Here is a 54941-nt window from a genome sequence, read left to right on the forward strand (position 1 = left end):
CCTATGAGAGCGGCGCCGCCGACCGGTTCATCGGTTTCGGCGCCGTGGCCCGGCGCGACGTGGTGATCGCGGCCTGCGAGTATTCCGGCGCCGACTATGTCCGTTCGGTTGACGATCTGGCCAAGCTGCTGGGGGTGTGACGCACCCGGCGGGCACGGATGTTCTTCTCTTTTTCGCCGATTTCGAAATCGGCGAGACGCCGACAGGCGGCGGAACCAGGCTGGCGACAAGTCGAACCAGCCAACGGAGTCCGCATGATTTCCGCGTCAACACCCCGCCACCCCGTCACCCTCGCCCGCCTTTCGGGGCTGGCCTATCTCGTGATTATCCTGTGCGGGGTCTTTGCCCAGCTGGCCGTACGGGGCGTCCTGATCGACTGGCAGGATGCCGGCGTGACCGCCGGCGCGATCCGCGACCAGAACACGCTCTTCCGCCTGGGCATCATGGCAGACCTGCTTGTATTCGGCCTCGACATCGTCCTGGCGGTGACCTTCTACCGCCTGCTGTCGCCGGTGGATCGCGGTCTGGCGCTTTTCGCCCTGTCGCTGCGGCTGGTCATGGCTGCGGTGATGTGCGCGAACCTGCTCGCAATGATCGCACCGCTCACATTGCTTGGCGATACGCCTCTCGCCGCACAACTCGACGGCCCGGCCGCCGAGGTGGCCGCGCTGGCGGCACTCGAACTGCACAGCGAAGGCTACGTTCTCGGTCTGATGGTGTTCGGCCTGCACGGGACCGCGCTCGGCGTTCTGCTGTTCCGTTCCGGCTATTTTCCGGCAGTCCTGGGCGTGCTCATCGGCATATCCGGGCTGAGCTATCTGCTGCTCGGAATCGTCCACTTCGCGCTACCGGCGCTGACCGGGGCGGGAAGCGTGCTGCTGCTGATGGCGGCCTTGCCCGAATTTGTCTTCACCGCATGGCTGCTGCTGGCCGGGCTGAGCCGCAAGAAGTGGGACGCCACCCTCACCGGGCAGACGCCGGTCTAGCGAATTGGAACCGGCGGGATGCCCGGACGCCCCTATGGCCGGATCACCCGGGCGCGGATCGAGCCCTCCAGCGCGTTGACCCGGTCGATGAAGTCCTCCGGCAGCGGGCCTTCCAGGTCCGAGGCGACATAGCCCAGCCCGTTGCCGGTCTGCAGCTGTTGCGAGGCGATATTGGCCGCGGTCGAGGAAATTGTCTCGTTGAGCCGTGTCAGAAAGCCCGGCGCGTTGGCGTGGAAGCTCAGCAGACGCGCCCGGCCGGGCTTGATCTCGCCCGGTTCGATCTCCGGCACATTGACCGCCCCCTTGGTGGACCCCAGGGCGAGATAGCGGGCCAGCTTGCCCGATACATCCTCGCCGATCGAGGCCTGGGCTTCCAGGGTGGAGCCGCCGACATGCGGAGTTAGGATCACGTTCTCGAACCGTTGCAGGGGCGAAACGAATTTTTCCTCCTTGGAGGCCGGCTCCTTGGGGAAGACATCGACGGCTGCGCCCAGGAGGTGGCCACTCTCCAGCGCATCGGCCAGGGCATCGATATCCACCAGGTCGCCGCGGGCCTGATTGATCAGGATGGCGCCCTCTTTCATCCTGGCGATCGCGGCCTTGTCCATCATGCCGCGTGTCTGCTCGGTCGAGGGCACGTGCAGCGTCACGACATCGGCAATCGCGAGCAGTTCCTCGAGCGAGGCACACGAGCGTGCATTGCCGTGCGCCAGCTTGGGTTCGACATCGTAGAAATAGACGTGCATGCCCAGCGCACTGGCCAGCACGGACAACTGGGAGCCGATATTGCCATAGCCGACAATGCCCAGCTTCTTCGCGCGCACCTCGTGCGAATTCGTCGCCGATTTCATCCACTCGCCGCGCCGGGCCGCCGCCGAACGCATGGGGATGCCGCGCATCAGCATGATCACCGAGGCCAGTGTCAGTTCGGCCACCGAGCGGGTATTTCCGAACGGGCCGTTGAAGACGGGAATGCCGCGCTCTTCGGCGGTCTTGAGATCGACCTGGTTGGTGCCGATGCAGAAACAGCCCAGAGCCGCCAGATTTGGCGCGGCGTCGAAGGCGGCCCGGTCCATCCTGGTCCGCGATCGGATACCGGCCAGTACAGCCGAGGACAGCCGCCGATGCAGATCGTCGACCGGCAGCGCGGCCGCATGACGCTCGATGGAAAGCCCGGCGGCCTCGAAGGCCTTGTCGGCGAGCGGATGGATGTTTTCGAACAGAACGACAGTGTCGGACATTGAACGGTTCCTGCAGAGGTTCGGCGTTAAGTTAGAAACTTCACGCCGCACCGCAACATGGACCGCACGAACTGTCCACAGCCTGGTACCGGTAACGCAAAGGCGCCCTGCGCAAGACTATTCGGCGTTCATAGCCCGGACCGCGGCAATCGTCCGGTCGACATGCTCATACGGGTTCATTTCCGACCAGGTCAGCGCAATCGTCGAATTCTGATCGATTACATATGAGGTGCGGCTGGTCCAACCCGGCCGCATCAGCATGCCCACATCGTAGGCCTGCATCATGCCATCCCCCAGCGAGAAGACCGGGAAGGCCGAGGCGCAATGCTGGGTCGAGAATTCGGCCAGACGCTCGGTATTGCCGTTGGTGATGCCGATCACCTGCGCGCCTTCCGCCTCGAACTGGTCGATCGCCTCGGCAAAGCTCGCCGCCTGCGCCTCGCAGCCCGAGGTGAAGGCCGCGGGGAAGAAGAAGACCACGACCGGCCCGCTCTCCAGCGCCTCGGCAAGGTGGAAGCTGACCGGTTCGCCGGCCTGGAAACCCTCGACGGTAAAGTCCGGCGCGGTATCGCCGGGTTCGAGTTCGGCAAGGGCGGCGCCGGTGAGGCAGGCCGCTGCGGCAAGGCTGGCGATGATGTGGCGCATGAGATCCCCTCCTGAAACGACCCTCGCAGGCCTGCCTCACAAGATGGGACATTCGGCGCCGGGGACAAGCCCCAGTGCGCTCAATTCCTAGTCATCATCCATCTTCAGCGCGGCGATGAAGGCTTCCTGGGGGATCTCCACCTTGCCGAACTGGCGCATCTTCTTCTTGCCGGCCTTCTGCTTTTCCAGAAGCTTGCGCTTGCGCGTGGCATCGCCGCCATAGCATTTCGCGGTCACGTCCTTGCGCAGGGCAGACAGGGTTTCCCGCGCAATGATACGCCCGCCCAGCGCCGCCTGGATCGGGATCTTGAACATGTGCCGCGGGATCAGCTCTTTCAGCTTCTCGCACATGGCCCGGCCACGCATTTCGGCTCGGGCACGGTGGACCACCATGGACAGCGCATCGACCGGTTCGTCATTGACCAGGATCGACATCTTCACCAGATCGCCCTCGCGCAGTTCCATGAACTGGTAGTCGAAACTGGCATAGCCCTTGGTGACCGATTTGAGCCGGTCGTAGAAGTCGAACACAACCTCGTTGAGCGGCAGCTCGTAGACGACCATGGCGCGATTGCCGGCATAGGTGAGTTCGGTCTGGATACCGCGCCGGTCCTGGCAGAGTTTCAGCACACCGCCCAGATATTCGTCGGGCACCAGGATGGTGGCCTTGATCCAGGGTTCGGAAATCGTGTCGATCCGGACCTGATCGGGCATGTCGGCCGGATTGTGCAGGTCGATTTTCTCGCCATCGGTCAGCGTGATCTTGTAGACCACGGACGGCGCCGTGGTGATCAGGTCGATGTCGTATTCGCGCTCCAGGCGCTCGCGGATCACTTCCAGGTGCAACAGGCCCAGGAAGCCGCAGCGGAAGCCGAAACCGAGCGCGGCGGAGGTTTCCATCTCGTAGGAGAAGGAGGCATCGTTCAGCGCCAGTTTCTCGATGGCGTCGCGCAGGTCCTCGAACTCGGCGCTGTCGACCGGAAAGAGCCCGCAGAACACCACCGGCTGGGCCGGCTTGTAGCCGGTCAGCGGTTTGTCGGCCGGACGCTTGTCGTCGGTGATCGTGTCGCCCACCCGGGCATCGCGCACCTGTTTGATCGAGGCGTTGAGATAGCCGATCTCGCCCGGCCCCAGCTGGGCGATGGCTTCCTTCTTGGGACGGAACACGCCGACCCCGTCGACCGGATAGGCCGCGCCGGTGCCCATCAGGCGCACCTTCATGCCCTTTTTCAGCGTGCCCTCGATAACCCGCACCAGGCAGATCACGCCCAGATACGGATCGTACCAGCTGTCCACCAGCATGGCCTTCAGCGGCGCGCCGGGATCGCCGGCGTCGGGCGGAGGCAGCCGGGTGACGATGGCTTCCAGCACATCCGGTACGCCCAGCCCGGTCTTGGCGGAAATCTCCACCGCCTCGGACGCGTCCAGCCCGATCACATCCTCGATCTGCGCCTTGACCCGTTCCGGATCGGCCGCCGGCAGGTCGATCTTGTTGAGGACGGGTACGATCTCGTGATCGACATCGATGGCCTGGTAGACATTGGCAAGGGTCTGCGCCTCGACGCCCTGGGAGGCGTCCACCACGAGCAGCGACCCCTCGCAGGCGGCCAGCGACCGGTTGACCTCGTAGGCGAAGTCGACGTGGCCGGGCGTGTCGATCAGGTTGAGGACATAGGTCTCGCCGTCCTTGGCCGTATAGTCCAGCCGCACGGTCTGCGCCTTGATGGTGATACCGCGCTCGCGCTCGAGCTCCATATTGTCGAGCACCTGTTCCTTCATCTCACGGTCGGTCAGCCCGCCGGTGACCTGGATCAGCCGGTCGGCCAGCGTGGACTTGCCGTGGTCGATATGCGCGACAATGGAGAAATTTCGGATGCGGGACGGATCGATGCTCATGGCGCGGGCCGATAGCATTGGCGAGGGGTAAGGCCAAGCGGGATTGGCTGTTGGACCGCCTCCCCCGGGCGCTCCATTCCCCGTTCGCTACCGTTCGCGGCCTTGGGCCGGGGCCGGGGGAAAGCGCTGTTTGATGGCGGCGCGGGCGGCAAAAAGCAGGCGCCGGTCGCGACCGGCGCCTGCCTGACTGCGTCGATGAAACGGGGTCTATTCCCCGTCCATGCCATCCGGCACGGGGAAGCCGCGGTCGCGCATCAGCGCGGCCGGGTCGGCGTCACGGCCGCGGAACAGGCGGTAGGCCTCGGCCGGGTCGATGGCGTTGCGCGGCGCGAACAGGTATTCGACCAGGCGGCCGGCCATCTCGGGATCGTAATAGCCGCCGGGCGCCTGCTCGAAGGCTTCCGCCGCGTCCGACGTCAGCACGTCGGCCCACATATAGCCGTAATAGCCGGCCGAATAGCCCTCGCCGGAGAAGATATGGCCGAAATGCGGTGATCGGTGGCGCATGACGATCTCGTCGGGCATGCCCAGCTCGTCCAGCGTCTCACGCTCGAACGTGTCGGGATCGCCGATCTCTTCCGGCGGCGTGGTGTGATAGATCATGTCCATCAGCGCCGAGGCCAGATATTCGCCGGTCGCGAAGCCCTGGTTGAAATTGGCCGCCGCGCGGATGCGCTCGATCAGCTCCGCCGGCATCGGTTCGCCGGTTTCCACGTGAACCAGATAATTCTCGACCACCGGATCGGTCAGCAGCCAGCGCTCGAGCAATTGCGACTGGAATTCGGTGTAGTCCCGCACCCCGCCATTGAGCGTGGGATAGGCGACGTTCGAGGAAAGGTAGTGCAGGGCGTGGCCGAATTCGTGGAAGAAGGTCTCCGCATCGTCCCAGGAGACCAGGACGGGCTGGCCCGGCGCCGGTTCGATGAAGTTGGAATTATTCGTCGCCAGCACGTTCTCCTCGCCGTCGAACGTGGTGTGCGAGCGGAAGGAATTGGCCCAGGCGCCCGAGCGCTTGCCCTGGCGGGCATAGGGATCGAGATACCACAGGCCGACATTCTCGCCGCTCTCGCGGTCGGTCACTTCCCAGACGCGCACGGCGGGATGCCAGACCGAAACCTCGCCCTCCGGCAGTTCGCGGAAGTCGAAACCGAAAAGCTCGCCCGCCACATAGAACATCGCCTGGCGCAGATTATCCAGCTGAAGATACTGCTTCACCTCGTCGCTATCGAGTTCGTAGCGGGCCTGGCGCACCTTTTCCGCGTAATAGCGGTAATCCCAGGGCTGGATGGTTATGCCGTCGCCGCGCGCGTCGGCCAGCGCCTGCATGTCGGCGACCTCTTCCTCGATGCGCGCCACGGCGGCATCCCAGACGGGGACCATCAGACCCATGGCGTTTTCCGGATTGGCGGCCATGCGGTCTTCCAGGCGCCACTGGGCGTAGTTGTCGTAGCCCAGGAGCTCCACACGCTCGTCGCGCAGGGTCAGGATTTCCATGATGATGGCATTGTTGTCGTACTCGCCGCCATTGTCGCCGCGATTGTAGTAGTTGCGCCAGACCTGTTCGCGCAGATCGCGCTCGTCGGAGAAGGTCAGGAAGGGATCCATCGAGGAGCGGGTATTGGTGATGGCATAGGCGCCCTCATGATCCCGCTGGGCCGCGGCGGACGCCGCTGCATCGACAAAGCCCTGGGGCAGGCCGGACAGCTGGTCTTCGGTGAGATAGGTGACGTAATTCTCCTCGTCGTGCAGCACATTGTTGGAGAATTGCGTGTGCAGTTCGGCCAGGCGCTGATTGATCGCGGCATAGCGCTCGGCCGCCTCGCCTTCCAGAGTGGCGCCATTGCGGGCAAACCCGTCATAGGTCAGCTGGACCAGGCGCTGCTGGTCGGCACGCAGGCTGTCCATCTCCTCGCCTTCATAGACCGCGCGCACGCGGGCGAAGAGGTCCTGGTTCTGCGTGATCCGGGAGAAGAAGGCCGACAGGCGCGGCGCCATCTCGGCCTGGATTTCACGGAATTCCGGGCTGGACTGGTTGGACGACCAGATACCCCAATAGGTGAAGACCCGGCCCAGCGCATCGCCGGCCCGTTCCATTTCCACGATCGTGTTCTCGAAACTCGCCGGCTCGGGATTGTTCACGATGGCCTCGATCTCGGCGAGATTGCGCTCCATGGCCGCTTCCAGCGCCGGACGCAGGTCTTCCAGACGGGCACTGTCGAAATCCGGCACGCCGCCATAGGGTCCGGTCCATTCTTCGAGCAGCGGATTGTCGGCGATGGCAGCCTCCGTTGCAGCGGTGTCGGCAGTCGTCTCCTCGACCGCAGCCGGCGCGCCCGCCTCTTCCACGGCCCCGTCGGGCGTGCAGGCGGCGGCAAAAATCGCGGCCAGGCTGACGGTTGTCATCATGAATGTGCGCATATTCAGGGCTCCCCAGAAGAAATCTGCCGCGAAGACTAGCGGCTGGCCCGCCGGCAGAGAAATGAAGATTTCACCATGTTTTCCTGCCAGGCCAGCCAGAGCCGCGACGGAAAGGCTTGCCCGTACCCGTTCAACCGCCGATCCTGATCGCCGGTCCTGCTGGAGATGTGTGTGCGCACCCTGGCCCTCATCCTGTTCGTCCTGATCCTGGCCGCCGGCACCTGGGGCGTCTACCGCACGCCTTCGGCGCTCCCGGCCCCCGGCGAACTGCAGCTGACGGCGCTGCCCCCTCATGACGGCACGGGACCGGCGCTGGTCGCGATCCAGCCCTGGATGGACGAACGCCATTATCAAAGCGAAACCCATCTGCGCGAGCGGCTGGACGCCTATCTGCTCGCCGCCGCCGGTGCGGGCTATCTGACCGGGGGCACTGTCGTCGTCTTTCCCGAACATGTCGGCACCTGGCTGGTCGCCGCGCGGGCGCCGCGCGCCAGTTTTTCGGCGGGCACGACCAGGGGGGCGATGATCCACCTGATCGCCGCCAATCCGCTTCCCTTCGCCCTGGCCCTGCCGGGTTCGCCGGAGACCGACCGGTTCGCCGCGGCGGTCTTCCGCATGCGGGCAAGGCGCATGGCACACGCCTACCACAACGTCTTTGCCAGCCTGGCACAGCGCCATGGCGTCACCATCGTGGCGGGCTCCATCGTGCTGCCCGACCCGGCAGTCGAGAACGGGCGGCTGATCGCGCGGGACGGGCCGCTCTACAATACCAGCGCCGTCTTCGCGCCCGACGGTTCGATCCATCCGCACCTGGTACGCAAGGTGCACCCCATCCCCGAGGAGGCGGGCTTTACCGCCGCGGCGCAGGCTTCGGCCCTGCCCGTCTTCGACACACCAGCCGGGCGGCTGGGCGTCCTGATCTGTGCCGACAGCTGGCATCCCGACGTCTATGCGGTACTGGCGGAAGCGGGCACCGACCTTGTCGCCGTGCCGGCCTTCCTCCAGCCCTCCGGCATCTGGTCCGCCCCCTGGGGCGGCTATACCACCGGCTGGCCGCAAGACGTCGATCGCGGGGAGGCCGGACGCCTCACCGAAGGCGAGGCCTGGATGCGTCACGCCCTGGCCGGACGTCTCGGCAGGGCCGGCGCCCGCCACGGCGCGACGGCCTTCCTGCGCGGCGATCTGTGGGATCTCGGCTCGGACGGGGTGAACATCCTTGTCGACGGCAGCGGTGCGCGCCTGGCCGGTCAGCCCGGCGGCGCCTCGGTATCCGTCTTGCCGCTGTCCGCCGCGGGCGCATCGAGCGAGTGAGCGTCCCAGGCGCGTACGAATTCCTCCGCCAGCACGGCTTCACCGCTTTCGATCAGCGGCAGGATGCGCTTTTCGGCGATCGCGATGCGCGCCCGAACCCGGTCCCGCTCCTCCCGGTCGCCGTCCAGGCGCCGGTGCAGGTCCGCGCCGCGCTCCCACAACACCGGGTCGGCCACCGACCACTCGCCCGCGAACCCCGCCGGACGGAACAGCGAGATACAGGGTGTCATGGTGCCGGTGACCGCGATGCCCGGCTCCTGTCCCGGCCGCAACACGGCCATCATCGTATTGGTCGTGTGGTGCGGGCGCAGCAACCCGCCGCCATGCATGCAGATATCGCCGGTCGAGCTGCGGGAGAATCCGTCGCCCCGGTCATGACTTCGCATCAGACGGGCCAGCTGTACCAGGTCCGGCCGGGTCATCGCCTCCAGCCCGGTCAGCGCGCAGGCCCGGCGCTGGCGGGCCCGGCCGAATGTGCGCATCAGCCAGCCCTCCCGCCGCGGTGCGAACCCGCCGGCGGGCGCGCCGCCCGACGCCATGTCCGCGCCGCCGGAGATCGAGTAGCAGTTGGAAATCGCGGCATGCCGCGGATAGCGCTTGAGCAGCCAGTCCCGGCCACAGGTCTCCAGCACAAGGATTTCCGCTGCATCGGCAATCAGGAAGGCATTGTCGTAGCGGAAACGCTTGTCGCGGTGCCCGGCCGGCCCGCCCTGGCCATGGGTTTCCAGCAGGTGGATGATCACGGCGGCCGCCTCGTGCGCCGACCCGCCGCGTTCCAGGCCCAGCCGCACCAGATCCATGCCCAGCAGGGCCTCGCCCTTGCGCATCACGGTGCGGGAAAACACGGCCTCGTTTCCGATCGCCACGCCGGCGGCATTCACCCCCATTTCCGCGCCCCACATCCAGTCGGGCCGGCACAGGATCGTGGCGTGACGGTCCGGAACCTGGGCGATTTCGATATAGGTACAGCGCACCGTTCCCGCGGTATCGCCGACGACAGCCTCGTGGCGTTCCACGCGCTGGGCCTCGCGCGGTTCGCGGTCGGAATTCTTGGCGAAGAGGATGGCATCCTCCCGCCGGATCGCCACGGTATCGCACATCAGCTCGCCTCCAGCGCCGCCTCGACCTCGGCCACGGCGCGCTCGGCGGCTTCCAGCGCACCGTCGAAATAGCCGAAATAGCGCGTCGCCGCTTCGGTTCCGGCGATATGCACCGGCCCCAGCGGTTCGCGCAGATGCCGGCCATAGGCGGTCCACACGCCCGGCCCCATCAGCGCGGCATAACAGCCACGGGAAAAGGGTTCGGCGGTCCAGTCCCTGTCGACATAATCAACGGGGTGGCGGGCCTGTTCGCCGAAGCAGGCGGCAAAGGCATCGAGCACGGCAGCGCGGCGTTCGGCCGGATCGCGGCCGGACCAGCGCCGCGCCTCGTCGCCCTCGATGAAACCCAGCAATTGTCCCGCCGTCTTGCCCTGTTCCGTATTGTCGAACGTCACGCGCACGGTGAGCTCCGGCGCCACGGCCTGGCCGGCCAGGCCCCTGTCGCGCCAGAAGGGCGTTTCATACTGCGCCACGCATTTGATGCAGGCACCCGGCGCCATGCGCATCCACAGCCCGGCCCGGCCGGCAGGCAGGTCGGGCGTGAACCGCATGCGGAAGGCCTGGCTGGGAGGCACGGCCAGAATGGCGCGGCGGGCGGCGTAGCGGCGCTTGCCGGTCTCAACGCTCACGCCGCCGGACCAGTCGATCGTCCTGGCCGCCTCGCCCAGCCTCACACGCGGGCCCAGCGTCTGCGCAACGCGATCGGCCAGCCCCGCCATATTGCCGTGTACCCGGTCCTGCTGGGCCCCGCCCGTGGTGGAAACCAGATTGTCCAGCGAAGTGCCCGCGCGGGCATAAAAGAGGGCGTGCAACAGGGAAACATCGTGCGGCTCGGCCGCGAAAACGGCACCGATACCGGCTGCGAAAACCGCGCAGGCCCGGCGCGAGACAGCATGCCGGCGCATCCATTCGGCCACTGTCATACTGTCCCACAGCGCCGCTCTGGGGTGATCCCAGGGCCGCAATGTATCGATCTGCGCCGCCATCGCATCGAAACGCGTCATCATCCAGTGGACATTGAGAAGCACATGCGGGGCGAGTTTGGGTATGGTGCCGCGGTAGCGGCCCAGCCGGCCGCGTGAATGCACCAGGCGGTCGCCATGATCCCACAGCGGATAGGTCTGCATGCCCATCGTCTCGATCAGCGCATAGAGCCGGTCCTGGCCCGGCCCGACCCATTGCCCGCCGATATCGACACTGTCGCCATTGGCGAATGTGTGCGCCAGCGCCCGCCCGCCGACCCGGTCGCGGGCCTCCAGCACGATCACATCGTGGCGCCGGGCCAGCAATTGGGCGGCACGCAGGCCCGACAGGCCGGCGCCGATGACGATCACATCGCAGCTCTCTGTTTCGGCCATGCTCACCCCCCGTCGCGCCATGCTGCGACGATTTCATGCAGAATGGCCAGTCTTGCGCCGGATCTTAACCGGGCGCTAATCGTTTCGCCGCTGTCTCGCCGCATTCGCCTCGCATTCATGCTGCGGGACGTGTCCGCTAACGGAGTTTTCCATGCGCGCCATCTTTGCCTTCGCCGCCAGCCTTGTTCTCGGCCTCACCGGGGCAGGCTTGGCCCAGGACCCCGAATACGGCCAGCCGAGCGAATATTCCGAGCCGGTCGACACCTATTCCCAGGACGAGCTTGTTGACGCGGTCTCCGACTTTTTCGGAGTCACCGCCGAAGCCGCGGCCAGCGTGCTGGAGCGTGTGTTTTCCGATCTGGGACGCCCGGTCGGCTATGTCGCGGGCGAAGAGGTTTCCGGCGCTGCCGGGATCGGCCTGCGCTATGGCGAGGGCTATCTGACCCTGAAAACGGGCGAGCGCGAGAAAGTGTACTGGCGCGGCCCCTCGATCGGTTTCGATGCCGGCGGCAATGCCAGCCGCGTCTTCGTGCTGGTCTACAATCTCCACGATGTCGACCGGCTGTACCAGCGCTTTCCCGGCGTTGAGGGCTCGGCCTATTTCGTCGCCGGCATGGGTGTAAACTACCAGCGTGCCGACGAGGTTACCCTGGCCCCGATCCGCTCCGGCGTCGGCCTTCGCGCCGGCGCGAATGTCGGCTATCTGGCCTATTCCCGCCGCCGCGCCTGGCTGCCCTTCTAGACCGGTTGACCACATGCAGATCCGTGCCTGCGATCCCGGCGACCATGACGGGATCGATGCCCTCCTCAAATCCGCCTTCCCCACACCGGCCGAAGCGCGCCTGGTGACGGCCCTGCGTGCCGCCGATGCCGACACGCTGGAACTGGTCGCCGACGATCATGGCCGAATCGCCGGCGCGGTGATGTTTTCACCGGTCACGGCCATCGCGGCCAACGGGTCCCAGGCCTATGGCGCCGGGCTGGGTCCTGTCGCAGTGATACCGGAGCATCAGCGCCGCGGCATCGGCACCGCGCTGGTCGAGGCCGGTCTGGACTATCTGCGCCAGCTCGGCGCGCCCTGGTGCGTAGTGCTGGGCGACCCGGCCTATTACGGCCGTTTCGGTTTCAAGCCCGCGTCCGGCCGGGACTGGTCCTGGGCCGGCGATCCGGACGGCGAACACGCCGGCGCCTTCCAGTGGCTCTCCCTGAGCGGCAAACAGCCCGGCACCGCGGGGCCTTGCCGGGTGCATTACCACCCGGCCTTCGACGCGGTGTGAGCGGGATCAGTCCGGCGCCCGGTGGGCATAGCTGAGCACACGCGACAATACCCATTCCCCGTCATCGCCGAGCAGCCAGAGATGCGCGAAATCGGCCTGGCCGGTCAGGGTTTCGCTACCGTCGGCATGCTCGATGGTGAAGGTATGCGCGCCGAACTGGATGACACCATACAGTTCGCCACCGGAGCGCAGCGGTTCGATCCGCATGCTGCCGGCAACCAGATCGCGGCGCAGCGGCTCTTCGCGGCTGCAGATATTCTGCTCGACATTGGTCAGGAAGGCGTCGCGGCTGCGGGTGACGCCGCCCTGGTCGTGGTAGAATTCCAGGTCCTGCGCCACCAGCGCCGCTGTCTCGTCGAGATCGCAATCATTGAACCCGACCTCGAAAAGGCGCCGGTCCAGATCGGCGAAGACAGCATCCAGATCGGGTCCGGCCGGTGTTTCGGCCGAGGCGGCGGATGTCAGGAAGGCGGCAGACAGGCCAAGGGCGGCAAGGCGTGGGAACATGGGTTTGTCCTTTTTTCGGCTGCCGCAAGGAGGCGCCGGGCCGGGCCCGCAAACAACCGGGAATACGGAGCCTGACATCCCGCTTTCGGGTTTTTAATGTTCCCCTTCGCACAGCGCGTGGTCGGACAGGGTCTGGATGACGCGGCACTTGTCGACAACGCCATGAGAACAGCGCTCGACCATGCGTTCCAGCTCGGCCCGCACCGCTTCCAGCCCGGCAATCCGCCTCTCCACATCGGCCAGCTGCTTTCGGGCGATGGCGTCGGCCTCCTCGCAGGATTGATGCGGCCGGTTGGTGAGATCCTGCAGCGCACGCAGATCGTCCAGGCCGAAGCCCAGCTCGCGGCCATGCCGGATGAAGCGCAATTGCTCGAGATGGCCGGCCGAATAGCGTCGCTGGCCGCCGGGCGAACGCGGCGGCGTGTCGAGCATGCCGATGGATTCGTAGTATCGAATGGTCGGCACCTTCACCCCGGACTGCCGGGACAGATTGCCGATAGACATATCTGACATTTTGCCCTTGAACCTCCAGTCGCTAGAGGAATTAGGCTGCAAATCGTGGACGAAGGCAAGGAGGCGCGGCGTGTCCGGCAGTTGTTGTGAAACAAGGGAATTCGACGGCGCCTCGCCAGCCTTCCGCCGGGCCCTGTGGGCCGTCATCGGTATCAATGCAGCGATGTTCGCCGTGGAGATGCTGGCGGGCGCCGCCGCGCAATCCCAGGCCCTGAAGGCCGATGCGCTCGACTTTGCAGCGGATACGGCAACCTATGCCCTCTCGCTTCTTGTGATCGGCCGCCCGGCAGCCTGGCGCGCCAATGCGGCATTGGTCAAAGCCGCCAGCCTGTTTGTCATGGGCGGGGCGATCCTGGGCCTGGCGCTCTATCGCGCCCTGTTCGCCGCCCAGCCAGACGCCACGGTCATGGGCTCCATTGCCCTTCTTGCGCTGGCGGCAAATCTGGCCAGCGTGGTCATCCTGGTGCGCTGGCGCAATGGCGATGCGAATGTCCGCTCGGTCTGGCTGTGCTCGCGCAATGATGCCATCGGCAATATCGCCGTCTTCGTCTCGGCCGGGCTGGTGGCCTGGACCGGAACGCACTGGCCCGACGTCGTCGTGGCCGCACTGATGGCCGGCCTCTTCCTGACCTCGGCGACGCAAATCCTTGTCAAGGCCCTGAACGAGCGCCGGCAGGCGGCGGGACCGGCCGTCTGATTGTGCCCTGGTGCAATTTCGCTGATGTCGGGGTCAGCAAAATCGCTCCAGCTCCTTGTTCTATTGCATTTTCAAACCGCGAAAGCGGTGCCCGCCTTCGCAAATGATGCACTAGCGCCGGTCCCCGGTGGAAAACACCGACCCCATCAGATCGTCTTCATCGCCATGGCGGTGCCGCCGGCGATCGTGATCCGGGTCGCCACGGCTGTGAGCACCCGGCATTTCACAATCGTGACACCCGTGCGCGATACGCTCGCGGACCAGCGCGAGGCGTTCGGACAGGTCGTGGAACCGGTCCTGGCCATCATGCCATAGCGCGGCCGTGTCCTGGCAGCTGGCCTCGTCGAACCGGTTTTCCTGCAGGCAGCGATTATAGGTGCGGCACGACGCCGTGGCGAAACGGTAGGACGCATCGAGATCGGTTTCGAAGGCCGCGATGAGTTCCTGGGTCTCGGTGTCGGCCGCCCCGGAGCGATGGCCGGGCCGGGCGAGGATCGCCTCGCGGTAGCCGTGCACCTCCTCCAGCATCGCCAGGCGCTGTTCGGCCAGGGTGGCGACCTCGCACATGTCGATCGCAGGCGTCACCGTATCGCGCGAAACCGGCGGGCGCGGCGGCCCCGACGGGCCGGGCGTGGGGCCGGGCGGCGGGGGTGCAGAATGGCCGCAGGCCGACAGGACCGTCGCCGCCGCAAGCAGGAGTGCCACCTTTTTCATAACGCTCATCCTTCCTGTTTCACCACCGCCGCTCAGGGCGTTGTCCCGCTGTCGCCATCGGCGGGCGCGGCCGAGCCGTCCATCGCCGCCCGGTAGCAGCCGGGTTGATCGAGTTCCTGGCCATGGGCCCGCCGGATTTCGTCCACCCGTCTTTGCCAGGCCAGATAGAAGCGGTCGCCCGTGCGCTCGGCCTCGGCCAGGAGCCGTTCGGAGATCCGGCGCCAGCGCTCGGCCGGCGGGCCGGACGTGCCGGCAAAGCGCCGCAGGGCCAGCGCCCGCGCATGGCCGAGATCGGCAGCGCGGCGCAGATAGCTGTCGGCACGTTCCGGGCTTTCGACAATGCCGCACAGACGGTAACTGCCCTGCACGGTCCCGGTGCCGTACATCAGGGCGAGATTGAAATTGGCCCCGCCATGGCCGCGCTCTGCGGCCGCTTCCAGCCATTCCAGCGCCGTGTCGATATTCTGTTCCAGCCCCAGCCCGGTCGCGAACATGATGCCCAGAAGGTTCTGGGCGTAGGTGTCGCGCGCGGTCAGCGCCGCATGGCAGACCAGGGTGACGGTTTCCGACGGGGTCAGCGCCCCGGTCTGGTCGAACCCCATATCGCCCTGGAAATCGCGCACCGAGCGCCGCGTCATCGGACCGTAGGCTCCGTCGACCTCGCCGGTGTAATAGCCCAGAGCCGAGAGCGCGCGCTGGCGCAGATCGAGATCGATGATGTCGCCGTCGTCCTCGCTCTGGCTGAAACCGTAGGCAATCCTCGCAAGCGAGGCCTGCGTCGTCGGGCAGGAGCGTTCCAGGATGGCCGCCTGCAGCCGCCGGTGCGCCACCAGCGAGGCCTGCGCGCCGCCGATGGAGGAGCCGACCAGCAGCGCCTCGTCCCAGGCCTCGCGCGCATCGTCTATGCGGGCGACGGCCTGGTAGGCATCGCCGATATTCAGCCAGCACCGCGCGACATCCGCGTCTTCGACATCATAGCTCTGCGGCGAACAGATGCGGTTTCCCGGGTCGAAACTGTAGACCGGAGGACGATAGCCCCGCCCCGAGGTCGAGCCCGGGCCGGCCACCCCGCGTGACAACGGAAGACGGCCCGAACTGCCCGAATAGCCGCTGGAATAGCCGTCTGAAGCGCGATTGGAATACGAGCCGGAGCCTTGGTAGCCGGCCGTTCGGCCACTGCCGGGGCCATTCGTGCCTGGAGGCGGATCGGGATAGCGGATCTGCCCGTCCGTTGTGGAATAGCCATCGTCCGGGGACCGCGAACCGAGTGGAACGTGATCGGATGTCATGCCGCTGGAACCGCCCGGCGAAACGGACCTGGCCGGGCTCTGGCTGTCCTGGCGTTCCCCGCCGAAAGGCCACCATCGCGAGCCACTGTCCTGCTCGCGGGCATCCGGGCAGTACTGGACCGCACAGTAGCCGGCGCGATAGGCGCGCGAATGCGTGTAGCCCAGGATCGCCACCAGGCCGATGACGACAAGAATCGTCGCCGCTGCCTGGGCGAGGAGCGCTGTGACGCGTTCGAGCATTCCGGATCCCGCCTCTCCGGGACGCCCCAAAGCCCCGGCTACTGATTACCTAGTGGTTAACCATACTAGCGGCCGCAGGACCTCACCGCCATACGCGCAACGCGGGATTCGAAAAAATTTTTCTCCCGCAAGGAATGAATATGCGTTTCTCGCCAATGCGTTGAGAGACGCGGCCGAAATTCCCCCGGCACGCGAATTCCGGCCTAGCCGCGCAGCGTTCCGCCGGTGGCCTTTTCCACCTTGGACACGATGCCGGAAGCCACGGCGTCGATCTCCTCGTCGGTCAGCGTCCTGCCGCGCGGTTGCAGGGTCACCTCGATCGCCAGGGAGACCTGTCCCTCAGGCACGCCCTTGCCGTCATAGACGTCGAATACCGACACGTCCGCGATCAGCGCCTTGTCGGCTCCCCGGGCCGCCCGGATCAGCGTTTCCGCCGGAACGGACTTGTCGAGCAGGAAGGCAAAGTCGCGCCGGACGGGCGTGAGATCGGCCCGCTCCAGCTGCGGCCTGGCCTTCAGGCCCGTCGCCTTCCTGGGCAGCGGAATATTGTCCAGCACGGCCTCGAAGGCCAGCACTCGGCCGTCAATATCCAGCGCCTTGAGGATGCCGGGATGGATCTCGCCGAATTCGGCCATGACATTCTTCGGCCCCAGCCGCAGCACGCCGGAACGGCCCGGATGCCACCACTCGCGCGCCTCTGCGGCAACCTGAAGACTGTCCACCGGCGCCCCGGCGGCGGCCAGGGCGGCCAGCGCATCGGCCTTGGCGTCGAACACGTCGGGCACGCGCGTGCCGGTCCAGTGGCGCCCGGCCTCGATCCGGCGCACGCCGGTGGCGGCCAGGCGCTGCCCGTCCGGCGCATCGGTGAGATAGACCGGCCCGACCTCGAACAGGCGCGGATCCTGCTGCCCCCTGTCAGCATTGGCCTGCAGGGCGGTCAGAAGATGGATCAGCGCCGTCGGCCGCATCACGTCGAGCTCGGACGAGATCGGATTGTCCAGTTCCAGCCCCTCGCCATGACCGCCGAACAGGGCGGCCTGGCTCTTCTCGCAGAAGGACCAGGTCACGGTTTCGGCATAGCCCCGGCCGGCCAGGGCTCGGCGGGCATAGCGGGCCCGCAACTGCATCGGCGTGGCCGGCGCTTCGCGGCGTACCGGCGGACGCGGCATGGAAACGGCGGCGAGCTTGTCATAACCGTGAATGCGCGCCACTTCCTCCACCAGATCGGCCTTCTGGGTGCAGTCCATGCGCCATGTCGGCACGCCGACCGTGACTACATCGCCCTCGCCCTTGGGCGCAAATCCGAGCGTTTCCAGGATGCGCACGATCTCTTCGCGCGGCAGGTCCAGACCCGTCAGGCGCTTCACTTCAGTCAGCGGGAATTCGATATCCGCGGGCGCGGCCGGGGTCTGGCCGGCGACCACGGTCTCGGAGGCCTCGCCACCGCAGAATTTCAGCACCAGCTCGGTCGCCTGCTCGATCCCGGCCCTTACCGAGGCCGGATCGACGCCGCGCTCGAACCGGTATTTCGCGTCGCTGTCGATACCGGTTGCCTTGGCCGTGGCCCGCGTGATGGCCGGATCGAACCAGGCACTTTCGATGAAGACGTCGGTCGTCTCCTCCGAGACACCGGACAAGGTGCCGCCGATAATGCCGCCAAAGCCCAGGCAATGCGTGTCGTCGGCGATGACGCACTGGTCCTCGCCGGGCACGTACTCCCGGTTGTCCAGCGCCTCGAACCGGTCGGCCTCGCCCTGGCCGCGGCGCACGCGGACCGGGCCGGACAGTCTGGCCAGATCGTAGACATGCATCGGCCGGCAGCGGTCGTAGGAGATCATGTTGGTGATATCGGCAAGGAAATTGATCGGACGCAGGCCGATCGCCTTCAGCGCCCTTTTCAGCCAGTCCGGGCTCTCGCCGTTCTTCACGCCCCGGATCACCCGGCCGGCATAGACCGGACAGGCCTCCGGCCAGTCCAGTTCGATGTCCACCGGACAGGGAAACCGGCCGGGAATGTCGTCGATATCGTGCGTCTTCAGCGTGCCGATGCCGGTGGCGGCGAGATCGCGGGCGATACCGCGCACGCCCAGCCAGTCGGGCCGGTTGGGCGTGACTTCGAAATCGATCACCGGATCGTCCATGCCCAGCGCCACCACGGCCGGCGTTCCGACCTCGAACGGCTCGGGCAGATCGATGATGCCGTCATGGTCCTCGCCCAGTTCCAGCTCCTTGGCCGAACACATCATGCCATGGCTTTCCACGCCGCGGATCTTGCGCGGCTTCCTGTCGAGCGCGAAGTCGAGGCCGGGGATGTATGTCCCCAAGGGAGCGTAGACGGCATACATGCCGGTGCGGGCATTGGGTGCGCCGCAGACGATCTGCTTCTCGCCATCCTTCGTCGCCACGCGGCAGACCTTGAGCTTGTCCGCATCGGGATGCGGAACCGCTTCGATGACATGGCAGACGGAGAAATCGGCGAATTTTTCCAGCGGGTTATCGATATGCTCGATCTCCAGCCCGGCCATGGTCATGGCCTCGGCGATCGCGTCGAGCGAGGCGTCGGTCTCCAGATGGTATTTCAGCCAGGAAAGCGGGAATTTCATCGTCGGCTCCTGCCGTCACATGCGTTTCAGTTCGTGTCGTCTTGCGGATCCGGGCGGTCGGCGGCGCCGAAACGCTCGAACACATCAAACCGGTCGCCGGGAGTACACTGGCGCACCGGCAGGCGGTCTTCATTCTCGGACGCGGCGCGCCAGCAGCGGTCGAAGACCGAGCAATAACAGGCAACCACGCCCCAATGGCTCCACTCGGCAAGAAGGTCGCCCAGCGCCGCGTCATCGAGATCGCCGCGCGACCAGGAGAAGATCACCGGCTCCACCTCGCCGTCCGGCGCCAGGGCGCGGCCATTGACACTGGACCAGGAACGGTCGAACCCTTCCGGCAAAAGCTCGATCAGACTGGTAAAATCCGTCTGCTCCACCCCGTCGCGCACCAGGACGACGCGCTCGATCATCGCCGGGCCGACCCCGTGATTGACGATGCGAAGACCCAGATTGCGCACCTCGGGGGTGGACTGGATGAAGCCGTCGATCTGCAGCACCGGCACGACCGCCCCATGCTGCTGCGCCCGCATGACCCGGCCCTGATCCCAGGCGACAAAGAGCGCCGCAATGCCGACGAGCATCGCGCCGACACCGGTCAGCGTCTGATGGTTATGGGAGAGCCAGCGCCACATGGTCGGGTCAGCTCAACCCCGTCGCCAGGTTCGCCTGCAGGAGCGGGCTGAACCCGTAATGGCCCAGCCAGCGGGCGTCGGAATTGAAGAAGTCGCGCAGGTCCGGGGCGCCGTATTTGAGCATGGCGAGACGGTCGACGCCCATGCCGAAGGCGAAGCCCTGGTATTCGTCCGGGTCGAGGCCGCAATTGCGGATCACATTCGGATGGACCATGCCGCAGCCGAGGATCTCCATCCATTTGTCGCCCGAGCCCACCTTCACCGCCTCGCCGACCCGCTCGTAGCGCACATCCATCTCCGCCGAGGGCTCGGTGAAGGGGAAGTGGTGCGGGCGGAAACGGGCCTCCACCTCGTCGGTCTCGAAGAAGGCGGCGATGAAGTCCAGCAGGCAGCCCTTGAGGTGACCCATATGGGTTTCCCGGTCGATCACCAGGCCCTCGACCTGGTGGAACATCGGCGTGTGGGTCTGGTCCCAGTCGCAGCGATAGACGCGGCCCGGCGCGATGATGCGGATCGGGGTCTTGCCCTCCAGCATGGTGCGGATCTGCACCGGCGAGGTGTGCGTGCGCAGGACTTTCCGCTCGCCGTCTGCGTCGGGCTGCATGAAGAAGGTATCCTGGGTGTCGCGCGCCGGGTGGCCGGGCGGGAAGTTGAGCGCGGTGAAGTTGTGGAAGTCGTCCTCCACGTCCGGTCCTTCGGCGACGGCAAATCCCATGTCCGCGAAGATCACGGCGAGCTCTTCCATGACCTGGGTGATCGGATGCAGCGACCCTTGCGGTTCCGGGCGTACCGGCAGGGTGACGTCAACCGTCTCGGACGCCAGCGCCGCATCCAGCGCCCTGGCTTCCAGCTCGGCCTTGCGGGCCTCGATGGCGTCATTGAGCCGGGACTTCAGCCCGTTGAGGGCCGGGCCCATCACCTGGCGTTCTTCCGGGCTCATCTTGCCCAGTTCGCGCATCATCAACGACACGGAGCCCTTCTTGCCGAGTGCCGAGACGCGCACAGCGTCCAGGGCCGCCTCGTCGGTCGCGTCCTCGATCTGGCCCTTCACCTCGGTTTCAAGCGTGTCGAGATTGGATGTGTCGGTCATGTCTTTTCACTTCCTCGCGGTCGAGGTGGATGTAGCGGCTCGGGATTCGTGTGTCGACCGGGTTGGGCGGCTGGCACGGCGGGAACAAGAAAAAGGCCCGCCAGCTTTGCGCTCACGGGCCTTTTCCATAACGTATGCCGTTGCCGGATCAGCCCAGCGCTTCGCGCGCCTGGTCGACCAGGGCCTTGAAGGCTTCCGGTTCACGGATGGCGATGTCGGAGAGGACCTTGCGGTCGACCTCGATGCCGGCCTTGTTGAGGCCGTTCATGAAGACCGAATAGGTCATGCCGTGCTCGCGCGCACCGGCATTGATGCGCTGGATCCACAGCGAACGGAAATTGCGCTTCTTGGCGCGGCGGTCGCGATAGGCGTACTGGCCGGCCTTCTCCACGGCCTGGACGGCAGCGCGGAAGGTGTTCTTGCGGCGGCCGTAATAGCCCTTCGCGTTCTTGATGACTTTCTTGTGGCGTTTGGCGGTCGCCGGACCGGACGTGACTCGGGACATGTCTAAGTGCTCCTAACTCGGTGCCAGCGGCCTTAAAGGCCGTTCGGGATGTATTTTTTCACGATCCGCGCGTCCTGGGCCGACAGCGTCGTCTGGCCGCGCTTGTTGCGGATCTGCTTGGGAGTCCGCTTGATCATGCCGTGGCGCTTGCCGGTCTGACCGGCCTTCACCTTGCCCGTGGCGGTGAGCTTGAAGCGCTTTTTCGCGCCGCTCTTCGTCTTCATCTTCGACATTTTCATCTCCTTTTCAGAGGCGTGCGGGACGCCCCGGTGGATGGTTCAGCCGGCGGGCATGTCGAACAGGGCCCGGGCGGCTGGTGTTGGAAGCGGGGGTTTATACGCGTGATGCCGTTAAATGCAAGGGCGAAAGCGAGTCGCCGTTCAGCGCCAGCCTAGGCGTGATCGTGCTCGCAGATGCCGCAGTCGCGGGCGTGGACATGGCCGGCCCGGGCCCGCATCCGCCAGTTGGCGAAGTGGGCACCGGCCAGAACGGTCACGCCGGCCAGGGTCAGCGCGGTTTCCACAGCCGGCGAGACAATATGGCTCGCCCCGACCGCCATCAGTGCAAGGCCGAACAGGCCGATGGCGAACAGGCGCCAGCCGGCCTTGGTGGCCCGCACGCTCCAGCCCAGGCCAATCAGGGAGACCGGCGCGGCCAGCGCCAGCAGGACCAGATGCCAGTCATGGCTGAGCCCGATCGCGCCGCCCAGCTCAGGCGCCAGCATGGGCGCGGCAGCGGCCGTCGCCGGCAGGAAGAGGCAATGCAGGACACAGATCGCCGACAGGCCGACGCCGGTTGCGTCCATCGTGCCGTGCCGGTTTTTGAACTTGTTCAGGAACTGCATGATCATCCATCCGCGCCGTCGCTAGCGATATAGTATAACATTCTCGGAATGGAAAGTGGCGCCATGCAGATTTCAAGGGGCCCGGACGGAAAAACGGGGCGGCCCCTCCGGACCGCCCCGCCCATGCGCCCGACCGCCTCCGGCTATTGATGGAAGCCGAGTTCGGAGATGGCAAGCTGCGCGTCGGCGCCTTCGCCGGACCAGTAGGTGCCGACCCAGATATCGTAGACGCCAGCCTGCGGCTGTTCGAAATGGACGCCCGGATTGACACCCGAGGACCCGTCATCATTGCAGACCCAGTTGCCCGACGGATCGTTGATCACCAGCGTGGTGTCGCTGTCGGAGAGGACCGAGATGTAGAGGTCCAGCGCGCCCGGTTCGAAGGTCAGTTCGAAGTCCGGAGCCTGGGTGACATGACCGCGGCAGGACTGATCGGCCGCCGATTCCGCTTCCAGCGGGCCGCCGGCAACCAGATCGACGAGATACGGATCCGGCGAAAACCCGCCCTCCAGGCTGACGCCGCCATAATTGCTCGCCAGCGTCCAGTCGAGTTCGGCACCGGCCGTGAATTCGCCGCCGAAACCCAGTTCGGAAATGTGCAGCGTGGCTTCTTCCGGCGCACCGCTGGAATAGGTACCGACCCAGATGTCGTAACGGCCGGACATGGGATTGTCGAAACGGATGCCCGGATTGAGATCGCCGGCACTGTCATCGTCGCACCACCAGCTGCCGTCCGGCGCATTGACCACCAGGGTCGCGTCGCCCTGGGACGTGGCGGAAACATAGAGGTCGAAATCGCCGGCCGCGTAGGTGATGTCGTAGTCGGGCGCCGTTGTCGCAAAGCCGCGGCAATTCTGGCCGATCGCCATGTTCACATCGACATCGCCGCCCGCCGTCAGATCCACATTGAACGGGTCGGGCGAGAAGCCGGCATCGAGTGCGCTGGAGCCGTAGTTGGAAGGCAGCGAGAAATCGAGCTCATTGACCTCGCCGAGAAAGCCCAGTTCGGAGATGTAGACGGTCGCCGGCACGGCTACGCCTTCGGAATAGCGCCCCGCCCACACGGCGTAGCGGCCGGACACCGGATCGTCGATCCGCACACCCGGATTGAGATCGCCGGCGCTGTCATCGTCGCAATGCCAGTCGCCCTCCGGCCCGCGGACCACGAGCGTCGTGTCCGCATCGGCCTGCATGGACACGTAGAGGTCAAATGCGTTGCCGGCATCATACTCGACCCACAGGTCGGGCGCCTGGTCGACATGCCCCCAGCACATCGAGGCCGTACCCCGGGAAGCATCGACATCGCCGCCGGCGCTCACCGCGACCGTCCGCGGATCGTCGGCAAAGCCCGAGGACAGCCGCAGCGTGCCCGAGGTCGGCGGCAGGCCGGCATCCGGCGCGCGCGAGTAGACATTGTCGGTGAAGAAGCCGAGTTCGGAGATGTGGAGCATGGCCGGTTCATAGCCGCTGCCCGACCCGTATGTGCCGACCCAGATGCTGTAGGTGCCCGATTGCGGGTTTTCGAACCGGATGCCCGGATTGAGGCCGGTCCCCTCGCCGTCGTCATTGCACGTCCACGCCCCGTCCGGACCGTTGACCACCAGCACCGCATCGGCATCCGAGGCGGCGGAAATGTAGAGATCGAACGTATCCCCCGCCGCATAGTCGAGATTGTAGGAGGGCTGGTGGGTGATATAGCCGGAGCAGGTGTCGGCCGCATTGCCGGCATAGATCGCACCGCCGGCACGCACGCCGACCGAGGTCGGATCTTCCGTGAACCCTGCCGAGAGCCGGGTGCTGCCATAGGCCGGCGGCGCATCGGCGTCCTGCGCCTGGGCAGCTGCAGCGGCAAGTCCCGCCGCCAGCACCGCCCCGCTCAAAATGTATTTCGCATTCATGGTCGTCTCCCCCGGTTTGCCAGATTACTGGCCGTGAAGTTCGGACACGGACAGGCGCACGGGCACATCGCCCGGCCCTGTCAGTTTTCCGACCCAGATATCGTAGCGGCCCGATTGCGGGGCCTCGAAGCGCAGGGACGGGTTGAGCCCCGGCCCGCTGTCATCGTCGCAATACCAGTTCCCGTCCGGCGCGAATATGGCCAGCGTCGTGTCGGCGCGCGCCTGGACGGTGAAGATCAGCGGCATCGTGCCGGCATTGTAGGACAGGACAAAATCCGGTTGCGCCGCGATGAAGCCGGAACATCCCGTGGCCATCGCCGCCGCCTCGACGGCGCCGCCGCCGGTCAGCTCGACCTGGTAGGGGTCCGGCGTGAACCCGGCCATGAGATAGGCTTCGCCCGCGCCGGGCGTCTCGTCCGGCGATTGCGTCATGCCGGCGCCCGCCGCCACAAGGGCGAGGCAGAGGGCGGTGCCGACGGGGCGGATCATGACATCTCCCGAAATCGCTGCGGCAAGGCATCGCCATTGCCGGTTACGCGCAGTTCAGCACGCTTTTCAGATGATTTCATCTCAATTCCCGGGCCCTGAATAACGCCTGAACGCGACGGCCCGCAATCCGGCACACATGCGGCAATTTGGCGGCGGCGGCCTGGTCCGGAATCGGAAACGGCGCCCGAGAGGGCGCCGTTCTGAAAGAAATATCAAGATGTTACCGCTCAGCGCGGCGCCATCACCATGACCATGAGGCGGCCTTCCAGCTTGGGTTCGAATTCGACCTTGGCCACCTCGGCGAAGTCTTCCTTCACGCGGTTCATAATGTCCATGCCGCGGTCCTGGTGCGCCATCTCGCGGCCGCGGAAACGCAGCGTGACCTTCACCTTGTCGCCGGCTTCGAAGAAACGGTGCATCGCCTTGGCCTTCACCTGATAGTCGTGCACATCGATGTTCGGACGCATCTTGATCTCCTTGATCTCGACGGTCTTCTGCTTCTTCTTGGCCTCGGCCTTCTTTTTCTGTTCCTGGTATTTCAGCTTGCCGTAATCGACGATCTTGCACACGGGCGGGTCGGCATTGGGCGAGACCTCGACAAGGTCCAGCCCGGCTTCCTCGGCGGCTTCCAGGGCGGCTTCCAGGGGCATAATGCCCTGTTTTTCACCGTGTTCGTCGATCAGGAGGACCCGCGGAACGCGGATATCCCGGTTGGTGCGCGGCCCTTCCTTCTTGGGCGGTTGCGCGTGGTGCGGTCTACGGGCTATGGCCTTGTCTCCCTTGTGGCCCCGAGCTGAAGCTTACTAATCCCTCCCCCGCGACGCCGGATCAAGCCCAAATTGGGCATTTCAGGCGCCGGTCCGGACGGGAGGCGCGCACTATGGTCAAATGATCACATTTGGCAAGCGCCACGCACTGTCCCGATGCAAATGCGCCCCCAAAGTGGGATATGCACGCACCGATTCAAGACGCCGGTGCAACGGAAATGCAACCGGACGATCGCCCGAATGCACCGCCGGGGACATCACGCCGCCGCGGGTTCGCGATCGAAACCGCCGGCGAACCGCATCGCCGCCATCGCCTCCTGGGGCGAGACCTGGGCGAGCGTGGCCGCATGCATCAACACCACCGGCTCCTCGCCGCGCGGCGCGATCAGGGCCGGATCCACGACATTGCCGTAGAGCGCCAGGGCCGGCACGCCGGAGGCGACCAGGAGATGCAGGAGCGGGGTGTCCTCGCCGAAGACGAAGCGGGCATGCCGCGCCAGACCGGCAAGCTGGGCCAGCTTGGCCTTGCCGGTCAGGTCGCGCGCGCCCGGCGTGTTGTGCGAGACATAGCGTCCGACCTCGCGCGTGTCGGGTCCGCCGATCAGGGCCGGCGTGACGCCGGCCTGCAGAAGCTCGTGCGCCAGGGCCGCCCATTTTTCCTGCGGCCAGCGCAGCGGCGCCTTCACCGTATCGCCGGCCGGTGCCAGCAGGGCGAAGGGACCGTTGAGACCGAAATATTCCGGATCGAGCATGCGCGATTTCTTGGCCAGGAAATCGACCCAGCTGGCATCCGGCGCCGGCGCCCCGCCCAGCGGGTAGTGCTGCGGCCCGGTGCCGAGAATCGCGTTGAGCCGGCCGGCCACATCGTCGACCGGGTGCTGACCGGATCGGGGATCGGCCGCGGCCTCATGCCATTTGCATTTGGAAAAGCGGAACAATCCCTTGAGCTTGCGCGAATCCGCATCGCCCACCAGATCGTAGACGCGGCTCGGCTTGTTGAGCTTGATCCGCTTGTCGCGCAGCCCCGCCAGCGGACGCGTGTCGGGCAGGGCATCGATCTCGATCGCATTGAAATAGGGACAATGCTTCAGGAAGCTCTCGAAATCCGGCGTGGTGAGCAGGATGATCCGGTCGCGCTTGTGCACGGCACGCAGCACTTTCGCCGCCGCCAGCATGCGCACGGTCGAAGCCAGATCCCCCCAATGCAGGATGTAAGTGATGTCACGCTGCGGTTCGGTCATGACGGCGAGTGTAAGACCTCGTGATAGACGCGCAAAGTCGAAGCTTGCAGGGTCGCGGTAGAAAATTCGCTTGCAATATGCGTGCGCGCCCGCTTGCCCATCTCCGCGCGACTCGCCTCCGGCAGGCTCAGCGCGCCCTCGATCGCGGCGGCCAGCGCAGCCGGGTCCCCCGGCGGCACACGCCAGCCGGTCTCGCTGTGCAGGACCACTTCGCGGGCCCCGCCATGATCGGCGGCGATCACCGGTCTTTCCATCGCCCCGGCCTCGGCGGCAGTGCGGCCGAAGGCTTCGGGCTGGTTGGACGGGGTCAGGACCAGATCGCACAGGGCCAGGGCCGCGGGCATGTCGCTGCAATGGCCGACGATCCGGACATCGCCGTCAAGCGCCCCGGCGGCAATCAGGCCTTTCAGCTCGTCGACATAGGCCGCCCGTCCCTGGGCATCGCCGGCGAGCACGAGAAGCGGCGTTTCGATCTCGCCATGACGCTTGATCTGCCCCAATGCCCGGATCGCCTCGCGCTGGCCCTTCCAGCCCGTCAGCCGCGCCGGCAGCAGCAGGAGGCGCCGGGTGCGGTCGAGCGACCAGGCCGCGGCCAGTCCGGCGACACGTCCCGCATCGACCGCCGCCGGATCGTAGCGCTGCAGGTCCACACCGCGCGGAATAACGCGCAGACGGGCTTCCGCAAACGGGTGCTCGGCCGCGACGTGATCGCGGATGAACTGCGAGTTCGCGATCACGCACTCCCCCCTGGCCATCACGGCATTGTAGCGGCGCTTCAACCCCGACCGGGCACTGTAGGTTCCGTGATAGGTCGTCACGAAATGCGCCCCGGTGCGCTCGCAGGCCCATTTCGCGCTCCAGGCGGGCGCGCGCGAGCGGGCATGCACGATATCCACGCCCTCGCGCCGGATCAGCGCGGCCAGCCGGCCGGTATTGCGCCACAGGGTGAGCGGATTCTTGCCGGCCAGCGGCAGGCGCACCAATTCCCCGCCCAGCGCGGCCAGCTCGCCCTCCAGGCGTCCGCCCTGGCTGGCGACCAGCGCCCGTCCGCCCGCCGCCACGACCGCCTCGGCGACTTCCAGCGTCGTGCGCTCGGCGCCGCCGGCATCGAGTTGGGGGATCACTTGCAGAACAATCATGAAATCAGCGGGAACCGCATGAAGGCCGGATACCGCCTCCTTGTTTCACACCTCGCCGGCGAAAACAAACCGGCAGGTCCGGCACCCCGTCCGCTGTTGCCCGCCCCCCGGAAGGATGTTACCTCCTTTGGCGCAAGGCAGGCCTCCGACGGCCACCGGCTGCGGTGTGGCTAGCCTGAGCGGTGGGTGCGGCGTGGCCCCGGTCCTGAACGGTCACCGGCGGGCACGCGTATAAACAAGAACGAACGTGCCTGCGGGTGCGGTCGGAATGCGATCGGGACCGATCGCCAGGACCCGGCCCCCGTAACCGCCGAAACCGATCAAGATGAAGATTTCGCCCGGCATGTGCCTGCATGCGGCAGGCGTGTGCGCGGGCGGAAGGGCTCAAACAGGGACGCTGAATGCGAACGGGCGAGCTGTGTCCGCTTCGCAGCGCTGACATGAATGACCGACACCTTGGTACAGGATTTTGGCAAGGACCCGATCGCCAAGCGGGAAACCGACCATTATCAGAAGGAATATATCGAAGGCTTCGTCGACAAGTGGGACGATCTGATCGACTGGGACGCCCGCGCGGAAAGCGAGGGCCGCTTTTTCATCGACATCCTCAAGGCCCGCGACAAGCACAAGGTGCTCGATGTGGCCGCCGGCACCGGCTTCCACTCGATCCAGCTCCTCAAGGCCGGTTTTGACGTCACCAGTGCCGACGGCAGCGCGGAAATGCTGGCCAAGGCGTTCGAGAACGGCCGCCGCCGCGATCTTGTCCTCAACACGGTGCACACCGACTGGCGCTGGCTGAACAAGGACGTTCACGGCAAGTTCGACGCGATCATCTGCCTGGGCAATTCCTTTACCCATCTCTTCGACGAACAGGACCGCCGCCGCACGCTGGCGGAATTCTACGCCGCGCTGAAATGGGACGGCATCCTGATCATGGATCAGCGCAACTACGACGCCATCCTGGACGGCGACTTCTCGACCAAGCACAAATATTATTATTGCGGCGACCAGGTCGTGGCCGAGCCGGAGCATGTCGATGACGGTCTGGCGCGCTTCCGCTACGCCTTCCCGGACGGGGCGGAATACCATCTGAACATGTTCCCCATCCGCAAGGCCTACATGCGCCAGCTGATGAGCGATGTCGGCTTCCAGAAGATCAAGACGTACGGGGACTTCCAGGAGACCTATCAGGAGAACGATCCCGACTTCTTCATCCATGTCGCGGAGAAACTCGAAGATGAGCGGTAAGTCGCAGGCCGTCCTTACGGCGGAATCCTATTATGACAGCGCGCCGGCCGACGCCTTCGACCGGGCGGTCTGGGGCGGCGACGACATTCATGTCGGCATGTATGCCTCGCCCGGCGAGGACATCGCCAGGGCCAGCCGGCGCACCGTTGTGACCATGGCCGACAAGCTCCAGACGATCGGGCCGGGCTCGAGGGTGATCGATCTGGGCGCCGGTTTCGGCGGCTCGGCCCGCTATCTGGCCGGGCGTTTCGGCTGTCACGTCACCTGCCTGAACCTGTCGGAGACGCAGAACGCCTTCAATCGCGAACTGACGGCGAAGGCAGGGATGAACGGCAAGATCGACGTCGTTCACGGCTCCTTCGAGGATCTGGACGATCCTGACGACAGCTATGACATCGTCTGGTCCCAGGATTCCTTCCTGCATTCGGGCGAACGGCTGAAAGTGATCGGGGAGATCGACCGCGTCCTCAAACCGGGCGGCGAGCTGATCTTCACCGACCCGATGCAGGCCGACGACTGTCCGGACGGCGTGCTGGACCACATTCTCAGGCGCATCCACCTGCAGACCTTCGGCTCGGTGGCCTTCTACAGGCACGAATTCACCAGGCGCGGTTTCGACGTCGTCGCGCTGGACGAGACGCCGATGAACCTGCGCACCCACTACAACCGCGTGCGCGAGGTGCTGATAGAGCGCCGCGAGGAAATCACCCGGCTGTCCGGCGCCGATTATGTCAACGGCATGATCGACGGGCTGAAACACTGGGTCGACGGCGCCGACAAGGGCTATCTCAACTGGGGCATCCTGCATTTCCGCAAGGGCTGACGCCCTTGTAACGCGGCACACGATGGACGCCGCCGCGCGAGGGCCCTAGCGTGGCGGCGTTTTCGTGTTTGCGAGTCTGCGAGTGATGCCCATGCGTATTCTGTCCGTCCTTCTGACGCTGGCCTGTCTCACCCCGTCCGGTTTCGCCCAGGGCGAGGCGCGCCAGGCCGAGCGCATGCGCTATCAGGCCTGTATCGCCCGGACCGGCGAGGATCCCGGCGCGGCCCTGCAGGAGGCGCAGACCTGGCGGATCGAGGGCGGCGGCTGGCCGGCGGAAGTCTGCGAGGCCCAGGCCTTCATCGCCCTGGGCGATCACGCGGTGGGCGCGGCGATCCTGGAAGAGCTGGCCGGCGAGCGGCGGCCGGGCATGGTGGCCGAGGAACGCGTCGACTTCCTCACCCTCGCCGCGGAGAGCCGCGCCGCCATCGGCGAAACCGGCCGGGCCCTGGCCAATTACGACGCCGCCCTCGCGATCGACCCCTCCGCCATCCTCACCCGCGCCGGCCGCGCCGGCCTGAACCGCGACCTGGAAGACTGGCCCGCCCTGGGCCGGGATGCCGAAGACCTCGTCCGGCGCGTCCCCGGCCTCGCCACCGGCTGGTATCTGCGCGGCGTGTTCCGGCTGGAGACCGGCGATCTGGACGGCGCCTGGGCGGACATGCAGGCCGCCCGCGAACGCGCCCCCGACCGCATAGACATCCTCGTCCTGCGCGGCCGCATCAACGAGGCCCGCCGGCTGGAAGGGGGATAGGTCCTTCGATACGCATCCATGCCCGGCTGCAGGACACCGGGCCCGCCGCTAACCGCTCACGAAATAGCGGCCGTCGGCGTCGGTTTCGGCCTGGCCGAGCGCTTCCATGACCTCCAGCATTTCTTGCACCCTGGCGATCTTGGCGCGGGTGTTCTTGCCCGCAAATCGCCGCGCAAGCATATCCGGCGCGACCGGCCCCTGGGCCGCTTCCAGCAGCTCGCGCACGATGCGCGCCTGGGCCTTGCGGTCCCTGGCCGGGAAGGCGGGCAGTTTCTCGCCGGTCTCCACGGCAGCTTCGGCCAGGGCGAGATCGCCCTGCCCGGCCCTGGCCGATTTCGGCGCAAAGCGCGGGATCTGGAAATCGGGCCGCAGCCAGCGCACATGGCCGCGTTTTTCTTCCTCATGCCGTTCCAGATTGAGCGCGACCAGGCGTTCCAGGATCGCCTCGTCGTCCAGATCCGAAGGCCAGCCATAAGCCTCGAACACGGCAGCATCGATGTCGTCGTGAATGGATTTCAGCGTGCCGACCAGGCCGGCCTCGTAGATATCCTTCTCGGCCTCGCTGAGCGGCGGCTCGTCCGCCTTGCCGGCTTCGAGCACCCGCACGCGTTCGAGCACATTGTAGAGCTTCGTCATGGTGAGGAAGCCGTGCTTGTCCAGCACCGCCTTGCGATGCGCATCGAGCCGTTCGCCCAGATCGTCGAGGCGGGCTTTGAGGGCGGGCTTGTCTGTGAGGTCGGGGAAGGGGAAGGGGTCGAAGCAGCGAGACTTCGCGTATACAGAGTCGTTTCCTACGCCCAACCACGAACCTGCTCGCTTTGACCAGAGTACATGAACATAGCTCGACGCGATCGCGAGAATCCCATCCGAAGACGTTGCGATACAAACAAGCTTGTTGTCTGGTAGGGCATCAGTTGGAAGCTTTTGAAACATCCTGTGCTTTGATGTTTCAGCGGTTGCAATCACACCATCGATCCCGTCGAGCGCCTCTCTGAAAGAAGGAATGTTTTCTCCAAAGAGCCACCAATTTTCCCGCCGATACTCTCGACGGTTGGTGCGCCTTTCGGGCCAGACCTCATCCTTAAGGTGTTGATATGCCGATGGGTAGCGAGTCCTTAGCGTATCTTCATCAAGACCAAAGGTGTCCAGAACGAAAACCCCACGGCGGCGCGCATTCAGGTCGCGACCATTCAAATAGGGACGCACAATTTTCAAACTTGGATCTTCTGATTCACGCCAGCCCTCAACAAATTCCGCCCCGAGGATGAAACCGCTACCGTGAAGCACAACTCCTCGGCCAGCCAGCCCTTCGTTGGACTTGAGCGCCGCTGATGAGCTTATCGCTGCGCCGATTTTGAGGTTGGGCCCGACCAGCCCCGTCCTCGCCGCCAGCCTGACCTCCGGCTGATCCGTATTCAGCCCGCTTTCCTCGACCACTTCCGCCAGCACGCCATCACGTTCCTCGCCCGGGGCGGCGACGGTCATGGCAATGCGCACGGCGGCCTTGTCGGCGCTTTTCATCCAGGGGTGATCGGGAATGGCATAGACCAGCGAGAGCGGCGGCTTGCCGGAGAGCGCCTTTTCGATCACGCGGCGATTTAAGGTCTGGCGGATGGAATTGGTGGTGATGAAGCCGAACCGGCGCGGCCGTCCGCCGCCGCCCTTTTTCGCACCCGCTGCCACGCGCCTGGCTGCCTGGTTCCACCAGTACATGACAAAATCAGCGGATTTCGGCATGTCTTTGTGGGCACGCCACAGGGCTTCGGCATACCCGTCGCCCAGCTCGGCCCGCAAATCCTTGCCGCCAATAAACGGTGGATTCCCCACGATGAAATCCGCGTCGGGCCAGTCCGCAGGTTTCGGGTCCGAATAGTCATAGATTTCCCGCCGCGCGCCTTCGTCCGGCACGTCCTCGCCGGTGACGGGGTGGGGCTTCATCGTCTCGCCATCCCAGCGGGTGACGGGCTTGCCCTCTTCGTCCCGCCGCAGGGTATTCGCGGCATAGTCCAGCACCGCATCGCGGCATTCGATATTGTGGAAATCGCGCAGCACCGGGTCGACCACCACGTCCTGGCCGCCGGTCTTCAATTGCCATTTGATATAGCCGATCCACAGGACCAGCTCGGCAATCGCCGCGGCGCGGGGATTGAGCTCGATGCCCAGAAACTGGTGTGGATCGACCGTGTGGCCCTGGAATTCCAGTGTCGCCTCGCCGCCCAGCTCGGTGATGAAATCCACCACATCGCCTTCCAGCCGTTTCATCATCTCCATGGCGACATAGAGGAAATTGCCCGTGCCGCAGGCGGGGTCGAGCACGCGGATCCCGCACAATTGCTCGTGGAAGCGGCGGGCGGCGCGGCGCGCCTCCTCGTTCTTGCCGTCCTCGATGAGACCCTGGCATTCCACCTGAACATCGCGCCAGTCCTCGCGCAGGGGCTCGATAATGGTGGGCGTGACGAGGCGTTCCACATAGGCGCGCGGCGTATAGTGGGCGCCCAGCTTGTGGCGCTCCTTTTTATCCAGCGCCTGTTCCAGCAGCGTGCCGAAGATCGCCGGTTCCACATCGCGCCAGTCGCGCCGGGCGGCAATGGTCAGCTCGGCGATCATCTCCGCCGTCAGCGGCAGGGCCTTGGCGTGCCGGAACAGGCCGCCATTGAACTTGCGCACCGGTTCGCGGATCCAGGCATTCAGCGCGGAACCGGTATTCATGTCGCTCCAGAGCTGTTCCAGCGCCAGATGCGCCTTGTCGGGCATGCCCTGCAGCTCTTCCAGCATGCGGGTGAAACTGTCCTTCTTCAGGAGTTCCACATCCTCGGCGAACATGGTGAAGAGGCAGCGCATGAGGAACATCGCCACCGTCTCGGCGTCGTGTTTCTGCTTTTCCAGATCGCGGGCGATGACGGCGAGACGGGCGGCGATATCGCGCGTGACCTCGGCCGAGCGTTTCGCCGGGTCCAGATCGTGCGGTGCCTGCCAGATCGCACGCAGCCGGTCGCGCACGGTCTGGCGGTGCAGATCCTCCAGCAGGATGCGGAAACCGCGCCGGTCCGGGAAGTGGGCGTAATTCTTTCCCTGGCCGGAAAAGTCGGCATAGATCTCGAAGCAGTAGCCGACATCGCAGACGATCAGGAAGGGCGGCCAGCCATGTTCGGGCGGCAGGTCCCTGGCATAGCCCTCGGCCTGTTCGCGCGCCTTGCGCATGGCGGTGACCCAGGCATTGGTGCCGCGCCTGGCGGTGCCCAGCTTCCGGTCGCCCGCTTCCAGCCCGTGCAGCTCCTTCTGGGCGGCGTCAGCCCTGGCCTTGCCCGCCTTGGCACTCTGCTTGGCCTCCAGCACGAAGCAGCCGCGCTTGTAGAGGTCGATGAAACGGGTGGATGTGTGCCCGTCTGCATGATTGCGCGTGACCGAGCGCTCATAGACATAATCGTTGAGATAATTCGCTTCGGCGACCGGGTCGGGATGCTTCAGCTCCAACAGGTCGCACAGCTCGTTCAGGAAGGACTGGGTGTTCGAACGCTCGGCGCCGCCGGACTTTTGCCAACGCGCAATGAAGGCGTCGATCATCGCCTTCGATACGCCATCATCCGCCTCACCGTCGCCCATGTGATGCCCGGCTCCCCTCGGTAACGGGCTGAACCCTATCCAGTTTCGGCGGCAGCGGGCAATGTGGGATTGTACGGATGCGCTCCAATCGGCAGATCCCGCACAGCGCCGGCGCACTTGCCGGGAGCAACCGGGCCCGTTTTACGGTTATCCCGCCGCGAATTTCGGGCCGTTGCCCGTGCCCGCGCAGACGACCCGGTTGCGGCCGCCGGCCTTGGCAGCGTAGAGGGCCTCGTCGGCGGACTGGAGCAGGCTGTCGGCCGTGTCCAGCCGGTCGGGCGTGGTGGCGGCGATGCCCAGGCTGGCGGTGACCGGGATGCGTCCGCCCTGCCCGTCGGCAATGACCAGCGCCTCGATCGCCTTGCGGATGCGTTCGGCGGCGTCGCGGGCCGGCTCGCGGCGGGCGCCGGGCAGGACGACGGCGAATTCCTCGCCGCCCAGGCGGCCCAGCATGTCGCGTTCGCGCAGGCAGGCCTGGACGGTGCGCACCGTCCGGACCAGCACCTCATCGCCCTTGGCATGGCCGTAATTGTCGTTGGTGCGCTTGAAATGGTCGAGGTCGACCATCACCACGCAGACCGGTTCGTCGGACCGCCGGGCCTTGTCCAGCTGGGCCTCGAGATAGTGCATGAAGGCGCGCCGGTTGGCGGCGCCGGTCAGGGCGTCGGTCTCGGCCATGCGGCGGAACTGTTTCTGCATGCGCACCAGGCGCGAGGCGGCGCGCAGGCGGGCGCGCAGCTCGGTCATGTTCACCGGTTTGCGGATGAAGTCGTCGGCCCCGGCATCGAGGGATTCCTCCAGCCGTTTTTCCTGGCCCGAGGCGGTGACCACGATGGTGTAGACGGTCTCGGTCTCCGAATGCGATTTCAGCGACCAGCAGGCCTCCAGGCCGCTGGTCGTGCCCACCTCGATGCCGGTGAGAAAAATGTCGATGGGGATGAGATTCATCAGCTGCAGCGCATCGTCTGCGCAACTCGCCGTGTGGACCTCGTAGCCGGCCTCGCGCACCGCCTCGCTGAGAATGCGCAGCTGGACCTGGCTGTGCTCGCAGACCAGCACGGAAATCCGCGCATCCCGCTCGCGATGCGCCCCGTGGGTTGCAGACGTGCCGTCACCTGTCATCGAACGCACTCCCGTCGCGCTGGCCTCGTTCCAAGCCTGAAGGGCTAGAGGAATTTCGCTAACAACATCTCAACTCTACGTATGAGTTTTATGCAGCCCTCACCCACTCCGCGATCACGCCGGGATCGGCCTCGCCGGCCAGGCGCCGGACCGCTTCGCGCCGGGCCGCCTGCGGGTCGAGCCGCATCAGCGCCCACACCGCCATGCCGCGCACCAGCGGCGAGGCATCGTCCAGGCGGGCCAGGGCCACCGGCACGAGGTCCCGGTCCTGTGAATTGCCGATCGCGATCATGACATTGCGCACAAGGCGGTCGCGCCCGATCCGCTTGACGGGAGAGGCCGTGAAGACCTGCCGGAAACCGGCATCGTCCAGCGCCGCCAGTTCGGCCAGGAGCGGCCCCTTCAGTTCGGGCCGCGGATGGAAGGCGGCCTCCTTTGCCACCGCGGCGAACTTGTTCCACGGGCACACCGCCAGGCAGTCGTCGCAGCCATAGATGCGATTGCCCATGGGGGCACGGAACTCCTCCGGGATCGGCCCCTTGTGCTCGATGGTGAGATAGGAAATGCAGCGCCGGGCATCAAGCCTGTAGGGCGCGGGGAAGGCATCGGTCGGACAGATGTCCAGACAGGCCCGGCAGGAGCCGCAATGATCCGTCTCGGGCGGATCGGGCACGAGGTCCGCCGTGGTCAGCATGACGCCGAGGAACAGCCAGGAGCCGTAGTCCCGGCTGACCAGATTGGTGTGCTTGCCCTGCCAGCCCATCCCTGCCTTGCCGGCCAGCGGCTTCTCCATCAGCGGCGCGGTGTCGACGAAGACTTTCACGTCCTCGCCCGTCGCTTCCGCGAAGGCGCGGGCGAGCCGCTTCAGCCGCTTCTTCATCAGGTCGTGATAGTCGGCATTTTGCGCATAGACCGAGATCACGCCCTCGGATTTGCGCTCCAGGAGGGATAAGGGATCGATACCGGGGCCGTAATTCATCGCAACGACCACTGCAGAGCGCGCATCTGGCCACATGTTCACCGGGTGCCGGCGCCGCGCGAGCGTCTCCTCCATCCACGCCATCGTGCCATGCATGCCCGCACCCACGAACGCCGCCAGCCGCTCCCCGGCCGCCCAGGCCTCGTCGGCGCGGCAGATGCGGGCGCCGGTGAAACCGGCAGCCCGCGCGTGCTCTTTCAGCGCTTCGCTATCCATGGTGCGGCTCTTAAAAATCCAAGTCCGCATAATGCCTTGAAGGCGGGGTGCCGGGCAATTTGTCGCTCAGCAGGCCGCGGAAGGCGGGACGGCACTTGACGCGCTGATACCAGTGCTTGACCGGTTCGAACTCGTCCCAGGGCACATCGCCCAGATAGTCGGCACAGGACAGGTGCGCGGCCGCGGCGATGTCGGCAAGCGTGTAGCGCGGCCCGGCCAGGCCGTCGCGGGTTTCCAGAAGCCAGGCCATGTGATCGAGATGCCAGCGCAGGTGCTCGCGTCCGGCGCGGATCGCGGCGGGATCGGGCGAGCCGAGCCCCTGGGCGCGCTTTTCCAGTTTCTCGTGAAGGAGATAGGCGTTGACCTCGCCATCATACTTGCGATCGAACCAGTCCATCAGCCGGCGCGCCTCGGCGCGCTCAGCCGGACCGCCGGGCAGGAGGCAGGGATTGGGCGTGGTCTCTTCGAGATACTCCATGATCGCCCGGCATTCGACCACGACCCGGCGGCCGCCGCCGGATTCGTCGACCAGTACCGGCGTCGTGCCCGCCGGGTTGAGCGACAGGAGATCGTCCGGCCGTTCCCAGGGAACTTCCAGCTGAAGATCGTGCCGCAGCGATTTCTCCTCGAGGGCCAGCCGGACCTGCCGTGAAAACGGGTCGAGCGGCCAGAAGTGCAAGATGCGCATGGGCCGACGCTAACCTGTTTTTGCGCCGGGACTAAGGGGCATCGCTCTCGCCCTCCGGACGGAAGAACTCCGCCCCGTGCGGCTCGGCCGCACCATGGGGATCGGCGTGGATGATGATGTCGGCGGCCGGATAGGCCGTCATGATCCGGTTCTCGCAATCGACCAGGATGGCATGCGCCTCGCGCAGGCTGATCTCCGGCGGCAGCGCCATGTGGAACTGGATGTGCAGGAGCGGGCCGGCCGCGCGGGTGCGCAACTGGTGCACATTGATGATGCGCGGATCGTCCTCGGCGATCGCCTGGATGCGGGCACGCTCCTCGTCGGGCAGTTCGCGGTCCATCAACTGGTCGCCGGCACCCCGCGCCACCTCCCAGGCAGTCCAGCCCAGCCAGGCCGCCACGGCCAGCGCCGCCGCCGCGTCCAGCCAGGGCAAGCCGAGAAACGTGGCGCCGGCGATGCCGGCAATAACGGCCAGGTTCGAGGCCAGGTCGGACAGGTAGTGAGCCCTGTCGCCTTCCACCGCGACAGAACCTGTCTTGTCCAGCGCCCGCGTCTGGATCCAGATCAGCCCCAGCGTCAGCGCGATCGACAGCCCCATCACGCCCAATGCCCAGCCGGATGCCCGGATGGCGACGGGAGTGATGATGTGGGAAATGCCTTCGCGCAACAGCAAGGCGGCCGAGGCTGCCACCAGGATGGCCTGGAAGATGCCTGCAAAGGCTTCGGCCTTGCCATGTCCGAACCGGTGTTCGGCATCGGCCGGCACGGCGGCATAGCGGACCGAGAAATAGACGGTCAGCGAAGCGGTCAGGTCCAGCAGGCTGTCAGCCGCCGAGGCCAGCAGCGCCACCGATCCGGACATCCACCAGACCACGGCCTTGGTGAGGGTGAGGATCACCGCCACCGCCACGGATGCCGCGGTCGCCTGGCCGGTATGGCTCAGCGCCTCCTTCGGGGCGAGGCGGCCGGGACCGCCGGATGAAGCTGCGTGATCGTGGGGCATGGCTGTCGTGTCCTCCGGACGAGGCTTTAGGGCGCCGCGGCCTGCGACGTCAATTGCGCGCCCGCAACCGGGCTGGCACCGTCCCGGGATCGATACGCCGCTCCTTCCTTACACGCTGGCCAAGCTGGAGGAACTGGCCGAGTATGCCGTCCACAGTGCCGGGGAAAAGAGCGCCATGTCACTCATTCATCTCGTTGTTCTCGCCCTCGTCCAGGGCATAACCGAGTTTTTGCCGATCTCCTCCTCGGCCCACCTCATCCTGGCCCCCGGCGTGCTGGGCGTGACCGACCAGGGTCCGCTGATCGATGTGATGGCTCATGCCGGCTCGCTGGTGGCGGTGCTGGTCTATTTCCATCGCGATATTGCCGAGGTGACGACGGGCAAGCTGGCGCTGCTGACCGGAAAAGTCACGCCCGGCGGCCGCCTTGCCCTGCTGGTTGCGATCTCCATGCCACCGGTCTTCATCGTGGCGGGCGGGCTCTACGTCTTCGACCTCGCCGGCGTCCTGCGCTCGCCGGCGGTGATAGCCGCCTCGACCCTCGTCTTTGCCCTGCCGCTCTGGCTGGCCGACAAGTACGGACCGCAGGTAAAGACGACCGAGACGCTCAGCTACCGCGATGCGGCGCTGATCGGTGTCGCCCAGCTGTTCGCCCTTGTTCCAGGCGCCTCGCGCTCGGGCGTGACGATGACGGCCGGCCGCGCCCTGGGCCTGAAGCGCTCGGAAAGCGCGCGCTTTTCCATGCTGATGGCGATCCCGGTCATCGCTGCCTTCGGTCTGGTGTCAGGTATCCAGCTGGCGCGCAGTGGTTCTGCCGGCGGGGCCGGGCTGACCGACGGGCTGGTCGTGGCGGGCCTGTCCTTCCTCGCCGCCTGGCTGGCGATTGCAGCCCTGATGAAACTGGTCGACCGGGTCGGCTTCCTGCCCTTCGTGCTCTACCGTCTCGCCCTGGGCGGGGGCCTTGTCGTGCTGCTTGTGCTCGAGGTCTGAATACAAGTCGGCCACCAAGGAGGGATGCCATGCGCGCCATCGGACTGTTTCTGCTCGTCGCTTTCGGCTTCAGCTGGGCCATTGCCGCCTGGCTGCACAATCAGGGCGGGCTCGCAGACGCCGGTCCCCTGGCCGGCCTCTACCTGACGGCCTTCATGTTCGGCCCGGCCCTCGGTGCACTGGCCGCTGCCCTGATCTTCGACCGCGGACGCGTGTTTTCCGCCCTGGGCTTCAGACCGGGACGGACCGGGCCCGTGATTGTCTGGCTGATCTGGGGTTGGCTTCTGCCGGTCGTGCTTGCCGCACTGGCGAGCCTTCTTACCCTGGCCCTCACCGGGGCCGAGCCGGCCAATGCCGCAGCCGCACTGGCCCGGAGCGTCGAGGCGGCGGGCCAGGAATTGCCCATGCCGGCGCAAACCCTGTTGACGATACAGCTGGCGATCGGCCTGCCTGTGGGCATCCTGGTCAACACCATTCTTCTGACGATCAGCGAGGAATTGGGATGGCGCGGCTGGCTGCAACCGCGCCTCGCACCGCTCGGCTTCTGGCCGGCGGCTATTGTCAGCGGGGTTATCTGGGGCGTGTGGCACGCCCCGATCATCCTGATGGGCTATAATTATCCGGGTCTGGGCTGGACCGGCGTCGCCGCCATGACAGCCCTCACCATACTCCTGACACCCTATCTTGCCCTGCTGCGCGAACGCGGCGGCGGCGTCTATGCGGCGGGCGCCTTCCACGGCTCGCTGAACGCCGTGGCCGGCGTGGCGATCCTGTTCCTGCCAGAGCCGGGCTGGCCCTGGAACGGATTGCTGGGTCTGGGCGGCCTTGCCGTGCTCGCTGCAGGCTGGATTCCGGTCGCGCTTTACCGGGCGGTCCGCAAACCCGCCGCTGCCTGAACCCTAGTCGGCGTGGCGTTCGTGGAACTGGCCGTAGCGGCGATAGCGTACCAGGTATGACGGCACGATGGATTCGACCGTCTCGGCTTCCACGCCCAGATCGGCCAGCGTCCGGGCATCTTCGGCCACGACATTGTCGCGCCTGAGCTGGATCAGCTGGTCGCGGGTGATGACCGGTTGCACGAAGGGCAGCGCGGCCGCCATTTCCGACAGCATGGCGATCACCGACCCGATCGCCCACGGCACCGGCAGAAGCAGGCGCGGCCTGTCGATCTCGCGCAGGATGAAGCGCATCAGATCGGCGAAGGTGTAGATGCCCGGCCCGCCCAGCTCGTAGGTCTGCCCCGCCGTGTCCTCGCGCTCGAAGGCCGCCAGCACCGCTTCGGCAACATCGCCTGCGAAAACCGGCTGGAAGCGTGTCTTGCCGCCGCCGAACAGGGGCAGGGCCGGCACCCAGCGGGCCATGCCGGCAAACATGTTGAAAAAGCCGTCATCCGTACCGAACACGATGGAAGGCCGCAGCACGGTGGCACTGGGCAGGGCGTCGCGCACGAACGCCTCGCCTTCCGCCTTGGTGCGAGCATAACGCGAGGGGCTGCCGGCATCCGCACCGATAGCGGAGATGTGAACGAATTTCGAAACCCCCGCCGCGGCGGCGGCCTCGGCCACCGTCCTGGCGCCCTGGGCATGCAGGCGAGTGAAGGTCTGGCGGCCGCTCTCATTGAGCACACCGACCAGGTTGACCACACCGCTGGCACCGTCAAGTGCCCGTTCCACCGAAGCCGGCACGCGCAGATTGGCCTGCACAAGCTGAACCTGGCCGACCACGCCCATCACCCGCAGATCCTGTGCGATATGCGGCCGGCGCGAGGCGACACGAACGCGATAGCCGGCTTTCGCCAGGGCCCGGACGACATGGCGGCCGACAAAGCCGGATCCGCCGAACACGGTGATGATTTCGTCTCGCAGCATGGTCTTCCCTCGGGAATTCTCGATCCGCGCCCGGATAGACCAAAAAACCGCACGCCTGTCCATGAGGCATTGCGCCTCGCGCCCGCCGGGCACACGGGAATGAATAATACAGCCCCGCGTGCAACGCGCCCGTTGACACAAACCCGGACCGGCTTTACCTAGCGCGCCTCCACACCTGCCCAGGTGGCGGAATTGGTAGACGCGCTGGCTTCAGGTGCCAGTGGCCGCAAGGCCGTGGAAGTTCGAGTCTTCTCCTGGGCACCATTCCCCCTCGATTCCGAGCCCGCCCCTCGCCTCTGAAGGCGAGCGTCCCTGCATTGCGCAAAAAGCGACGCGCGGCAGGTGTCGGGCCTGCCGGGCGTCGGGTTACCTGTATGTGCTTCGTACAGGTTGGGGGTCCTGCCGGTTCCTACGAACCGGTCACGGCCGGGCTCGTGCGGGTGATCTGGAAGCTGCCGCTCTGGCCAGGCCGGAGATAGGCGCGGCAGAATCCGGCCTCGGTGATGGCGAAGGGGCAATTGAAGCCCGTGTGCTCGACCGTCATGGTCAGGCGAAGCTCGCCCTGGTCCGGGACATTGTAGGAGCACAGGCCGCCGGTCACGTCGCCGATGGCGAAACGGCCATTGTCGTGCAGGCCGCGGCCGCGTTCACGGCTTTCGATGACATCGCCATCGTCCTGGGTGAGGCGGCACGAGACCTCCCAGCCGCGCTGGCCGAGCATTTCGAGCACAAACGCATCGCTGCCGCGAGGCGTCTGGGCGGTGGACTGTCCGACGAGGGCGAGAGCGCCAGCGAGGGAAGCAGCGATCATCATGGTATGTTTTTTCATGACTTCTCCTCCTGCGAGAAACTGAAGCGGAACGTTGTATGACACCAATGTTACAAACCTGAAGCCGGTTGTAAAGTCAGTACACGGACGTTTCGGGATTTCGCGCAACAGGCTTCATGCATTAGTTTTTCAACGGCCTTTTCCCAATGTTTCGAGATTTTACGTTGTTAATACCGCATTAATTACCGCTTTGTGACACCAGTTTGTCACAAAACGCGTCCGGATATCCCCACCGCGGCGACAGGCCGAAGACCGCGTGCAGGCCCGCCTTGCCGCTGAGAGGCGGGGCGGCTAGCGTCCTGCAGTCTTGCGGGGCCGGGCATGATCTTCAATTCCTTCGAATTCCTGTTTCTTTTTCTGCCCGGCGTGCTGCTCGCCTACTATCTGGCACGGCGTCATCTCGGTCACTGGACCGCGCTGAGCCTGCTCGCCGGGGCCAGCTTCTTCTTCTACGCCTGGTGGGACGTGTCGCGCGCGCCCTGGCACGAACTGACCGGCTGGAATGTCGAGAGCCTCGTCCGGACACTCTGGTTCGTTCGCCATGTCCTCCTGCTGCTGGGGTCGGTGATCACGAACCACGTGGTGGCGCGGCTGATGCGGCGCTGGGGCAATCAGCCGCTGCTGGCAGTCGGCATCATCTTCAACCTGTCCCTGTTGGGCTTCTTCAAATATGCCGATTTCCTGGCGAGCAATATTAATGCGCTGACAGGGCTGGACCTGCCGGAACTCGGGCTGGGCCTGCCGCTGGCGATCTCCTTCTTCTCCTTCCAGCAAATCTCCTATCTGGTCGATGTCGCCCGCCGGAAAACGAATCCGGGCCACTTCTTCGCGCATGCCCTGTTCGTCAGCTTCTTCCCGCACATCGTCGCCGGCCCGCTGATCCAGCACCACCAGATCGCCTCGCAGTTCAATGACACAAAGCGCAAGGACGATTTGTGGGACAATCTGGGCGTCGGCCTGTCGATCTTCGCAGTCGGCCTGGGCAAGAAGGTCTTGATCGCGGAAAGCATCGAGCCCTACGCCTCGTCCCTCTTCGCCATGGCCGAGCGCGGCGACACGCCGGGCCTTGTCGCAGCCTGGGTCGGCGCGACGGCCTATGCATTGCAGATCTTCTTCGATTTTTCCGGCTATTCGGACATGGCGCTGGGTCTGGCCCGGTGTCTGGGCTTCCGTCTGCCGGTGAATTTCAACGGGCCCTACAAGTCGGCCTCGGTCGTGGAATTCTGGCGGCGCTGGCACATCACGCTGAGCCATTTCCTGCGTGACCATCTCTACATCGCCCTGGGCGGGAACCGGAAAGGCGAGATCCGGCGCTATGTGAACCTGTTCGCCACCATGCTGCTGGGCGGGCTCTGGCACGGCGCGGCCTGGACCTTCGTGATCTGGGGCGGGCTGCACGGGCTGGGTCTGACGGTAAACCACTTCTGGGAAAAGTGGGGACCGAAAGGCTGGTTCGACGGGCGGCGCAAGGTGATTGCGGTGGGCCTGACCTTTGCCTTCACCACCGTCGCCTGGGTCTTTTTCCGGGCCGAGAGTTTTGCCGGCGCCGGCCGCGTCCTGACCGGCATGTCCGGATTTGCCGGGCTGGGCCTGGAGGGTGTGTCCAGCGAAGCCTTGGCCTGGGTGGTCTTCGGCCTGATCCTGGTCTGGTCGCTGCCGGATACGCCGGAGGCCTTTTCCGAGGTGATCGACGAACAAACGCTCAACGACGCCCAGATCCGGCCGAGACCCGGCCTGCGCTGGCGCTTCTCGCGCGGCACGGCAATCGCCGCGGCCGCCCTGCTCTTCCTGTCGGTGCTGAACGCCTGGAAGACGTCCGAATTCATTTACTACACCTTCTAGGGATCCGGCATGGCCCGCTACGCCTCGACATTGCTGATCGCCCTGATTGCCGGCCTCGCCCTGTTCGCAGGTTTCAATGCGCTCGTCGATCCGTTCGGGGTGACCGGAGCGCCCGGCATTCCCGGTCTGACCGAGCGTGATACGCGGCTTCTGGACGATGGCGGACGGGTGCACGTTGCCGACCGGCTGGCCCGCGGCGGCGATGGGTCGATCCTATTGGGATCCTCACGAACGGTCGACGGCTTTCCCCACGATCCCGCCGGCTGGCCGGGCGGGATCTACAATGCGGGCATGCGCGGGACGAATATTTTCGAGCTCGGCCAGGCGATGGCGCTCGCGGCCCGGAATCCGGAGCTGCACTGTGTCGTGATCGGGCTCGATCTCGATGAATTCGGCACCCATTCCAAGGCCAAGGCGACCTATTGGCTGTCGGCCCTGACCGACGGGCGCACCTGGCTGTCACTGGCCCGCGTCTCGTTGTCGCCGAACACGTTTGGCGCCTCGGTGCAGCTGATTGCCGACAATCTTACCGGCGGCGAACCGCGTGTGCCTTGGGCCGACACCTACGAGGCCGGCACCCAGCGCCAGCGCTATGAGGACGGGATCCGCGGCATCTACCGCTGGTATCTGGGTTATCGCTTCGATCCGGAACGCCTGGCGATGTTCGAGACGGTGGTGAACGCACTGACGGCCCAGGGCGTCCAGGTGACCGGTTTCGTGCATCCGCTGCATGCCTGGCGGGAGGAGGCGATGGTCCGCGCCGGGCGGGTGGAGGATTATGTCGCCTTCCGCGAGGATCTGGCGGACGTGTTCGCGCGCTATGCAGACCGGGCGGCTTCAGACGCGTGCGTGCCCGGCGGCGCGGCGGTGCTGTGGGATTTTTCCGGCTTCCAGCCCTTCGCATCCCTGCCCGCGCCGGCCACTGGCCAGACAGCAGCACACCCCGCCTTCTACGAACCCTCGCACTATCTGCCGCATATCGGTCAGGCCATGCTGGAACGCATGCTGCTGGAACGCACAGCCTCGCCGTATGGCAGCGCGCCGTTCGGCGTCCCGCTGACGCCGCAAACGGCCGAAGAGACGGCCGCAGCCATGCTGGAACGGCGCGCCGCCTGGCTGGCCACGCCCGATGGTGCGGCGGTCACAGCCATCCTCGACGCGGTCGCCGCAGGCGATCCGGCACCCGAGGCCCAGACGCCGCAATATCTCAACCGCGACGACCTGCGCAGCCTGGCCGCCAAGCTCGACGCCATTGCACCCGCCGCCGCCCGGCGCTAGGACGCCACGACACAGTAAGGACAGCCAAATGACCGTGCACTATCACAAGGGCGATCTTCCCGCCGGACTGGATCTGGGACCGGCGGTTGCCGTGGATACCGAGACGATGGGCCTGTCGCTGACGCGCGACCAGCTCTGCGTGGTCCAGCTGTCCGCCGGCGATGGCGATGCCCATGTGGTGCAGATGGACCGGTCCTCCTATGACTGTCCCAGTCTGAAGGCGCTGCTCTCCGATCCCAAGACCGAGAAAATTCTCCATTTCGCCCGCTTCGACGTGGCCATGGTGGAGAAATATCTCGGCGTCACCCTGGCGCCGGTCTTTTGCACCAAGATCGCGTCGAAACTCTGCCGCACCTATACCGACCGGCACGGCCTCAAGGACGTGACCCGCGAGCTGATCGGCGTGGACATGAACAAGCAGCAGCAGAGCTCGGACTGGGGCGCGGCCGAGCTGTCCCCGGCCCAGCTGGAATACGCCGCCTCCGACGTGCTGCACCTGCATGCCCTGCGCGACAAGCTGACGGAAATGCTGGAACGCGAGGGCCGCATGGAGATGGCGCGCGCCTGTTTCGATTTCCTGCCGATACGGGCCCAGCTCGATCTGGCGGGCTGGCCGGAAGCCGACATTTTCGCGCACTCCTGACAGGGATTACCTTGAATCTGCCCGCAAAGACTGGTCTTTGTCTCCCAAGCGGCGCGCATGTGGCGAACCGCACCCTGTTTCCGATCGGTCCATGAGCCTTACCGCCAATCCCGGCCTTGAAGCCCTGCACCCGCCCCATCACGGAAGCTGGGAACCGCGCCGCGCCCTGGCTCTGGATGTCGCACGCCGGCGCACCGCCTTTGTGCGGGGATTGCGGATCGCCTTCATGGCGGCGGCGGCGGCCATTGTTATACTCCTGATCGTGCAGCTGGCCATGAACAGTCTGGGCGGCCGCGTGACCGAAGCCGAGCCCGTCGGCGAGGAACAGCGCATGACCAATCCGCGCTTCACCGGCCGCGACGAGAACCTGACGCCCTATGCAATCACGGCCGACGTGGCCTATCGCAGCGAAGGCGGTTCGCCGCACGTGACCGACCTGGAACGTCCCCGCCTGGATTATGATTTCCTCAATACCGGCACGTCGCGCGTCCTGGCCGCCACCGGCCGCTACGACCAGCCCAATCGCATTCTTGACCTCTATTCCGATGTGAACCTGCACACGGATGAGGGCTACAGTTTTACCTCCGAACACGCCCGCATCTTCCTGAGCGAGGAACGGGTGACCGGCGAAGAGCCGGTGGCGGGAACCGGCCCGATGGGCACGATCCGTGCCGACCGCTACGAGATTCGCGACGGCGGTAATCATATTGTATTCGAAGGGAATGTGCGCGCGCGCCTGATCCAGGACCGGACCGCCGCCACGTCAGAAGAAGGACGCGAGTAATGCGCCAGATCCTCATCGGACTTGTCCTGACCTGCCTGGCCGGACCGGCCTTCGCGCAGATCGGCGATTCCAGTCTGCCCCTCGATATCGAAGGCGACCACGTCGACGTGCTGGACGCCGAACGCCGCGTCATCTGGCAGGGCAATGTCAATGCGATCCAGGGGACATCGTCGATCCGCGCCCAGCAGATCGACGTCTACTACAATGGCGAGGGATCGAGCGACGGCAGCACCGGCGGCTGGGGCGATATCGACCGCATCGTCGCCACCGGAGAGGTCTATTACGTCACGCCAACCCAGCGCGCACGCGGCGATCGCGGGGTCTATACCCTGGCCGACGAGACCATCGTGCTCACCGGCGAGGTCGTCATCAACCAGGGCGAGAACGTGATTACAACAACCCGGTTCGTGACCGATCTGACGACCGGCAATTCCAGTTTCGGCGAACCAGAGACCGGCGACCGCGTGCGCGCGGTCCTGCAGACCGCCGGCGGAACGGGCCGCGGGCAGACCGAATCGGATACGGACGAAGAGCCGTCGCCGGAGAATGACGCAACGTCCGGGCAATCCGGGCCCGAAGGATCGAACGGCTGACATGCAACAGCCGGAACCCAACATGGCGCTGCACGCCGCCTCCGCCGCCCCGAATGCCGATCGGGCTCGCGCCGGCCTTGCCGTCGAACAGATCGGCAAGGCCTATGGCAAACGCCCCGTGGTGAAAGGTGTATCCGTCTCGCTCCAGCGGGGCGAGGTGGCCGGCCTGCTGGGCCCCAACGGGGCCGGCAAAACTACCTGTTTCTACATGATCACCGGTCTGGTGGAAGTCGATTACGGCCGCATCCTGCTGGACGGCGAGGACATCACCCGCCTGCCCATGTATCAGCGCGCGCGTCTGGGCATCGGCTATCTGCCGCAGGAAAAGTCCATCTTTCACGGCATGACGGTGGCGGAGAATATTCTCGCCGTCGCCGAGGTCGTGGAGAAGGACCGTCAGGCCCGGCAGGAACTGGTCGACCAATTGCTGGAGGAATTGCGCATTTCGCATCTGCGCGACGCGCCGGCTCCTTCGCTGTCGGGCGGCGAGCGGCGCCGGGTGGAGATCGCCCGGGCGCTGTCGACTCGCCCCTCTTTCATGCTGCTGGACGAACCCTTTGCCGGTATCGATCCGCTGGCGATTGCCGACATTCGCGACCTCATCCGCTTCCTGCGCGAACGCGGGATCGGCATTCTGATTACCGACCACAACGTCCGCGAAACCCTTGAAATCACGGACAGAGCCACGATCATTCACGAAGGGGAAGTTCTGTTTGAAGGTTCTCCGTCGGAGATCCGGGCCGACCCGGACGTGCGCCGCGTTTATCTCGGAGAAAGTTTTGCCTGATTAACCTCTGCAGGAAACGTACCAAACAGAGGTTTTCATGGCTGGATTGATGCAGAAGCTGGACATGCGCCAGGGCCAGTCCCTGGTGATGACCCCCCAGCTCCAACAAGCCATCAAGCTGTTGCAGCTCTCGAATATCGAGCTGGCCGAGTTCGTCGAGGGCGAACTGGAACGCAACCCGCTGCTGGAACGCGATGAGCGCGAGACCTCCACCGAATCGCTGCGCGAAGAGGGCGAGGGCGAACCGCGCGAGCTGGAACTGGCCGCCCCGTCCGCCGACGCCGCCGATTCGCTCGATGCCGACGGCGACGCGATCCATGGCGACGATTCGAAATCGGACCTGGCCGGACTCGACGCCGGTACCGGCGACGCGATCGGACAGGGTGCCGGGCAATGGTCCGCGTCCGGCGGCGGCGGCAGCAGCGCCAGCGAGGACTATGACGCCATCGCCAATTCCTCGCGCGAGGTCTCGCTGTCGGAACACCTGCATGCCCAGCTCGCCACGGCAACGGCCGATCCGGTCGACAAGCTGATCGGCGCCCATCTGATCGATCTCGCGGACGATGACGGCTATATGCGCGCCGATCTCGACGAAGTAGCCGCCCAGCTGGGCGTCGAACGCGGCCGGATCGAAAAGGTTCTGACCCTGACCCAGGGCTTCGACCCCGCCGGGATCATGGCTCGCGACCTGACAGAGTGCCTGGCGCTGCAGCTGACGGAGAAGAACCGGCTGGATCCCGCCATGGCCGCCCTCCTGGACAATCTGGACCGCCTGGCCAAGCACGACTATGCCGCCCTGAAGTCGATATGCGGCGTCGACAACGAGGACCTCGACGAGATGATCGCCGAGATTCGCGACCTCACGCCGAAACCGGGCCACGCCTTCACGTCCGACACAACACGGGCCGTCGAACCGGACGTTTTCATCCGCCAGTCCCCCGACGGGGCCTGGCAGGTGGAACTCAATACGGACACCTTGCCGCGCGTGCTGGTGAACAACCGCTATTTCAACGAAATTTCGGCCGTGGCGAAGACCGAAGCCGACAAGACCTTCATCACCGAATGCTCACAGAATGCCTCCTGGCTGGTGAAAAGCCTGGACCAGCGTGCCCGTACCATTCTCAAGGTGGCCAGCGAGATCGTGCGCCAGCAGGACATGTTCCTGGCGCACGGCGTAGCCTATCTGCGCCCGTTGAACCTGAGGACCGTGGCCGACGCGATCAGCATGCACGAATCCACGGTCAGCCGCGTCACCTCGAACAAGTATGTCGCCACGCCGCGGGGCATGTTCGAGCTGAAATACTTTTTCACATCGTCGATTCCGTCCGCGGGCGGTGGCGATGCCCATTCCGCCGAGGCTGTCCGTTACCGGATCAAAAGCATGATCGGACAGGAAACCGTGGACGACGTGCTGTCGGACGACAAGCTGGTGGAATATTTGCGCGATGAAGGGATTGAAATCGCCCGCCGGACTGTGGCCAAATACCGGGAGGCGCTCAACATCCCTTCCTCGGTCCAGCGCCGTCGAATTTTGAAACGTGCTGGCTAGGGACCGCTTGTATGAGCGCCCCGGCGGACCCCGGTCCGCCGCCGTCGCGGCTCGACGGTCAGCAGGAGCGAACACAGATTGACTCCGACCACGACCCGCGACTAGGTTCCGCCCGCTTTCCGAGGAGAGGCGGAATCTGCACATCAACGCCTCACGTGCCGGTGTATGGCCGGCGGGAAGGAGCGCATGCAAATACAGGTGGTCAACAAGGGCATTGACGTCAGTGACGCGCTGCGGGAACAGATTCTCGGCCGTGTCGAAGACGGCGTGACCAAATACTTCAACCGCCCGGGCGAAGCCTATGTATCGATCTCGCGCGAAGGCATCGGCTTTCGTGTCGACTGTTCGCTGCATTTGCCCTCGGGCGCCATGCTGCAGGCCCACGGCGAAGCCGATGATGCCTACAAGGCAGCTGAAAACACGATGGAGCGCCTGGAGAAGCGCCTCCGCCGCTACAAGCGGAAACTGAAGAACCACCACAATGCCAACAAGGCCGAGCTTCCGGCCGAATCCATGCCGATCCTCGTCCTTCAGGGGTCGCCGGACAGCGATTTCGACGACGATTACGAGCTGGATGACAATGACGCGCCGGTCAACGGTGCGCCCGAGCCGATCGTGATCGCCGAACGTCCCGGCGAAGTACGGACCCTGACCGTCGGCATGGCATCGCTGGAACTGGATGCGGCGGATTCGCCCTTCCTCATGTTCCGCAATGCCGCGAATGGCGGTCTCAACATCGTCTACCGGCGACCGGACGGTCATATCGGATGGCTGGACCCGGCGCGGGCAGATCGCTCAGAGCCGGCCTAGGAGCGAGTAGTCGCAAAATGGCGTTAGCTGATTTGATCCCGAATGGCGGGGTAGCCGTTGATCTGGGTGCGTCCAGCCGCAAACAGGCGCTGCAGGCGATGTCGGACATCGCCGCAGGCCTGACCGGCCTTCAGGCGCGCGCGATCTTCGATGCCGTGCTGCAACGTGAACGTCTCGGCTCGACCGGTGTCGGACAGGGCGTGGCCATTCCCCACGCCCGTCTCGCCGGCATCGACGAAGTTGTCGGTATTTTCGCGCGCCTGCGAACCCCGGCGGATTTCGAATCGATCGATGGACGGCCGGCGGATCTGATCTTCATGCTGATCGCGCCGGAGGATGCCGGAGCGGAGCACCTCAAGGCCCTGGCCCGGGTCTCGCGGCTTCTGCGCCGTGAAGATGTCCGCCAGCGCCTTCGGGCCGCGCCCGATGCGGAAGCGATCTATGCCGTGCTGGCCGGAGAGCCGGCCAGCGACGCGGCCTGATAGCAGCCGACCTGAACACCATGTACATGCCGGGTTCAGCCCGGGCATGCTGAACTGCCCGCCTGATCTTCATGCGGGAGACATGATATGCTGCGTGCGCTCGTATGCGCTCTCTGGCTCGGCCTGACCGCCGGACCGGCCCTCGCCCAGACATCCCACGATACACTGCGCGCCGCCGCCGAGGCGGGCGACACCCGGGCGGCCTTCGACTATGGCTACGACCTCACCTTCCCCCAGAGTGGCGAGCCGGATTATCTGACGGGCCGCTACTGGCTGACCGAAGCCGCCGATGCCGGCCATGCGCCGGCCAATTACATTCTCGGCCAGATCTATCTCGACGGCATCGGTACCGATCCCGAACCCGATCGCGCGCGCGCCTTTTTCGAACTCGCCTGGCAGGCCGGCGACGCCCCGGCCGGCTACGCCCTCGCAGAAGTTCTGCTCTACGACTATGAGGGCGAGACCGCTGCGGCAATCGCCATTCTGGAGACATTGCTTGCGGATACAGATATGGGCGCCCTGGCACACTTGGCGCTGGCCGACGCTCTCTTCTTCGCGGAATCGGAGCGCGCCGATCCGCAACGTGCCATTGCCCTGGCGCGTGAGGCACTGGACCGCGATCCGGGCCTGGTGGAAGCCCACTACATTCTCGGCATTGCCGCCCTGGAAGGTATTGGCGGCGAGACCGACCCCCAGGCTGCCCTGCAGCACTGGCGCACCGGCATGGCGGGCGGTGACACGCTGGCCATGCTGGCCCTTGCAGACGCACTGAGCGATGGCGTGGCCGGTGATCCCGACCCCGTGGAGGCGCGCGCGCTCTACGGCGCGGCGGCCGTCATGGGGGATCCGGACGCCGCCGAGGCGGCGGACGCGATGGACGTCAGCCTGACCGCCGGACAATTGGCCGCCGCCAGGGCGCGAACCGAAGCGATCCTGGCGGAAATTGGCTAGGACGTGCAGCCAGCTGTGGTGTGACTGAAGGGAATGGTGGAGCCGGACGAAGTAACTTCGAACCCGCAGGGTTCGTAAGCGCGACTGCGCGCCGGGCGGTCAGCCCGCCCCATCGGAGACGTCCGCGAAGCGGACTGTCGTGAGATCGAGGGAATGGTGGAGCCGAGGGGAATCGAACCCCTGACCTCGTCATTGCGAACGACGCGCTCTCCCAACTGAGCTACGGCCCCGTCACCTTGAGGACGCGTGAGGTACGAGCCTCTCGCTGCGCTGTCAAGCATGCGCTTCTGGACGATGCATGCCGGTGCGGGCTAGAAGCGGGAAACGCCAAAGTCAGCCGAGGAAACGTGTCCATGTCCCCCATCGACGGCCTGATCATCTACATCGTCCATCCGCTGTTGAACCTGCTCTGGATCATTGTGCTGGTCAGCGTAATCCTGAGCTGGCTGATCAGCTTCAACGTCGTGAACATGCACAACCAGTTTGTGGCCATGGTCTGGCGTGTGACGAATGCTGTCACGGAACCGCTCCTTTCGCCGATCCGCCGCATCCTGCCTCCACTGGGCGGACTGGATTTCTCTCCGATCGTGCTGCTCCTGCTGATCGGTTTTGTGCAGGGGTATGTGCTGCAGGAATTGATGCGCCTGCTCTAGCATGACGACCGTGCGGCCTGCCGGCGGAACACTGATCCTTCAGGTCCGCCTCACCCCCAATGCCGCGAAAGATGCCGTGGATGGCTGGCGGCGGACGGCCGGCGGCGAAACCCGTCTGGCGGCGCGCGTTCGCGCCGTGCCGGAAAAGGGCAGGGCGAATACGGCGCTGATTGCGCTGATGGCAGAACAGCTGGGTATTCCCAAACGCGACATCGATGTGATACGCGGCGCAACATCCCGCCTGAAAACCCTGCGCATCGCGGCCGAGGGCCCCGTCCTGGCGCGTGTATCGGCCCAGTTGGAGACATATCCGGATGAGCGCTGAACTGATCGACGGCAAGGCGGTCTCCGCCGAAATCGACGCCCGCGCGGGCCAAGTCGCGGCCGAGCTGGCCAAGTCCATCGGCCGGCCGCCCTGCCTGGCCGTGGTTCTGATCGGCGACGATCCGGCCAGCGATGTCTATGTCCGCAACAAGGCGCGCCGCACCGAGGCGGCCGGCATGCGCTCGATCGAGATCCGCAAGCCGGCGGAGACGAGCGAGGCCGAGGTCATCGAGATCGTCAATGGTCTCAATGCCGACGAGGGCGTCGACGGGATCCTGGTCCAGATGCCCCTGCCCGGGCATATAGACACCAATCGCGTGATCGGCGCCATCGACCCGGACAAGGATGTGGACGGGTTGACTGAAGCCAGTGCGGGCCGCCTTGTCCTGGGCAAGCCCGGCCTGCGGCCCTGCACTCCGGCAGGCTGCGTGCTGCTGGCCGAACGGGCAATGGGCGATATCTCCGGCAAGTCCGTCGTAGTGATCGGCCGGTCGATCCTGGTCGGCAAGCCGGCCGCGCTGTTGTTCCTGGAGAGGAATGCCACGGTGACGATCGCCCATTCGCGCACACAGGATCTGCCGGGCCTGGTGCGCACGGCCGATATCGTGGTGCCGGCCGTGGGACGGCCGGAAATGGTGCGCGGCGACTGGGTCAAGCCGGGGGCGTGTGTGCTCGATGTCGGCATCAACCGCATCGATGCGCCCGAACGCGGCCCGGGCAAGACACGGCTGGTGGGCGATGCCGCCTTCGACGAGATCGTCGGCCATGCCGGCTGGATCACGCCCGTGCCGGGCGGGATCGGGCCGATGACCATTGCCATGCTGCTGCGAAACACCGTATTGGCAGCAGGCCTGCGTTATGAGGCGTCCATTCCGGCCGGATTTTGATCGAACTTTCAGGCCGAAGTAAACGGTTCGGTAAGGCAACTGGCCTAACCTGCCAGACTTGGGAGGGATCCATGTCCGATCAGGCGCTCAAAGTGCTGCATGTGGAAGACGACTTCGCTGATGCGATGCTGGTTCAGCACGCCGTCTGCGAAGCCGGCGATCTGGACATCGTGTTCGAAGTCGCGCGGACGCTGAAAGGCGCCAAGCGTTGCCTCCAGCGTCAGCAGTACGACTTGATCCTGCTGGACCTGCGACTGCCTGACTCCATTCATCCCCAGGACACGCTGGAGACCACGCGTGCGCACTCCGGCGACACGCCGATCCTGATCCTCTCCGGTTCGATGGCGGTGGATGCCTCGAATCTGCCCGACGACGTGTCCCGCCTTGACAAGAATGAAAGCTTCCGCGCCCAGTGCGGCGACATGCCGGTCCACCTGGCTCACCTGATCCGCGAAGCGGCCGAGAACGCCGACGTTCAGACGATCTGACACCTGCGCCATCCGCCGGTTTCGAATTCCGCTTGCCTGACGATCCGTCACGGCTAGTCTTGCCGCGCATCCAGAGCGGAGGACGGGGCATGAGCCAGGCGGACGTGATCGATTACAAGATCGGCGGCGAAGATATCCAGTATGTCGAAATCGAGTTGGATCCCGGCGAAAGCGTGGTCTCCGAGGCCGGTGCGATGATGTACAAGTCGCCCAGCATCGCCATGGAGGCGGTGTTCGGCGACGGTTCGCAGAAGCAGTCCGGCGTCTGGGGCGCCCTGGCGGGCGCGGGCAAGCGCCTCCTGACCGGCGAAAGCCTGTTCATGACCGTCTTCACTCACAATGGCCGGGGCAAGGCCCATGCGGCCTTTGCCGCGCCCTTCCCGGGCACGATCGTTCCGGTTCACCTGCCCGATATGGGCGGCGAGCTTATCTGCCAGAAGGACAGTTTCCTGGCCGCCGCCAAGGGTGTCTCGATCGGCATAGCCCTGCAGAAGCGCATCATGACAGGCCTGTTCGGAGGCGAAGGCTTCATCATGCAGCGCCTGGAGGGCACGGGCTGGTGCTTCATCCATGCCGGCGGCACGCTGATCGAGCGCGAGCTGGAAGAAGGCGAGGAAATCCACGTCGATACCGGCTGTGTCGTCGCCTATACACCCAGTGTCGAATTCGAGATCGAGCGGGCCGGCAATATCAAGTCGATGATCTTCGGCGGTGAAGGCGTCTTTTTCGCCCACCTGCGCGGCCCCGGGAAAGTGTGGATCCAGTCCATGCCCTTCTCGCGCCTGGCCGGCCGCATCCTGGCCAATGTGCCTGTCACCGGCTCGGGTCAGGGCGAGGGATCGGTTCTGGGCCCGCTGGGCAGCATTATCCGGGGCAATTGACCGGCTCACCCTGCCCCATGCATGTTTTATGCAGTTGACAGTCATTCGCATTTGCGGGAATGATCCTCCTGTCACACGAGGAAATCACGTCCGCCCATGTTCGTCTGCATCTGCAATGCCCTGCGCGAAAAAGATCTTCAGACCGCCGCTGCCGATCCGGAGGTCAAGGGCGCGCCCTGCGTGTTCAAGCGCTGCGATGCCAAGCCGCGCTGCGGGCGGTGCCTGCCCGACGTGGCCGACATGATCGCCGCCAGCCGGCTGGGACCGGACCCGATCTCTGCGGCCGCGGAATAGCCGCGAAAGACTCCCATTTTCACTTGCAAAGATAGCGGTTGGCGCCGCCGCCCTTTTGCGTAGAGTGACGCCGTCACGCTGCGAACGGGAGAGGTGCCATGAAGGGCGACGCCAAGGTCATCGAATATCTCAACCAGGCTCTTAAGCTCGAGCTCGCTGCGGTGAACCAGTATTTCC

The 54941-nt window shown here is 65.6% G+C and carries 56 protein-coding genes and 2 tRNA genes (2 of these 58 cut by a window edge); 29 read left to right on the top strand and 29 right to left on the bottom strand.

Features of this window, described 5'->3' with window-relative positions; genetic code table 11:
* Both Q1U94_RS09380 and Q1U94_RS09385 read left to right on the top strand, forming a co-directional pair.
* A protein-coding gene (locus Q1U94_RS09380) for an HAD-IB family phosphatase (RefSeq protein ID WP_300543744.1) crosses the window boundary here: on the top strand, nt 1–140 show its final stretch. It extends 535 nt beyond the left edge of the window; only the last 140 of its 675 coding nucleotides appear in the window; the start codon falls outside the window, past its left edge; it ends in the stop codon at nt 138–140.
* A 114-nt stretch (nt 141–254) separates the two neighbouring features.
* Nucleotides 255–986: a DUF4386 domain-containing protein gene (locus Q1U94_RS09385; protein ID WP_300543747.1), complete on the top strand. Its 732-nt coding sequence runs from the start codon at nt 255–257 to the stop codon at nt 984–986.
* A 32-nt stretch (nt 987–1018) separates the two neighbouring features.
* Here the strand turns inward: Q1U94_RS09385 and serA are convergent, their stop codons facing one another.
* From serA to Q1U94_RS09405, 4 genes are all read right to left on the bottom strand, one after another.
* Complete coding sequence (serA, locus tag Q1U94_RS09390) at nt 1019–2227, bottom strand: phosphoglycerate dehydrogenase (protein ID WP_300543749.1); 1209 nt, start codon at nt 2225–2227, stop codon at nt 1019–1021.
* 117 nt (nt 2228–2344) lie between these two features.
* Nucleotides 2345–2872, bottom strand: coding sequence for a peroxiredoxin (locus Q1U94_RS09395; RefSeq protein ID WP_300543751.1), 528 nt, complete (start codon nt 2870–2872; stop codon nt 2345–2347).
* Between the two features lie 87 nt (nt 2873–2959).
* The gene (lepA, locus tag Q1U94_RS09400; protein ID WP_300543753.1) at nt 2960–4768 is read right to left on the bottom strand and encodes a translation elongation factor 4; all 1809 of its coding nucleotides are present in this window, start codon (nt 4766–4768) and stop codon (nt 2960–2962) included.
* 207 nt (nt 4769–4975) lie between these two features.
* Entirely contained in the window at nt 4976–7186 is a 2211-nt protein-coding gene (locus Q1U94_RS09405; protein ID WP_300543755.1) for a M3 family metallopeptidase, read from the bottom strand.
* A gap of 171 nt (nt 7187–7357) precedes the next feature.
* On the opposite strand from Q1U94_RS09405, the gene Q1U94_RS09410 reads away from it, so the two are divergent.
* Nucleotides 7358–8497 carry a carbon-nitrogen hydrolase family protein gene (locus tag Q1U94_RS09410; RefSeq protein ID WP_300543757.1) on the top strand — a complete coding sequence of 380 codons (1140 nt, stop codon included), beginning with the start codon at nt 7358–7360 and terminating at the stop codon, nt 8495–8497.
* Here the strand turns inward: Q1U94_RS09410 and Q1U94_RS09415 are convergent.
* Together Q1U94_RS09415 and Q1U94_RS09420 are read right to left on the bottom strand one after the other, a co-directional pair.
* Complete coding sequence (locus tag Q1U94_RS09415; protein WP_300543759.1) at nt 8434–9597, bottom strand: hypothetical protein; 1164 nt, start codon at nt 9595–9597, stop codon at nt 8434–8436. The genes Q1U94_RS09410 and Q1U94_RS09415 overlap by 64 nt on opposite strands.
* A complete protein-coding gene (locus tag Q1U94_RS09420; RefSeq protein WP_300543761.1) occupies nt 9597–10955 on the bottom strand; it encodes an FAD-dependent oxidoreductase in 1359 nt (452 codons plus the stop codon). The genes Q1U94_RS09415 and Q1U94_RS09420 overlap by 1 nt, the downstream gene beginning before the upstream one ends.
* 151 nt (nt 10956–11106) lie before the next feature.
* On the opposite strand from Q1U94_RS09420, the gene Q1U94_RS09425 reads away from it, so the two are divergent.
* Nucleotides 11107–11697 carry a DUF1134 domain-containing protein gene (locus Q1U94_RS09425; RefSeq protein WP_300543763.1) on the top strand — a complete coding sequence of 197 codons (591 nt, stop codon included), beginning with the start codon at nt 11107–11109 and terminating at the stop codon, nt 11695–11697.
* 13 nt (nt 11698–11710) lie between these two features.
* A complete protein-coding gene (locus tag Q1U94_RS09430) occupies nt 11711–12232 on the top strand; it encodes an N-acetyltransferase (RefSeq protein WP_300543766.1) in 522 nt (173 codons plus the stop codon).
* A gap of 6 nt (nt 12233–12238) precedes the next feature.
* Here Q1U94_RS09430 and Q1U94_RS09435 read toward each other — a convergent pair whose 3' ends face one another.
* Entirely contained in the window at nt 12239–12739 is a 501-nt protein-coding gene (locus tag Q1U94_RS09435; protein ID WP_300543769.1) for a DUF4440 domain-containing protein, read from the bottom strand.
* Between the two features lie 93 nt (nt 12740–12832).
* Nucleotides 12833–13252 carry a helix-turn-helix domain-containing protein gene (locus Q1U94_RS09440; protein ID WP_300543771.1) on the bottom strand — a complete coding sequence of 140 codons (420 nt, stop codon included), beginning with the start codon at nt 13250–13252 and terminating at the stop codon, nt 12833–12835.
* A 70-nt stretch (nt 13253–13322) separates the two neighbouring features.
* Between Q1U94_RS09440 and Q1U94_RS09445 the strand changes: the two genes are divergently transcribed.
* Nucleotides 13323–13949: a cation transporter gene (locus Q1U94_RS09445; protein ID WP_300543774.1), complete on the top strand. Its 627-nt coding sequence runs from the start codon at nt 13323–13325 to the stop codon at nt 13947–13949.
* Between the two features lie 111 nt (nt 13950–14060).
* Here Q1U94_RS09445 and Q1U94_RS09450 read toward each other — a convergent pair whose 3' ends face one another.
* The 13 genes from Q1U94_RS09450 to Q1U94_RS09510 form a co-directional block, all read right to left on the bottom strand.
* Entirely contained in the window at nt 14061–14663 is a 603-nt protein-coding gene (locus Q1U94_RS09450; protein WP_300543775.1) for a hypothetical protein, read from the bottom strand.
* 32 nt (nt 14664–14695) lie between these two features.
* Complete coding sequence (locus Q1U94_RS09455) at nt 14696–16192, bottom strand: peptidoglycan-binding protein (RefSeq protein WP_300543776.1); 1497 nt, start codon at nt 16190–16192, stop codon at nt 14696–14698.
* 203 nt (nt 16193–16395) lie between these two features.
* Complete coding sequence (pheT, locus tag Q1U94_RS09460; protein WP_300543777.1) at nt 16396–18795, bottom strand: phenylalanine--tRNA ligase subunit beta; 2400 nt, start codon at nt 18793–18795, stop codon at nt 16396–16398.
* A 26-nt stretch (nt 18796–18821) separates the two neighbouring features.
* Nucleotides 18822–19427, bottom strand: a complete 606-nt coding sequence (locus Q1U94_RS09465) for a hypothetical protein (protein WP_300543779.1) — start codon at nt 19425–19427, stop codon at nt 18822–18824.
* Between the two features lie 7 nt (nt 19428–19434).
* Nucleotides 19435–20517, bottom strand: coding sequence for a phenylalanine--tRNA ligase subunit alpha (gene pheS / locus Q1U94_RS09470; RefSeq protein ID WP_300543781.1), 1083 nt, complete (start codon nt 20515–20517; stop codon nt 19435–19437).
* Between the two features lie 148 nt (nt 20518–20665).
* On the bottom strand, nt 20666–21022 hold the full coding sequence (gene rplT, locus Q1U94_RS09475; RefSeq protein WP_300543782.1) for a 50S ribosomal protein L20: 357 nt from the start codon (nt 21020–21022) through the stop codon (nt 20666–20668).
* A 32-nt stretch (nt 21023–21054) separates the two neighbouring features.
* Complete coding sequence (gene rpmI, locus Q1U94_RS09480) at nt 21055–21255, bottom strand: 50S ribosomal protein L35 (protein WP_300543784.1); 201 nt, start codon at nt 21253–21255, stop codon at nt 21055–21057.
* A 158-nt stretch (nt 21256–21413) separates the two neighbouring features.
* Nucleotides 21414–21866 (bottom strand): MerC domain-containing protein, encoded by a 453-nt coding sequence (locus tag Q1U94_RS09485; RefSeq protein ID WP_300543786.1) that lies wholly within the window; start codon nt 21864–21866, stop codon nt 21414–21416.
* Nucleotides 21867–22009: 143 nt separating this feature from the next.
* Nucleotides 22010–23764 carry a hypothetical protein gene (locus Q1U94_RS09490; protein ID WP_300543789.1) on the bottom strand — a complete coding sequence of 585 codons (1755 nt, stop codon included), beginning with the start codon at nt 23762–23764 and terminating at the stop codon, nt 22010–22012.
* A gap of 24 nt (nt 23765–23788) precedes the next feature.
* Nucleotides 23789–24253, bottom strand: a complete 465-nt coding sequence (locus tag Q1U94_RS09495; RefSeq protein WP_300543791.1) for a peptidase S1 — start codon at nt 24251–24253, stop codon at nt 23789–23791.
* A gap of 227 nt (nt 24254–24480) precedes the next feature.
* A complete protein-coding gene (infC, locus tag Q1U94_RS09500) occupies nt 24481–25020 on the bottom strand; it encodes a translation initiation factor IF-3 (RefSeq protein ID WP_300544260.1) in 540 nt (179 codons plus the stop codon).
* A gap of 257 nt (nt 25021–25277) precedes the next feature.
* Nucleotides 25278–26261: a glycosyltransferase family 9 protein gene (locus Q1U94_RS09505; protein WP_300543793.1), complete on the bottom strand. Its 984-nt coding sequence runs from the start codon at nt 26259–26261 to the stop codon at nt 25278–25280.
* Nucleotides 26258–27400, bottom strand: coding sequence for a glycosyltransferase family 4 protein (locus Q1U94_RS09510; RefSeq protein ID WP_300543795.1), 1143 nt, complete (start codon nt 27398–27400; stop codon nt 26258–26260). Before Q1U94_RS09510 ends, Q1U94_RS09505 begins: the two co-directional genes overlap by 4 nt.
* 444 nt (nt 27401–27844) lie before the next feature.
* Between Q1U94_RS09510 and Q1U94_RS09515 the strand changes: the two genes are divergently transcribed.
* From Q1U94_RS09515 to Q1U94_RS09525, 3 genes are all read left to right on the top strand, one after another.
* Nucleotides 27845–28648 carry a class I SAM-dependent methyltransferase gene (locus tag Q1U94_RS09515; RefSeq protein ID WP_300543797.1) on the top strand — a complete coding sequence of 268 codons (804 nt, stop codon included), beginning with the start codon at nt 27845–27847 and terminating at the stop codon, nt 28646–28648.
* A complete protein-coding gene (locus Q1U94_RS09520) occupies nt 28638–29471 on the top strand; it encodes a methyltransferase domain-containing protein (RefSeq protein ID WP_300543799.1) in 834 nt (277 codons plus the stop codon). Before Q1U94_RS09515 ends, Q1U94_RS09520 begins: the two co-directional genes overlap by 11 nt.
* A 91-nt stretch (nt 29472–29562) precedes the next feature.
* Nucleotides 29563–30222: a tetratricopeptide repeat protein gene (locus Q1U94_RS09525; RefSeq protein ID WP_300543801.1), complete on the top strand. Its 660-nt coding sequence runs from the start codon at nt 29563–29565 to the stop codon at nt 30220–30222.
* Between the two features lie 48 nt (nt 30223–30270).
* Here the strand turns inward: Q1U94_RS09525 and Q1U94_RS09530 are convergent, their stop codons facing one another.
* The 5 genes from Q1U94_RS09530 to Q1U94_RS09550 form a co-directional block, all read right to left on the bottom strand.
* Nucleotides 30271–33825 carry a DNA methyltransferase gene (locus tag Q1U94_RS09530; protein WP_300543803.1) on the bottom strand — a complete coding sequence of 1185 codons (3555 nt, stop codon included), beginning with the start codon at nt 33823–33825 and terminating at the stop codon, nt 30271–30273.
* A 147-nt stretch (nt 33826–33972) separates the two neighbouring features.
* Nucleotides 33973–34947, bottom strand: coding sequence for a diguanylate cyclase (locus Q1U94_RS09535; protein WP_300543805.1), 975 nt, complete (start codon nt 34945–34947; stop codon nt 33973–33975).
* Between the two features lie 88 nt (nt 34948–35035).
* A complete protein-coding gene (queG, locus tag Q1U94_RS09540) occupies nt 35036–36142 on the bottom strand; it encodes a tRNA epoxyqueuosine(34) reductase QueG (RefSeq protein WP_300543807.1) in 1107 nt (368 codons plus the stop codon).
* 10 nt (nt 36143–36152) lie between these two features.
* The gene (locus Q1U94_RS09545) at nt 36153–36830 is read right to left on the bottom strand and encodes a glutathione S-transferase family protein (protein ID WP_300543809.1); all 678 of its coding nucleotides are present in this window, start codon (nt 36828–36830) and stop codon (nt 36153–36155) included.
* A gap of 31 nt (nt 36831–36861) precedes the next feature.
* Entirely contained in the window at nt 36862–37833 is a 972-nt protein-coding gene (locus tag Q1U94_RS09550) for a cation diffusion facilitator family transporter (protein WP_300543811.1), read from the bottom strand.
* Nucleotides 37834–38008: 175 nt separating this feature from the next.
* Between Q1U94_RS09550 and Q1U94_RS09555 the strand changes: the two genes are divergently transcribed.
* Both Q1U94_RS09555 and Q1U94_RS09560 read left to right on the top strand, forming a co-directional pair.
* Nucleotides 38009–38821, top strand: a complete 813-nt coding sequence (locus tag Q1U94_RS09555) for an undecaprenyl-diphosphate phosphatase (RefSeq protein ID WP_300543814.1) — start codon at nt 38009–38011, stop codon at nt 38819–38821.
* Nucleotides 38822–38850: 29 nt separating this feature from the next.
* Entirely contained in the window at nt 38851–39717 is an 867-nt protein-coding gene (locus Q1U94_RS09560; RefSeq protein WP_300543816.1) for a CPBP family intramembrane glutamic endopeptidase, read from the top strand.
* Nucleotides 39718–39720: 3 nt separating this feature from the next.
* On the opposite strand, the gene Q1U94_RS09565 is transcribed toward Q1U94_RS09560, so the two are convergent.
* On the bottom strand, nt 39721–40689 hold the full coding sequence (locus Q1U94_RS09565) for a complex I NDUFA9 subunit family protein (RefSeq protein ID WP_300543818.1): 969 nt from the start codon (nt 40687–40689) through the stop codon (nt 39721–39723).
* Nucleotides 40690–40866: 177 nt separating this feature from the next.
* On the opposite strand from Q1U94_RS09565, the gene Q1U94_RS09570 reads away from it, so the two are divergent.
* Nucleotides 40867–40953, top strand: a tRNA-Leu gene (locus Q1U94_RS09570).
* A 145-nt stretch (nt 40954–41098) separates the two neighbouring features.
* On the opposite strand, the gene Q1U94_RS09575 is transcribed toward Q1U94_RS09570, so the two are convergent.
* The gene (locus Q1U94_RS09575; protein ID WP_300543820.1) at nt 41099–41518 is read right to left on the bottom strand and encodes a hypothetical protein; all 420 of its coding nucleotides are present in this window, start codon (nt 41516–41518) and stop codon (nt 41099–41101) included.
* A gap of 321 nt (nt 41519–41839) precedes the next feature.
* Between Q1U94_RS09575 and Q1U94_RS09580 the strand changes: the two genes are divergently transcribed.
* The 10 genes from Q1U94_RS09580 to Q1U94_RS09625 all read left to right on the top strand — a co-directional run bounded on the left by Q1U94_RS09580 (nt 41840) and on the right by Q1U94_RS09625 (nt 51237).
* Complete coding sequence (locus Q1U94_RS09580) at nt 41840–43360, top strand: MBOAT family O-acyltransferase (RefSeq protein ID WP_300543822.1); 1521 nt, start codon at nt 41840–41842, stop codon at nt 43358–43360.
* A 9-nt stretch (nt 43361–43369) separates the two neighbouring features.
* A complete protein-coding gene (locus tag Q1U94_RS09585) occupies nt 43370–44638 on the top strand; it encodes a hypothetical protein (RefSeq protein WP_300543825.1) in 1269 nt (422 codons plus the stop codon).
* A gap of 28 nt (nt 44639–44666) precedes the next feature.
* The gene (locus tag Q1U94_RS09590; RefSeq protein ID WP_300543828.1) at nt 44667–45281 is read left to right on the top strand and encodes a ribonuclease D; all 615 of its coding nucleotides are present in this window, start codon (nt 44667–44669) and stop codon (nt 45279–45281) included.
* A gap of 91 nt (nt 45282–45372) precedes the next feature.
* The gene (gene lptC, locus Q1U94_RS09595; RefSeq protein ID WP_300543831.1) at nt 45373–46065 is read left to right on the top strand and encodes an LPS export ABC transporter periplasmic protein LptC; all 693 of its coding nucleotides are present in this window, start codon (nt 45373–45375) and stop codon (nt 46063–46065) included.
* The gene (locus Q1U94_RS09600; RefSeq protein ID WP_300543834.1) at nt 46065–46658 is read left to right on the top strand and encodes an LptA/OstA family protein; all 594 of its coding nucleotides are present in this window, start codon (nt 46065–46067) and stop codon (nt 46656–46658) included. Before lptC ends, Q1U94_RS09600 begins: the two co-directional genes overlap by 1 nt.
* Nucleotides 46659–46680: 22 nt before the next feature.
* On the top strand, nt 46681–47445 hold the full coding sequence (gene lptB, locus Q1U94_RS09605; RefSeq protein WP_300544262.1) for an LPS export ABC transporter ATP-binding protein: 765 nt from the start codon (nt 46681–46683) through the stop codon (nt 47443–47445).
* Nucleotides 47446–47482: 37 nt separating this feature from the next.
* A complete protein-coding gene (gene rpoN / locus Q1U94_RS09610) occupies nt 47483–48994 on the top strand; it encodes an RNA polymerase factor sigma-54 (RefSeq protein ID WP_300543837.1) in 1512 nt (503 codons plus the stop codon).
* Nucleotides 48995–49180: 186 nt separating this feature from the next.
* Nucleotides 49181–49804: a ribosome-associated translation inhibitor RaiA gene (raiA, locus tag Q1U94_RS09615; RefSeq protein ID WP_300543840.1), complete on the top strand. Its 624-nt coding sequence runs from the start codon at nt 49181–49183 to the stop codon at nt 49802–49804.
* Between the two features lie 17 nt (nt 49805–49821).
* Nucleotides 49822–50286: a PTS IIA-like nitrogen regulatory protein PtsN gene (gene ptsN, locus Q1U94_RS09620; protein WP_300543843.1), complete on the top strand. Its 465-nt coding sequence runs from the start codon at nt 49822–49824 to the stop codon at nt 50284–50286.
* 87 nt (nt 50287–50373) lie between these two features.
* The gene (locus Q1U94_RS09625; RefSeq protein ID WP_300543845.1) at nt 50374–51237 is read left to right on the top strand and encodes a hypothetical protein; all 864 of its coding nucleotides are present in this window, start codon (nt 50374–50376) and stop codon (nt 51235–51237) included.
* 154 nt (nt 51238–51391) lie between these two features.
* Here Q1U94_RS09625 and Q1U94_RS09630 read toward each other — a convergent pair.
* Nucleotides 51392–51467 (bottom strand) — tRNA-Ala (locus Q1U94_RS09630).
* A 123-nt stretch (nt 51468–51590) separates the two neighbouring features.
* On the opposite strand from Q1U94_RS09630, the gene Q1U94_RS09635 reads away from it, so the two are divergent.
* The 7 genes from Q1U94_RS09635 to bfr all read left to right on the top strand — a co-directional run.
* Nucleotides 51591–51890 carry a YggT family protein gene (locus Q1U94_RS09635; RefSeq protein ID WP_300543847.1) on the top strand — a complete coding sequence of 100 codons (300 nt, stop codon included), beginning with the start codon at nt 51591–51593 and terminating at the stop codon, nt 51888–51890.
* A 1-nt stretch (nt 51891) separates the two neighbouring features.
* Nucleotides 51892–52215 (top strand): DUF167 family protein, encoded by a 324-nt coding sequence (locus Q1U94_RS09640; protein WP_300543849.1) that lies wholly within the window; start codon nt 51892–51894, stop codon nt 52213–52215.
* Nucleotides 52205–53101 carry a bifunctional methylenetetrahydrofolate dehydrogenase/methenyltetrahydrofolate cyclohydrolase FolD gene (folD, locus tag Q1U94_RS09645; protein WP_300543851.1) on the top strand — a complete coding sequence of 299 codons (897 nt, stop codon included), beginning with the start codon at nt 52205–52207 and terminating at the stop codon, nt 53099–53101. The genes Q1U94_RS09640 and folD overlap by 11 nt, the downstream gene beginning before the upstream one ends.
* 71 nt (nt 53102–53172) lie before the next feature.
* Nucleotides 53173–53589, top strand: coding sequence for a response regulator (locus tag Q1U94_RS09650; RefSeq protein WP_300543854.1), 417 nt, complete (start codon nt 53173–53175; stop codon nt 53587–53589).
* An 89-nt stretch (nt 53590–53678) separates the two neighbouring features.
* Nucleotides 53679–54470, top strand: a complete 792-nt coding sequence (locus Q1U94_RS09655; protein ID WP_300543856.1) for a TIGR00266 family protein — start codon at nt 53679–53681, stop codon at nt 54468–54470.
* Between the two features lie 96 nt (nt 54471–54566).
* Nucleotides 54567–54764: a (2Fe-2S)-binding protein gene (locus Q1U94_RS09660; protein WP_300543858.1), complete on the top strand. Its 198-nt coding sequence runs from the start codon at nt 54567–54569 to the stop codon at nt 54762–54764.
* A 98-nt stretch (nt 54765–54862) separates the two neighbouring features.
* On the top strand, nt 54863–54941 hold the 5' end (the start) of the coding sequence (gene bfr / locus Q1U94_RS09665) for a bacterioferritin (RefSeq protein WP_300543860.1). The gene runs 398 nt beyond the window's last position; only the first 79 of its 477 coding nucleotides appear in the window; the start codon lies at nt 54863–54865; the stop codon falls past the right edge of the window.

Origin of the sequence: Maricaulis sp., from assembly GCF_030149515.1 — a bacterium.
In the GTDB taxonomy this organism is placed as follows: Bacteria; Pseudomonadota; Alphaproteobacteria; order Caulobacterales; family Maricaulaceae; genus Maricaulis.

What these genes read in the sequence shown, in the direction of transcription:
- Q1U94_RS09385 (WP_300543747.1), top strand. Translation starts at nt 255, where the DNA reads ATGATTTCCGCGTCAACACCCCGCCACCCCGTCACCCTCGCCCGCCTT.
- serA (WP_300543749.1), bottom strand. Translation starts at nt 2,227, where the DNA reads ATGTCCGACACTGTCGTTCTGTTCGAAAACATCCATCCGCTCGCCGAC.
- Q1U94_RS09395 (WP_300543751.1), bottom strand. Translation starts at nt 2,872, where the DNA reads ATGCGCCACATCATCGCCAGCCTTGCCGCAGCGGCCTGCCTCACCGGC.
- lepA (WP_300543753.1), bottom strand. Translation starts at nt 4,768, where the DNA reads ATGAGCATCGATCCGTCCCGCATCCGAAATTTCTCCATTGTCGCGCAT.
- Q1U94_RS09405 (WP_300543755.1), bottom strand. Translation starts at nt 7,186, where the DNA reads ATGCGCACATTCATGATGACAACCGTCAGCCTGGCCGCGATTTTTGCC.
- Q1U94_RS09415 (WP_300543759.1), bottom strand. Translation starts at nt 9,597, where the DNA reads ATGTGCGATACCGTGGCGATCCGGCGGGAGGATGCCATCCTCTTCGCC.
- Q1U94_RS09420 (WP_300543761.1), bottom strand. Translation starts at nt 10,955, where the DNA reads ATGGCCGAAACAGAGAGCTGCGATGTGATCGTCATCGGCGCCGGCCTG.
- Q1U94_RS09425 (WP_300543763.1), top strand. Translation starts at nt 11,107, where the DNA reads ATGCGCGCCATCTTTGCCTTCGCCGCCAGCCTTGTTCTCGGCCTCACC.
- Q1U94_RS09430 (WP_300543766.1), top strand. Translation starts at nt 11,711, where the DNA reads ATGCAGATCCGTGCCTGCGATCCCGGCGACCATGACGGGATCGATGCC.
- Q1U94_RS09435 (WP_300543769.1), bottom strand. Translation starts at nt 12,739, where the DNA reads ATGTTCCCACGCCTTGCCGCCCTTGGCCTGTCTGCCGCCTTCCTGACA.
- Q1U94_RS09440 (WP_300543771.1), bottom strand. Translation starts at nt 13,252, where the DNA reads ATGTCAGATATGTCTATCGGCAATCTGTCCCGGCAGTCCGGGGTGAAG.
- Q1U94_RS09450 (WP_300543775.1), bottom strand. Translation starts at nt 14,663, where the DNA reads ATGAAAAAGGTGGCACTCCTGCTTGCGGCGGCGACGGTCCTGTCGGCC.
- Q1U94_RS09455 (WP_300543776.1), bottom strand. Translation starts at nt 16,192, where the DNA reads ATGCTCGAACGCGTCACAGCGCTCCTCGCCCAGGCAGCGGCGACGATT.
- pheT (WP_300543777.1), bottom strand. Translation starts at nt 18,795, where the DNA reads ATGAAATTCCCGCTTTCCTGGCTGAAATACCATCTGGAGACCGACGCC.
- Q1U94_RS09465 (WP_300543779.1), bottom strand. Translation starts at nt 19,427, where the DNA reads ATGTGGCGCTGGCTCTCCCATAACCATCAGACGCTGACCGGTGTCGGC.
- pheS (WP_300543781.1), bottom strand. Translation starts at nt 20,517, where the DNA reads ATGACCGACACATCCAATCTCGACACGCTTGAAACCGAGGTGAAGGGC.
- rplT (WP_300543782.1), bottom strand. Translation starts at nt 21,022, where the DNA reads ATGTCCCGAGTCACGTCCGGTCCGGCGACCGCCAAACGCCACAAGAAA.
- rpmI (WP_300543784.1), bottom strand. Translation starts at nt 21,255, where the DNA reads ATGTCGAAGATGAAGACGAAGAGCGGCGCGAAAAAGCGCTTCAAGCTC.
- Q1U94_RS09485 (WP_300543786.1), bottom strand. Translation starts at nt 21,866, where the DNA reads ATGCAGTTCCTGAACAAGTTCAAAAACCGGCACGGCACGATGGACGCA.
- Q1U94_RS09490 (WP_300543789.1), bottom strand. Translation starts at nt 23,764, where the DNA reads ATGAATGCGAAATACATTTTGAGCGGGGCGGTGCTGGCGGCGGGACTT.
- Q1U94_RS09495 (WP_300543791.1), bottom strand. Translation starts at nt 24,253, where the DNA reads ATGATCCGCCCCGTCGGCACCGCCCTCTGCCTCGCCCTTGTGGCGGCG.
- Q1U94_RS09505 (WP_300543793.1), bottom strand. Translation starts at nt 26,261, where the DNA reads ATGACCGAACCGCAGCGTGACATCACTTACATCCTGCATTGGGGGGAT.
- Q1U94_RS09510 (WP_300543795.1), bottom strand. Translation starts at nt 27,400, where the DNA reads ATGATTGTTCTGCAAGTGATCCCCCAACTCGATGCCGGCGGCGCCGAG.
- Q1U94_RS09515 (WP_300543797.1), top strand. Translation starts at nt 27,845, where the DNA reads ATGACCGACACCTTGGTACAGGATTTTGGCAAGGACCCGATCGCCAAG.
- Q1U94_RS09520 (WP_300543799.1), top strand. Translation starts at nt 28,638, where the DNA reads ATGAGCGGTAAGTCGCAGGCCGTCCTTACGGCGGAATCCTATTATGAC.
- Q1U94_RS09525 (WP_300543801.1), top strand. Translation starts at nt 29,563, where the DNA reads ATGCGTATTCTGTCCGTCCTTCTGACGCTGGCCTGTCTCACCCCGTCC.
- Q1U94_RS09530 (WP_300543803.1), bottom strand. Translation starts at nt 33,825, where the DNA reads ATGGGCGACGGTGAGGCGGATGATGGCGTATCGAAGGCGATGATCGAC.
- Q1U94_RS09535 (WP_300543805.1), bottom strand. Translation starts at nt 34,947, where the DNA reads ATGACAGGTGACGGCACGTCTGCAACCCACGGGGCGCATCGCGAGCGG.
- queG (WP_300543807.1), bottom strand. Translation starts at nt 36,142, where the DNA reads ATGGATAGCGAAGCGCTGAAAGAGCACGCGCGGGCTGCCGGTTTCACC.
- Q1U94_RS09545 (WP_300543809.1), bottom strand. Translation starts at nt 36,830, where the DNA reads ATGCGCATCTTGCACTTCTGGCCGCTCGACCCGTTTTCACGGCAGGTC.
- Q1U94_RS09550 (WP_300543811.1), bottom strand. Translation starts at nt 37,833, where the DNA reads ATGCCCCACGATCACGCAGCTTCATCCGGCGGTCCCGGCCGCCTCGCC.
- Q1U94_RS09555 (WP_300543814.1), top strand. Translation starts at nt 38,009, where the DNA reads ATGTCACTCATTCATCTCGTTGTTCTCGCCCTCGTCCAGGGCATAACC.
- Q1U94_RS09560 (WP_300543816.1), top strand. Translation starts at nt 38,851, where the DNA reads ATGCGCGCCATCGGACTGTTTCTGCTCGTCGCTTTCGGCTTCAGCTGG.
- Q1U94_RS09565 (WP_300543818.1), bottom strand. Translation starts at nt 40,689, where the DNA reads ATGCTGCGAGACGAAATCATCACCGTGTTCGGCGGATCCGGCTTTGTC.
- Q1U94_RS09575 (WP_300543820.1), bottom strand. Translation starts at nt 41,518, where the DNA reads ATGAAAAAACATACCATGATGATCGCTGCTTCCCTCGCTGGCGCTCTC.
- Q1U94_RS09580 (WP_300543822.1), top strand. Translation starts at nt 41,840, where the DNA reads ATGATCTTCAATTCCTTCGAATTCCTGTTTCTTTTTCTGCCCGGCGTG.
- Q1U94_RS09585 (WP_300543825.1), top strand. Translation starts at nt 43,370, where the DNA reads ATGGCCCGCTACGCCTCGACATTGCTGATCGCCCTGATTGCCGGCCTC.
- Q1U94_RS09590 (WP_300543828.1), top strand. Translation starts at nt 44,667, where the DNA reads ATGACCGTGCACTATCACAAGGGCGATCTTCCCGCCGGACTGGATCTG.
- lptC (WP_300543831.1), top strand. Translation starts at nt 45,373, where the DNA reads ATGAGCCTTACCGCCAATCCCGGCCTTGAAGCCCTGCACCCGCCCCAT.
- Q1U94_RS09600 (WP_300543834.1), top strand. Translation starts at nt 46,065, where the DNA reads ATGCGCCAGATCCTCATCGGACTTGTCCTGACCTGCCTGGCCGGACCG.
- lptB (WP_300544262.1), top strand. Translation starts at nt 46,681, where the DNA reads ATGGCGCTGCACGCCGCCTCCGCCGCCCCGAATGCCGATCGGGCTCGC.
- rpoN (WP_300543837.1), top strand. Translation starts at nt 47,483, where the DNA reads ATGGCTGGATTGATGCAGAAGCTGGACATGCGCCAGGGCCAGTCCCTG.
- raiA (WP_300543840.1), top strand. Translation starts at nt 49,181, where the DNA reads ATGCAAATACAGGTGGTCAACAAGGGCATTGACGTCAGTGACGCGCTG.
- ptsN (WP_300543843.1), top strand. Translation starts at nt 49,822, where the DNA reads ATGGCGTTAGCTGATTTGATCCCGAATGGCGGGGTAGCCGTTGATCTG.
- Q1U94_RS09625 (WP_300543845.1), top strand. Translation starts at nt 50,374, where the DNA reads ATGCTGCGTGCGCTCGTATGCGCTCTCTGGCTCGGCCTGACCGCCGGA.
- Q1U94_RS09635 (WP_300543847.1), top strand. Translation starts at nt 51,591, where the DNA reads ATGTCCCCCATCGACGGCCTGATCATCTACATCGTCCATCCGCTGTTG.
- Q1U94_RS09640 (WP_300543849.1), top strand. Translation starts at nt 51,892, where the DNA reads ATGACGACCGTGCGGCCTGCCGGCGGAACACTGATCCTTCAGGTCCGC.
- folD (WP_300543851.1), top strand. Translation starts at nt 52,205, where the DNA reads ATGAGCGCTGAACTGATCGACGGCAAGGCGGTCTCCGCCGAAATCGAC.
- Q1U94_RS09650 (WP_300543854.1), top strand. Translation starts at nt 53,173, where the DNA reads ATGTCCGATCAGGCGCTCAAAGTGCTGCATGTGGAAGACGACTTCGCT.
- Q1U94_RS09655 (WP_300543856.1), top strand. Translation starts at nt 53,679, where the DNA reads ATGAGCCAGGCGGACGTGATCGATTACAAGATCGGCGGCGAAGATATC.
- Q1U94_RS09660 (WP_300543858.1), top strand. Translation starts at nt 54,567, where the DNA reads ATGTTCGTCTGCATCTGCAATGCCCTGCGCGAAAAAGATCTTCAGACC.